Raw genomic sequence first — 57,671 nt, forward strand, 5'->3', positions numbered from 1 at the left:
TACCATGCTTGCAGATGAGTCAGGAAAGGAAATTGAGCTCCCAGCCGAACTCGATTTTTTGGAGAAAAAATTAAATAACGTGAAATATAAATTAGAAAAGCGTGCAAGGGATGCGCAAGAAGCTGAGCAACGAAAGAATGATTTAGTTGTCTATTTAGCGCATGATATTAAAACACCCTTAACATCCATTATTGGCTACTTAAGTCTTTTAGATGAAGCGAGGGATATGCCTGTAGAGCAGAAAGAAAAATATGTGACGATTACATTAGAAAAAGCTTATAGACTGGAACAACTAATCAATGAATTTTTTGAAATAACCAGATTTAATTTACAATCCATCATTTTAGAGAAAGATTCTATTCCTTTACATCATATGTTAATGCAAGTGGCCGACGAGTTTTATCCATTGCTCGCACCAAAGGGTCAAAAAGCCATCGTCAAATTAGATGAAGCTATTACTATCTATGCAGACGGTAATAAATTAGCAAGGGTATTTAATAATATTTTAAAAAATGCAATTGCCTACAGTGATCCGAATAGTACAATTGAAATTAGTGCGCAAAGCGAAAATAATCAGACATTTATTTCGTTTACGAATACAGGGAAGACGATCCCTCCTGAAAAATTAAAAATGATATTTGAAAAGTTTTACCGCTTAGATAGTGCAAGGTCTACCCAAACAGGAGGTGCTGGGCTTGGTTTAGCCATTTCTAATGAAATTGTACAGGCCCATGGCGGAACGATTACCGCAACTTCTAGTAATGATACAACCGTATTCACCGTGATGATTCCAACCAATTCTTAAGAAACCTTAAGAATTCACTAATAGTAAATTAAAAATAAGCTCCTTTTTTTATGGTTGAATAAAAGCATAAAGAGAAGGAGTTGTTTTTATGTTCAAGAGAAAAGGTATTTTGAGTTTATTGTTCTTATTCATGATGATATTTATTTATTTTCAATTGAAAGAATCGCCAATGACTTTACGTCAGGAAACAGATCAAGCATCAAAAGTAGTTCAAACAGCCAGTCAGCATATGCTCGATTTTGATTTATACAGTTCGAATGCAATTTTAGTGAATTTGGATGAAAATCAAATTCTCTTAGATAAAAAAAGTGAGGAAAAGATTTATCCTGCTTCTTTGACAAAAATGATGACGGTTCTAGTCGCGATTGAGCAGATATCCAATTTACAAGAAGAAATCATTTTACCTAAACATATCTTTCAGGATTTATTAGAGGAAAATGCGTCAGTGGCGGGCTTTCTCCCAAATGAAAAGCTGACAGTAGAAGATTTGTTGTATGGCTCTATGTTGCCATCAGGTGCAGAGGCATCACTAGGTTTAGCTGAATATGTTGCCGGGTCAGAACGTGGATTCGTGAAACTGATGAACGAAAAGGCGCAGCAACTAGGCATGAAAAATACGCACTTTGTGAATACAACTGGACTGCACCATTCAGATCATTATACAACTGTAAAGGATATGTCTTTACTTTTACAATACGCCTTAACAAACGATGATTTTCGAAATGTTTATACAGCAGAAAGATATTCTATAAAATCAACAAACCTTCATCCTGAAGGCATTACTTTTACCAGTCGCATGTTTCAACATATGACATCAAGTGCATTGCCAGGAGGGGAATTTTTAGGTGGAAAAACTGGCTATACAGAAGATGCAGGCTTATGTTTAGCAAGCTTAGCTCTTATAAATGGACAAGAATATGTGCTAGTGACAGTAGGAGCGGACGGTAGCCCTAGAACGGAGCAATATAATATTACCGATGCCATTTCGGTTTTTAGTCAATTATAACTTCATTACTAAATTGCTAGCCCCTAATAGAGTGTGATTGGAGAATATTTCATTTTCTAATCACACATTTTTTTGTAGTTATAATAATTCTCTATAAACCAACTTGTTGTTGGTATTGCAGAAATAAAGATGCCTCTGACAGTCGTTTAAAGGAGTAGTATCTGATTTATTGTGGAATCATTCGAATCGGAAGGTACATTAATAGATAGATGATTTATTAATTTTAATTTTCAGAAAAATGATATATAGTAAATATGATCAAATACATTCATCTTTAAGGAGGATACTATGGGGAGATTAGTTCATTTTGAAATTCATGTAAGTGATATGGAGCGGGCAAAGGATTTTTATGGGGAAGTTTTTGGATGGTCATTTCAGGACTGGAGTGAATATGCAGGAATGCCTTACTTCGGTGCTGTGACAGGTGAAGATGATGAACTTGGGATTAACGGTGCTTTAATGCAACGTCAAGGTCCTTCACCAGAAACAAACCAAGCGTTGAATGGCTTTGCTTGTACGATGGGTGTTGAAAGTTATGATGTAACGGAAGCAAAAATTCTTGAAAACGGGGGCAAAGTAGCCATGCCAAAGTACGCACTACCAGGAATGGCATGGCAAGGCTACTATCTTGATACGGAAGGCAATGTATTTGGTATTCACCAGCCCGATAAAAATGCCAAATAGTATTGAGGGGGGAAATCCGCTCTAAAAGAGTTGAGAGCCGCTCCAAAGAAGTGGGAATCCGCTCCTAAAAGTGTGAGAGCCGCTCCAAAGAAGCGAGAACCCGCTCCTAAAAGTGTGAGAGTCGCTCCAAAGAAGCGGGAACTCGCTCTTAAAGAGTTGAGAGCCGCTCCAAAGTAGTGAAAAACCCACTCATAAGTTGAAAAAACTATAAAGCAGTAAGACCTATGTTCGAGAAAACGAGCATAGGTCTTTTTTGATCATCCGATAGGTAAATGTGGAGATTTGTAAATATGTAATGTTTTATTTTGGTAAATTTGGTATCGTTAAATGAGGTAAGTTATCAAATGATACATAATATGCAAGGAGAAATAGCAATGAAAAAAAGAAGGCGTATGTTATTTTTATTCGCACCAATATTGATTTTAGCATCTTGTAGTAGTGAGGACGAAAGTGTTACTGCTAATGAGAAAAAGTATATTTCATCGATTCAGAAAAAGGAAGTATATGAGATTCAACAGCCTGCAAAAGTCAATATTGCTAGAGGTTCATTTATCAAAAATATGAATAATGCTTTAAATATTAATGAAATAGAAAGAGGACTCATGAATTTATCGGTGAATCATTTCTCAACAGACAAGTTTTATATGCAGCAAGGCCAATATTTAGAAGAGAAAACGATCAACCAATGGTTAAGTAGAAAGACAGAGGAAGGTATTGGGTTAAATCCAGCCATTGAAACTAGAAGTGACAATGTACTAGAGGATGAAAAAAAGTATCCTTTGATTCTCTCACATGTGTTAGAACAAAATTTTATTAATAAGGAAAATAACAAAGTAGAGGGGCTGTCAATCGCCATCTCATTAAATGAGTTTTATGATATACGAGTTTCCGATGCCAATGGTTTAATTTACACAGGCCAAGTGAAAGTAGACCAAAATGATGATGATATCAACGACGTTAAAAATTACGGTAAGGAAGTAGCTAAAAGGATTCTTGAGGATATTAGAAAAAATGAAAAATATCCGAGAGTTCCTATTTATTTAACTTTATATCAAGAATCTAATATAAACGATATTATTCCGGGCATATTTTTAGCTGAAACCTTTATACCTAAAGATGCAGATACCATAACAAAATGGCTTGATATAGATAAAAAGCATTATGTATTCCCATCAGATGCTTTATATAGTTTGGACCAAAATATGTATAATAAATTATTAATTTTTAAAGAGGATATTCAAGGTGGATTTAAACATTTAAATCCTAAAATCATGGGAAAACTTCGTTATGAAGATGGTAAATTAACAGATATTAATCTAGAAATACATGTACCACTGGTTAACGATATTGAATTAATTGGCTTGTTACAGCTCACTAGTACAAAAATAAATACAATTTTATTTGACTATATCCCCATTACCATTCGGGTAATCGATCAGAAGCAGGATGTTGGAATTGTTCTCTGGGACCCAACGGAAAAACAAATTTTTGCATCACCTATTTGAATATTTTAAATTTCGTAACTTGTATTTATATCGACTGTAATTGAAGAACCATCATTATTATCAAATTTCATGAACCATTGACCAGCTTGGCTTGCATCCAACTCGTAAGTTGAAGTCAATGATTGTCCAGATTTAATGATCTCTCCGTCTATCCAAACCGTTCCATTAGGTGCAGTTAATATAAACCTAATAGATTGTGAGCTGTTATTTTTCACATAAATTTGAATTGTAGCAGTGCCATTACTAGGCGCTTTAAAATTAAAGCTCATCGAACCCTGACCAGTTGGAAAGGTAGAAGACGTTGTAAGAAGAGAATCACTTTTTTCAGCTGTGAGGGTAGAATGAGATTTCTCAGCAGAAGCACCAAGGTTTGGCGGAATAGATGATTTGTGTATAGGATCTTCTATAAAAGATGCTCCACCAATTGGAAATATTAAAAGAGTAACTATAAATAAAGAGGCAAATTTTCTCATGATTCCTCCGCTTAAATATTATTAAATTATCTCAATAATACCTTTATTTAACTTTGTAGTAAATATTATTTTGTATATGCATTTTTCATTTGTAAAGTGTATTTTATTGCAATCTCTGCCACGAATAATTATTATGAAAATGATAATCATTATCAATTATAGAGGAGGAGAGTAGCAGTGAAAAGACACCTTATTATTGGAATGCATTTAGCTGTTTACGGGAATCATGGCAAACAGGGCGCCTTGATAGACGAACATATTGCATTTGCGCAGCGTGCTGAGGCAGCGAAATTAGATTTTGTATTTAAAGCGGATTATTTAATAGCTCATCCAGAATTAATGGCTAAAATGAAAGGAACAGTTGGCTTAGATCCTAGCTTTTTAATGGCGATGGTGGCAAGAGAAACGAAACAGATTGGCTTAGTAACAACGATTTCCACATCCTTTACGCCACCTTATCTGATTGCGCGTCAATTGCAGTCCTTAAATTGGATTAGCGAAGGACGAGTTGGATGGAATATCGTCACCTCTATAGATGGCGCCCATAATTTCAGCAATGAGCCCATGCCTTCTTCCGAGGAGCGTTATGCTAAAGCTGCAGAATGTACAGCGGTGGTCAAGCAGCTATGGCATAGTCATCCCTATGAAACATTAGAAATGGATGGAAAATTAGAGAAAATAATAGAGCTTGTTAAGCCAATTGAACATGAGGGCGAATTTTTCCATATAAAGGGTCCCCTAAATCTACCTATGCATCCAGCAGGAGAGATTCCGCTCTTCCAAGCAGGTGCGTCGGATGTTGGGCGGCGATTTGCGGCTACGGTTTCCAATGCGATTTTTGCGGCTACACCAGCCATGGAGGTGGGTATTGAGATGCGTAATGATTTACGTCAGCAGGCTATAGAAGTAGGTCGTTCAGCCGACGATATTCGCTTATTACCTGGACTCTATTTCTTTATAGGGGATACATATGAAGAAGCACTCGAAATGCACCGACAAGCATATGCACATTTAACACTTGAGCGACGCTACAGAGCTTTAGAATCTGTGATTGGTATGGATGTTCGTCATTTGGCACTTGAAGATCAGGTAACGGTTGATATGCTGCCATCAAAGAATCAACAAGTACGTAGTAAAACACATGCAGAATTGGTACGTCGTTATATTATAAACAATGAACCAACTGTCGCAGTATTGTTAGCACGTCCAGAGGTAATTGGCTCAGCCCACCTTGTAGCAATCGGTACACCACAGGATATTGTCGATCAAATCGTTACTTTTTATGAAGAGGGTGCATTGGATGGCTTTATTGCCATACCAGGTGGACCTGCGAAATCTTTGGATTTGTTCTTTAGCGACGTTATTCCCATGTTAGTAGAGCGGGGGCTATTCAGAGCTGAATATGAAGGTAGCACATTACGTTCCCATTTAGGCTTAGATGTGCGATCCCCCATTAATAGCTGAAAAAGGGCAAGCCATAAGCTTTGCCCTTTTGTTGCTAGAAACTCATTCGAATATTAATAGGATAAAGATAAGGTGATTCGGGTTGTTCGATTGTTACCCAATCATCAATATGGATAATAGGTAAGCTTGCACCCTCATATGTTGTTTGACTAATTGTACCGACCGCTTCAATCCATGTATCTTCTGTGAGTGTAGGAGCGTCCGAAAACTCTGTCAGAAAGCCAACGATACTGGCATCGGCGACACAATGCGTAATAAGAAACCTTGAAATCACTAGTTGCTTTTCTGTAAAACTTTCTTCTTTTAAAACAAAGCCCTTCAACTGTATTTTCTTCCCTAAATAGTTAGCCAAATTTTGATTAATTTCCTCGTAATAGATCGTATAGTCCTCATCAGTCATTTTCAGCATAGATTGTTGGGATAACTGTTGCTTTAATTTGTCATATTGCTTTTTTGTCATTTCCTGTTTTTCTTCCATCAGTCTGGGATCAGCATCATGCTCATCATAGATGTTTTCATCAATCGTTTCATTTGAAGTGAGGTAATCCTCAATTTTAGTTGATCGGTTTTGCTGAGTGAGAATAAATGCACCACCCTTTTTATCAGCGATGGATGCATCTAAAATTTTTGCTGGCACGAAGAAGCCTGTCATTATTGGTGTCATAATAATGAGGTAGGCTATTATTTTTTTTCGGGTAAAGGCTGTGTGACCATGATCGTGATGGGAGCAGCATGCTTGTCCCGTTTGATCACATGAATGGGGAACCTTTGAAAAAGATATAACTCTTGTCACTTGAACAAGAAATAGTATAAAAAATAAAATGGCGGCTGTTTTACTCAGCCCTTCATATTTAGGGTTGATAAATTTTGCTAGTTCTCCGGTCCAATGCAGGTTGGCAATCATAGCCGAAAAGGCGAGTAACATTAAGGCTCTTAGCGCTTGTTGAACGTGAAATTTCATGGTTTTCCCCCTTAGAGATACGCTGAAAGAATCCATATACTAATGTAGACAACTATAGCCACTAAGGCGATTAACCAAAAAACAAATTTTAAACGAAATACGCTCATCAACATAATGGTATTTTTCAAATCGATCATAGGGCCAAAAATAAGAAAGGCCAGAATGGATGGGGTGGAGAAAATGGCACTAAAGGATGCACCAATAAAGGCATCTGCCTCAGAGCAAAGTGACAGAATGAAGGCTAAGCCCATCATAACTAGAATGGAGGAGGGTTCACCTTCTCCAATGGCTACAAGTGTTTTGGTAGATACATAGGTTTGTACAAAGGCAGCTAAAAATGCCCCGATAATTAAGTATTTACCCATATCAAAAAATTCATCGATGGCATGTTTGACCACATTTAATAATTTGGTGAAGAAGGATATCTGTTGACTAGAGGTTGTTAATGAGTAGGGCTGTAAAGTGCTCTTAAATTGGGAGCCTTTAAAAAATAAACTGATAAGTAATGCTACTACAATAGCGATGACAAAGCCAACAAGCATTCGAAGGCTCGCTATTCTTAAATCATTTCCAAATGCCATATAAGTAGAAAGAATAACAACGGGATTAATAAGTGGACCAGTTAACATAAAGCCTATAGCTGCATGTATAGGTACACCTTTGACAATCAATCTTCTAACAATCGGAACAATCCCACATTCACAGGCTGGAAATAATGCACCTACAAGACAACTCATGATAACGGCCATCACAGGGTTTCGAGGAATCCACCTTTGGATATGTTCCTCTGTTATAAAAATCTGAATAAAGCCAGCAATCAGTATTCCAATTAAGACAAATGGTAATGCTTCAATTAAAATACTTAAAAATATCGTATTTAAATTGAGTAGAGAGGAACTAAGGTCGTTTAGTGCTGAAACATTGAATAACAGTAGTGGTAGCATGCCTATGAATAGAATGAAGAGCAACCAAAAATTCAATACATATTTGGAAAAATGGAGACGTTCCACATAGACCTCCTTAAAGTGTAATGGTTACGTTTTAATTTAAGGTATGACATAGATGATATTGTTAGTACTTCAAAAAAGGAAAGAGAAAGTAAAAATTGATACCTACCATCTTTTTACTTTCCCTCTATATCGAATTATTTATGAGAATACTTAGTTCTATATTGTTTAGGGGTAATCCTAGAAAAATGTATCTTTTTAGCAAAGATTTTCCCTGTTCTTTTTTTGAAGGGTGGTGTCATTCATCACTTCTCCAAATTGAAATAAGAGCCTATTCTTACTCTAATTATACAAATCATGGCTATTTTGTTTTCTACAGCTAGTGCGAAAGATAAGATTTGCAGAAATGTTGATTGGAGTAAAGCGGCTCAACGGACGCCTCCTGGAAAGGACGCTGGCGGAACGGAAATCAACCCCTCACCTTGCTAAAAGGTTTTTTCTGTTAGAGACAGAGCTTTTTTAACAACATGAAGAAGTCCAGTGAAACTTTTCACTGGATTTCTTTAGGTAATGAATTAATATGCTATAGGGTGAACTTTTTGAGCTCATTCATCAATGTATCCGTCATAGCTTGAAGCTCGTCTATTTTAGTACTAATTTTTTGTAAGGATAGTAGCTGCTCTTGCGTTGATGCTGATATTTCTTCTGTGCCAGCAGCCGTTTCTTCTGTAATAGCAGAAATATTTTCAATAGTACTATTTACTTGTTGGCTCATTTCATTCGTTTGTGCCATTTCTTTTGTGAGATTTTGTAAATCGCGATAGATATTTGTTATGTGCATGGTAATAACTGAGAATGATTGTTCTGTTTCTACCATGGATTGAGATTGCTCATTTGATAGCAGATAACCTCGTTCAGCCGTAGTAAGGATGTGCGTAATGCCATCTTGAATATGCGAGACCATTGAGGTGATTAAATTCGTAGCATTCTCCGTTTCAGTAGAGAGCTTTTTAACCTCCTCGGCAACAATGGCAAACCCTTTGCCTGCTTCTCCAGCTCGTGCAGCCTCGATGGCAGCATTTAGGGCTAATAAATTTGTTTGGCTGGCAATCGTATGGACAGCATTGGCTGCGCCTTCAATTTCCGAAGTAAATTGAGAGAATTGAGTTACAGCTTCCTTAATATCAAGTGATGTCGTTGAAATATCCTTTGCAATGGAAGATTGTTTTTCTAATGAATATTGACCATTTTGAACAGCCTCCAGAGCTTGTTTGCCAGTGTCAGCAGATTGCTCACTTGTATGCATTACATCCTTAAATTGATCTGCCATAGTATTCATTTGGAGTGCCACTGATTGAATGTCTTCTGACATCGTATAGCTGCCTTTTGCTAATTCGTCGGTTGAGGTAGCGACTTGATTACTACTTTCATGAATATTGTTCATATGGCTCGTTACTTCTTGTGTAAACAAATTAACATCCTTTCCAATATAATCGATGGATTGTACGGTACTTTTTAAATTATTCATCATGTCTGCAAAGCTTTTTGTTAATTGATCAATCTCATATCGACTGTTAGCTTGATAGGAAAGGGTGGAGGTATCAATAGTTAAGTTTCCTGTTGCTGCGGCCTGTGCGCAATCTACAATCTGATTAATGGGTTTGGTAATTCTTTTCGCAGCCACATAGGAATAAAGTATCGTAGCAATAATTAATAGCACACTACCTATGATGGTAGTGGTTGTAATGAAACCTATTTTTTGCTTCGTTACTTGGATCATTTCTTGATACCATTCGTTTGTTTCTTTTTTGAGCAAATGCATATCGTTTAAAATTCCTTTAATTCGGATGGACTGCTTTTTAATTTCAGAGCGATTGTTTTCTTGAAACCCGCTTTCAGTCGCCTTTTCTAGATTTTTAAATTTACTAGCTATTTTTTCGACGATTTTCTGATGTTCAGGTAATCTCGTTAGAGAGGCTAATGCCTCTAAATTACTTTTTGTTTCTTGTAAAATAGCGAGCGCTTCATTTTTATTGGCCTCACTATCTAAGTAGGTAAAATTATTTAAAGATTGACTGGCAACAACTAAGCTTTGCTCTAGTTCTTTTACTGCAAGTAAAAGTTTCGTATCATCCTGTGCTGTTGTTTGGATCGTAAATGTTTGTAGGATAATAAAGCCAATCATAGCCATAGCCAGTACGATTGGAATCAATGTGTTCATAAATAATTTCTTACGTAGTGTCACTGGTCATTCCCCTTTTCCGCAGTAACTTTTATCGTACCTGAAATAATGGCTTCTTTGGCTTTTTCGATGGCTGTCTGTTGCTCAGCTGTCAGTTGAATTACACGAATATCTGCTAGTCCCACACCTTGATCCGCTAAACCTAATGCAAAGGATTTTTCCTTAATTTTTCCATTTTCGACTAATGTCTTTGCAAGTTGATAGACGGCAAGGTCAACATTTTTAAGCATGGATGTGACAACTGTTTTTTCTGCAACAAAAAACTGATCGATATCAACACCCGCTGCATAGATCCCCATTTCCTCGGCCTTTTTTATCGCCCCAAAGCCAGTAAAGCCTGCTGCATGGTAGATAAAATCAACGTTATTTTTGATATACCTTTCTGCTATTGCTGCACCAGCCTGGGTATCGTCAAAGGTACCAGCATAATCACTCATAATTTCAATCGATGGCTCTACATAACGAGCTCCTTCGATAAAACCATTTTCAAAATGGTGGATAACAGGAGCATCTGCTCCACCAATGAAGCCAACTTTTCCTGTTTTGCTTGTCATAGCGGCAATCATCCCAACTAAAAAACTACCTTCTTGTTCTTTAAAAGTAATTGATATGATGTTGTCAATTTCAGATTGTCCGTCAATCAGTATAAATTGCTGAGAGGGATTTTGTTTCGCTGTCTTTTCTAGTGCTTCTTGCACAGAGAACCCGAGACCAATGATGATATCATATTTTTCTGCTACAAGCTCATTCAGCTTTTCCTCGTATTTACCATCAGGAGCCTCTTTGTAATCAAACAAAATACCTAGCTCATCGCGCGCCTTTTCTAAGCCTTTAAAAGCAGAATCATTAAATGATTCATCTCCTAGTCCTGCATCTGATAGTAAAATCCCTATCTTATATCCTTTCGTTGATGTTTCTGTCGGTGCTGAGGAACAGCCTGCTATCAACAGTGTGATCAAAAGAAAGCTAGTGATTAATTTCTTCAAATTATGTGTACCTCCTGTTGTGTATAAAATATATATCGGCAAAAACTTAATATTTTTAGTCTGATGTCAGACATCCGTAAAAATAAATTTTTTAGCATGTCTAAGAATAATGATTCATTTCTATATACATAATAAGTTAATAATATAAAGCAAGATTACTAATAAAAGGTTTCCGTAGCACTTCTTCTATGTACAGTACTATAAAAGCCTAACGAAAATAGCGTTAGGCTTTACTACATGTTCTAAACAGCGCCGAATAATTTTAATAAATTTATAATAATAATGCCAATTACCCCAAAGTCTGAATCGCCGAAGGTTGTGCCCTCATAACCAATGTCTCCCATAAAGATAAGGAGTATGGCTGGAATAAAGCTAATTAATAAACCATTGGCAAAGGCTCCGGACATCGCACCAATTCTACCACCAGTAGCATTTCCAAAGACACCCGCCGCAGCACCTGTGAAGAAATGTGGAACAAGACCTGGCACGATGACTTTTAGTCCGATGAAGGGGAGAATAAACATGGAAACCAGTCCTGCTATAAAACTAAAAATGAAACCAATAATAACGGCATTTGGTGCAAAAGGGAAGATGGTTGGACAATCAAGTGCTGGTTTTGTGTTTGGTACAAGTTTATCTCCAATGCCTTTGAAGGCTGGAATAATTTCAGCAATTAACATCCGTACACCTGCTAAAATAATATAAACACCTGCTGCAAATGTAATCGCTTGCATAATAGCGAAAATAATAAAATTAGAGCCTGCAGATAATTGAGTCTCAATATAGGAAGGGCCAGCGAAAAGGGCAACAATCACAAAGAACACACTCATTGTTAAAGAAATAGCAACGGAGGTATCTCGTAAAAAGCCTAATGATTTCGGAACCTGTATATCCTCTGTGGATTTCATTTTATTACCAAAGAGCTTACCAATCTTTGCTGAAACATAATAGCCAACACTGCCAAAGTGACCAACAGCAAAGTCGTCACTACCTGTTATTTGTCGAACTGTCGGCTGTAAAATGGCAGGGAACACGACCATACAAAGCCCAAGAATAATAGACCCGACAAGAATAAGAGGTGTACCACTCATCCCTCCAACTGACAATGAAGCAGCGATTAAACAAGCCATAAATAATGTATGATGTCCAGTTAAAAAGATATATTTTAATGGCGTAAATCGCGCAAATAGTAGATTCATAATCATACCAAATACCATGATTAATGCAGTAGCTGTACCAAAATTAGTCTGAGCAGCTGCCACGATGGCCTCATTGTTGGGAATGACTCCCTGTACTTGAAAGGCATGATCAAACATTTTACTAAAATGATCTAAAGAGCCAATCAAGACAGTGGCACCTGCTCCGAGGATGACGAAGCCCATTATCGTTTTTAATGTACCTGACAGAACAGTGGAACTTGATTTTTTTTGAATGAGTAAACCAATAAAAGCGAATAGGCCGACTAATATAGCTGGTGTTCCTAAAATGTCATGCATGATAACATCTAACATACCAACACCTCATCCTATCCAAATTTTTAATGCTTAAAGCAATGGTTCAAGCTTTTCTTTTATTTCTGAAATACTCATCATATTTACGATGCTCACAATGATTCCTTTGTCTTTCGCTAATTCATTCACGATATCTGCTGCCCCTAAATAAATATCTGCTTTCTCCGCCTTGGCCGACGCTAAATCTGTATGCGTTACCTCTGCATCTTTCCCCAATACTTCTAATGCTTTTTTAACATTCAATTCTAAAATAAAGCTACTTCCTAAACCGCTCCCACACACGACTAAAATTTTCATTCTGTTGACTCCTTTGTCGTATATTGTTTGATTTTCTCCCATATCATGTCCGCATGTTGACAGGCGATTAGGTCATCAATCTGATCGGGTTCTTGTAAGACTAATGCCAAATCAGCCAACACCTGTAGATGTGAAGCATTGTCAATGGCAGCTAGCACAATCAGTAGGTAGACAGGCTGATTAGGGCTAAAAAAAACAGGCTTTTGTAATCGTAGCAAGCTTATGGCTAGTTCAAGAACCCCATCAGATGGCCGTGCATGAGGAATGGCTACTTTGGGTGTGATGACAACGTAAGGACCATAATGTTCAATAGATAGAATCATGGCTTCGACATAGCGCTGTTCAATTTTGTGTTGTTGTACTAATGGGCTAGCCGCTAAATGAATTGCTTCTTGCCATGATCGGACAAAGTTTGCAAGCTGTATACAATCTTTTGTCAACAGCTTGGTTAGCAAGGACAACCCTCCTTTCATAAAAATATCTTCCCATTCCATGTTATTACGACTGTATGTGGAATTATGTCATCGTAGAAGACATTTTTAATTGCTTTGCTATTTCATAAACCGACACTTTGACAAATTCATCCATTTTATGGTCTAAGCGCGTTTTCGGATAAATCAATTGAATTTTTCTATTCAGTGTTACATCATGTAGATCTTTCTTCATCAGTACACCTGATTTTAATTCTTCTTCTATTAAGGAAACAGATAGAAACGCCAAGTTTTTGCCAAAGGTCAGCATCTTTTTAATCGTGCTCACAGAATCTAGCTCAATTGTGTAAATAGAAGGCTGAAATGGGTCCATCCACTTTTCAATGAAGTGATTCGTGGAGCTAGAGGATGTATGCAACAATAGCTTGTACTTAAGAATATCTTCTTTGGTGATGTCGTTTTGTGCTGCTAGCTCGTGAGATGGGCTAAATGCCAATACAAGTGCATCTTCACCGATAGTTTCGTACTGAAGTAAAGGATTTTCCTGCTTAGTCTCCATGATGAGCCCGAAATCTAATTCTTGTAGTGCTACCTTTCTTTCAATTTCGGGTGCTGTTTTTACTTCTAGTGAAATGCGAATCTCAGGATAGGTCGTTGAAACTTGATGAATTAAATCTGGCATAAAAATATGGGCAGGTAAGCCACTCGCCCCAAGTCGTAATGAACCGATATGGCCTGCTAAAAGATTTTCAATAAAACGATCCATATCCTTTTGAAGTTGAACCATTTGACGAGCGTAATGATACACACCTTCGCCCGCTTCTGTTAAACGATATCCTCCTGCATTTGTTCGAAATAAACGAATACCGTATTCCTCCTCTATAGAGCGAATATGAAAGGATACGGTGGGGGCTGTAATGCCAAGTGCTTTGGCGACAGGGGCTAATTTTTTTAATTCTACAAGTAAGCAAAATGCCTGTAATTTACTATTGTTCATTTTATCCTCCTAAAGGAAATTAGAAAAAATCTTGTATTTGCTTTAGTTTATTAGATTTTTTTTAACGTGTTATTAATAGTAGATTAATATTTTCTAAATATCTGGAATTTATAGTTGTAAGTAACGAGGAGGATACTTATGAAAATCTCATTAAAAAATATCGAGAAAAAATATGGGCAGTTTCAAGCATTATGGCCGATTGATGTGGAGTTAGATCAGCAATTTATTACGATCCTAGGACAATCAGGCTGTGGCAAAACAACCTTATTAAAGTTGATGGCTGGTCTTGAACAACCAACAAAAGGAGAAATTCGATTTGATGACACCGTCATTTATTCTTCGGCGTCTCGTAAAAATGTCAAACCAAATAAGCGTAATATTGCCATGGTTTTTCAAGATTTTGCTCTATGGCCACATATGACCATCTTCCAAAATATTGCCTTTGGCTTAAAGGGCATTATTCCAAAATCAGCTATTCCTGAACGAGTCGAGCATGTGATGCGATTGGTAAAAATGCAAGGCTATGAGCAACGAAAGCCAGGTGAATTATCGGGTGGACAACAGCAACGAGTGGCATTAGCAAGAGCTTTAGCAACCAAACCGCAATTGATTTTATTTGATGAGCCTTTATCTGCTCTTGATGCTGTTCTAAGAGAGCAAATGCAAGATGAAATTATGCACCTCATTCATGAGCTTAATTGCCAAGCCATTTTCGTAACACATGATCAAACAGAGGCTATGACAATGTCTGATCAAATTATCGTTATGGAGGCAGGAAGAATTGCTCAAATTGGCTCGCCTGAGGAAATTTATCGTGCTCCGGCAACGCCCTATGTGGCAGATTTTATTGGCAAAGTGAATTGGCTTCACAATCGACAATCAATTGTGCGACCTGAAGGTGTTTCGAGAGTATCGCGTCCTGGGACGATTGCTAAACAAGCGCAGATTGTGAAAAGTACATTTGTTGGCGATCGTTATTTAGTACAAGCACAGGTAGAAGGACAGTCTTGGAGCTTTTATGAGAAGCAGCCATTAGAGCATGGAAAAAGATTGCAAGTTTTTATTGATGAAAAACAAATCTATCAATTGGAGGGTTTACATTGAAGAAACGACATTTTAAATTATGGGCAACTGCTGGCATTTTATTGACCTTAGCATTAGCTGGCTGTGGTAATAAAGAGGCAAAAGAGACGAATGAAGCAAGTGCAAAGACACAGGAGGAGGAGAAAGTACTGACAGTGTATTCTGCTGGGCCAGATGGTTTAGCTGCAAATATTCAGCAAGCATTTGAAGAAAAAACAGGGATTAAAGTGGAAATGTTTCAAGGAACTACGGGTAAAATTCTCTCTCGTTTAGAAGCGGAAAAAAATAATCCTGTAGCTGACATTGTTGTACTTGCCTCTGTTGCCTCAATGGATGGGTTAAAAGCAACAGATCAATTGCAAAGCTACGAAGAGGCTAAAAACAAGGACAAAATCAACAGTGATTGGTCGGATCAAGATGGATATTTTTATGGCTACAGTGCCTCTGCTTTAGGGATTGCCTATAATACGAAAAATACGACACAGGCGCCTACGGATTGGTCTGATTTAGCAAAAGCTGATTGGCATAATAAAATTAATATTCCCGATCCAAGTCTGTCAGGCTCTGCTGTTGATTTCTTATTTGGTTACACAGCAGCAGAAAAAACAGCTTGGAGCACGATTGATAGTTGGAAGAAAAATGGCTTACAAGTCAATGGTGCGAATAAAGAAGCCTTGGATGCGGTTATTACAGGCGAGAAAAATGCCACGATTGCAGGTGTAGATTATATGGCTTATAAAGCAAAAGCAGACGGTGAGCCAGTGGAAATTATCTATCCGACGAGTGGGACAGTGGTTAGTCCAAGAGCAGTAGGTATTTTAAAGGATGCGCAACATGTAGAATCTGCGCAAGCCTATGTTGATTTTTTATTGTCAGATGAAGGGCAAAAGCTAGTAGCAGATGCTTACTTATTACCAGGGAATAAAGATATTGCTGTGAAAAATCGTGCAGCATTAGATGAGATTCCACAGTTAACAGTTGATTGGATGGGTGCGGAAGCGAAACAGCTGGAAGTACTAACAAAGTTTACGGATTTATTTCGTTAAATAAAGGGAGGTTGATATACCTCCTTCTAGTTTTCAGAGAGAAGGGTTGAAATCGTCATGATAATGGAAGGAAGACGAGCTTTTGGATTTTTACTGACAATTGTCATCATATTTGCTATCGCTCCGTTGATGGCCATTTTATTTTATACCTTTATAAAAGAGGGACATGTTGATATATCACAGTTTAGTCGATTGTTTGCACATGATAGACTATGGAAAACGCTTGGAAATTCGATGGTTTTAGGGGTTTTCGTGATAATTGGGACAACAATTATCGCATTACCTATGGCTTTCATTCGCACGAAAACAAGTTTATATCAATATGAATGGCTTGATATTGTGTTAACGATTCCATTTATGACACCTCCCTATATTGGTTCAATGGGCTGGATTTTGTTTATGCAGCACAATGGTTTTTTACAGCAGCTTATTCCAAGTGCTGCTTGGATGACAGATTCCTTCTTTTCCTTATTTGGCATGGTAGTGATCATGAGTCTACACCTGTTTCCGTTTTTGTATTTAATGCTGAAAAATACATTGCTTCGCATAAATGGTTCATTTCTAGATGCAACGCTGATTTTTGGGCGAAGCTCTTGGCAAAATTGGCTAAAGGTTGTGTTACCCCTTTTACTTTCAAGCTATGTTTTGGGAAGTCTGCTTATTTTTATTAAGACGCTTGCTGAATTTGGAACGCCAGCTACATTCGGCAGTCGGATTGGGTTTCAAGTGTTTACAACCGAAATTCATTCCTATTTATCAAGATGGCCAGTCGATATTCGCATGGCAACCTCGCTATCCTTATTCTTATTGTCTGTTTGCTTAGTCATTTGGTATTTCCAGAATCTCATTGGACGCAAGTATACATATGGTGTGCTATCAGGAAAAACGCCTGCTAGACGTGAGATCAAAGATAAATGGTATATAAAAACAGCTTCGTGGACTTTTGTAGGGCTTGTCCTATTATTATCGATCGGCATTCCTTATTTCTCTATTATCGTGACCTCTTTGCAAAAGGTTCGGGGAGATGGTTTACAGGCAGGGAATTTCAGTTTGGCTTCTTATCAAGAGGTTTTCACCAGTGGAAGTGCAGGATTGACAGCATTTTTAAATAGCATCGTTTTTTCTATCATGACAGCCTTGATAACCGCCATAATAGGTTTATTCATCGCTCTTTATATTAAAAAAGGAGAAACTAGAAAGCAGCAAATATTAGACTTCTTTAGTTTAATGCCTAATATTATTCCGGGGATTGTCTTTGTTGTAGGTTTAATTATGTTTTGGAATGCTCCTTGGCTTCCCGCAACAATTTATAACACAAAGGCAATGGTAGTAGTCACATACTGTGTACTGTTTTTACCTTATTCGGTGCAGTATATAAAATCTTCTTTTTCACAATTAGATGCCTCTATTTTTCAATCAGCTGCTATTTTTGGGCGTAGTAACATTGCGGTTTACCGTCGTATCATCCTACCACTTTTGATGCAGGGTATTTTAACAGGAATGATGATGACTTTTATTATATCAATGCGAGAGCTTGTAGCTGGCCTTTTAATTTTGCCACCATCCGTAGAGACTGGGGCAACCTTTATCTATAGCCAATTTGAGCAAGGTAATGTAGGAGTTGGAATGGCAGTAGCTGTTATAACCGTCCTTATGACTGTCATTTTTATGTTGCTATTGGGTTGGCTGCAAAAACGAGGAGGGCAGGCAAATGCTTAGTGTTGAAATTTTAGGTGGTGTAGGCGAATATGGGCGCAATTGTTTTTATATTGAAAATCAGAGACAGGCCATTTTATTGGATTGTGGCATTATGAAAAATACACAAAAAACGCCACCAAATATTACATCTAATCATATTGAAAAGCTAGCTGCTGTCTTTATTTCTCATTCACATATTGATCATGTGGGGGCATTGCCATTACTAAAGAACATGGGCTATACCGGACCGATACTAATGAGTCATACAACTGCTCAGCAGCTTCCACTGCCTATTCCACAAATCCGAACTTTCTATCCAGATACGATTGGAAAATGGATAGAGGTCAATGAATATCTTGCCTTTCAATGGGGATATAGTGGGCATTTAATTGGAAGCGTGTGGTACAAAATTCGTTTCTTTGAGGAAATGATTTTTTTCTCTGGTGATTATGTAGTCGATTCGTATTTATTAAAGGCGACCTTGCCAGAGGGGGATGGAACGGTTTATGATGTAGCGCTTATTGATAGTGGACATGCGGAAAAATGCATTCGAAATCTTGAGGTGTTACAGCAAATGGCTATGTATGTAAAGGCTCATCCCAATCATTCATTTATATTCCCCTCCTCTTTTTCGGGCAAAACAGTCGATATTATGACGTATCTTTCCGAACATACAACTCGAGCAATTAGGGTAGATGCCAAGCTACAACCTTTATTGGCGTATTATGATGAAGAACATGAAAATATTTGGCCGAATAAAGTGATGCTTTTAGAACGACTCAAGCAAAAACAGGACAGTGATCATGTACTGTATTTTGTCTCAGAGCAGGATGAGGCTCAAGTGGAGGCGCTTGCAAAGGATGATCCTACGGCAATTTTTGTTCATACAGGCTATTCTCGTCATGCTTACAATCCAGCTAGCTTAAAGCATATCTCTGAGGAATTCTTCTATAAAACACATCCAGACTATTGGGATATAGTGGCACTGTCGCAGAGACTTCGTGCACGACAAACGATCTATTTTCATAGTACACATACAAATTTAACAACAACATTTCCGAAGGAGGAATTAAAGCGTGACTAAACTAAAAAAATGGGCATTTTATCTGTGTGTCTTGGGCTTGATGTTGATTAGTATGATAAGTGTGAATACAACACAAGCGCAAGCAGCCATTGAGCCAGGCCATGAAATTAAATTCAATATTAAACCTGAGATTTTTAAGGAATCAACTATTTTCCAGGTTTTTCAAGCAACTAAAAAGGATGATGTAAAAGTTTATTTTTATGATACGCTTGACCAATCGTTTCTCCATAAGGATTATATACATCGCTTACGTGTATATAAGGGTAGTAATAAAATGGATATAACCTACAAAAAGCGTTTTTTAAACACACCCTTAAGTGAAGCAATAGCAGAAACAATGAATCATGGTTTTACTGGTTCTGAGTCAAATTATAAGTTTGAGCTAGATATTAAGGGAGACCATCGTACATTTACGATTAGCCGGAAGGAATCCTTGAAGACTTCTGCTGAGGTCTCTTATGATTCAGTTGCTACAAATGTTGCGAAAAAACTCATTCTTGAAAATGCGCCAAAGAAAATTGTAAATTGGAATTCCGAAGCATGGTATAAAAATACGTTGTCTCAAGTTGTCGTATATGGGCCTGCTAATACTATGACCTATAAAGGAAGCTTTTTAGGACATGAAGCGGATATAGAGGTATGGCAGTACAAAGGAGACATTATGGTTGAACTTTCTACGAAGGTAGATGATGTGGCTCAAGCAGCTACTATAGAAAAGCAATGGTATGAGCAACTATTATCCACTGGCTATTTAAGCGCGGATCAACGAGGTAAAACGGCATTTGTTATGGATAAATGAATAGGACAATAATGATTTCGCCTCATATAGAAATGAGGCGAAATTTTTCTTTGGCAACAGAGAGATTAAAAAAGTAGGTCCATGTTTGTTCTAACTTTGATAATTTCGCTTACACTTACTATAGGACGAACTTTGGGTGATATGAGGGGGAAATAACATAGCGAAAAAAATGGGCATTGTTACACTACTACTTTTCGGTGTTTACGTGCTTTGTATGTACTGGTATATATTCCACAGCGGTGGTGGTAAAATACCAAGTGCCTTACAAGGAACGGCGGCAGATCCCGTGATGTTTATGTCTGGCAAGGAGCTTTTTTTAAGTGGTGAATATTCAAAAATACGGAACTTTGTATTCTTTGTAGCCACACCTTTAGAATGGCTGATCTACTTCTTGATTTTACTATTGGGCGTATCTCGTTATTTCGAAAAAGTGACGACCTCCCAAACGAAGTGGAAGCTGTTGCAAAATGCAGGTTACTTATTTTTATTATCTTTATTGCTGTATATTGTGCTATTCCCGCTTGATTATTATCGCTATCATCTTAGCAAAAGCTATGGCATTAGTACACAAGCATTTGCATCTTGGATGAAGGATGGTGTCATTGATTTTTGGGTGAATTTTGGCACTAGCTTGATTATTGTTACAGTGATTTATTGGTTCATTAAAAAGAGCGAAAAAAGATGGTGGCTCTATGCTTGGCTTTTAACTATCCCTTTTACAATCTTTGTGATGTTCATTCAGCCTGTTGTAATTGATCCTTTATACAATGATTTTTATCCACTAAAAAATAAAGAGCTGGAAACAAAGATACTTACACTTGCTACACAGGCGAATATTCCAGCAGAGCATGTTTATGAGGTCAACATGGCAGAAAAGACCAATGCCTTAAATGCTTATGTGACAGGAATTGGGAGCAATTCGAGAATTGTGCTATGGGATACTACATTAAATAGACTAACGGACAATGAAATTTTATTTATCATGGCACATGAAATGGGACATTATGTAGAAAAGCATATTTATTTTGGCATTGCAGGCTATTTATTCTTCATGTTAATAGGGCTATGGCTAACAGCGAAAATTATGCGTCGCTTGATTTTACGATATGGACAGGTTTTAAAAATTAATAAAATCAGTAGCATTCGTTCCTATCCATTATTTTTACTCATTACTTCTATTTTACTATTTGCTTCCAATCCAGTATCCAATTTTATATCGAGATATCAGGAAACGAGAGCCGATCAATATGCGATTAACCTTATGAATGATCGAGAAGCGGCTGTAACAGCATTTCAAAAGCTAACGATTTCAGGCTTAAGTGAAGTGAACCCACCACTTTTAGTGAAGTGGTTCCGTTATACACATCCACCGATGCTTGAGCGAATCTATAAAGTTGCGGATACCGGGGAACTTAAACAAAATATGCCTTTAAAGGAAGAACAGAAGAAAAAGTAAGAGGATAGGTTTTTCAGGAGAGTAAATTGGGTAGTCTATGACAAAGATGTATCAAAATTTGGTCGTTGATTGATAGGGGATAGCAATATGCGAAATGTGATTATAATTACACTTTCTTCCATTTTAGTGGCCTTTGCCTATAATTATTTATTGATTCCCCATGAAATTTTGAGTGGTGGGTTGAGTGGTATTGCCATCATGCTTGGGATTATTACCCCTTTGAATACAGGCGTGTTAAATTTACTGCTTAACCTGCCTTTACTGATTTTAGGTGTGATGAAGCTCGGCAAGCGATTTATTAGCTACACCATTCTTTCTGTGACTGTGTTGTCAGTGAGTTTATATATTATTCCAATACACAAAACGACACAAGAGCCGATCCTAGCGTCCTTATTTGGCGGTGTTATTGTAGGGTTTGCAATGGGCATGATTTTCCGAGCAGCTGGCTCCTCAGGGGGCTTTGATATTATTGCTATGCTACTTAGTCGGAAACGTGATTTTCCGCTCGGTACGTTAATTGCCGCTATGAATGGAATCGTAGTGGCTGCTTCTGGCTTTGTCTTTAGCTGGGATGCGGCGTTGTTAACCCTTGTGTCCATTTATGCAACTGGAAAAGTAGTGGATACAATTCATACGAGCCATATTAAATTAACGCTGATGATTATTACGAGTAAAGGGGACGAGGTCAAACAGCAGCTATTAGAAAAGCTACATCGTGGGGTAACGATTATCGATGCAAAGGGAGCGTATTCAGGCGAGGGTAGGAAAGTATTAATTACTGTTATTACGCGTTACCAACTAGCTGATGTGAAAAGCACGATTAAGGAAACTGATCCAAAGTCGTTTGTGAATATTTTACAGACGACGGAAGTAATCGGGATGTTTGATCGTGGTACAACTAAATAATGCTATTCTCTACACACGTTTTAGGTTATACTTACCATAATCGAACGTGTGTTTTTATTTGGGGAAGGGGAACGTAAAGATGGAAAAAGAAATAATTCATGCTTACTGTATACAGCTTCATGGAACAACGTATGACTACCAAGAGGAGTGGCAAGCAGATCGCTATCATATCGGTGGAAAAATGTATGCCATGCTTGGAGGAAATAGAACAGGTAAACCTGTTCTTACATTGAAATGTGAGCCTTCTCGAGCGGAGGAATTACGAGAAGCCTATGCAAGCATTATACCTGGTTACTATATGAATAAAACCCATTGGAATTCCATTTATATGGATGCTGAGGATGTCCCGATGGATTTGGTAGAGAATCTTATCCAACATTCCTATGAGCTTGTTTTCAATAAACTAACGAAGAAAGCACAGCAGGAAATTCAATTGATTGGCAATGCATCAAACAAGTAATGAATAGCGCATTTACCTTTTTGGCAAATGCGCTAATGACTAATTATAACCACGCTCACCATAAGGCTTTAGTGTCTCAAGCCATTTTTGCTCCAGCTTTTCGAGCTCTTTTTTTTCATCGAAATAGCCTTCTTCTTTTTTCTTTAAATATTCAACGATTTCCACCTCAAAAGCTTCTTGACCATATAAATTGTAATCTGCTTGAAGCTCCTTGTTCGTATGTGTATTGGTTTTTAGCATAAATTGAAAGCCATTTAAACGCTTTAAATTATTAAAGCTCCCCACAAAAACTTTGCCTGTTTGTGTATTGGTCATTGTAAAGACGCCAGCTTCAATTTTCATCTCTTTATACATTTCTTTTAACTCTTTTTTATGATCCATTATTATTAACCTACTTTCTTATTTTTTTACCCAATAGGCACTGCCATCTGCTTTCCGGTCAAGAAAACCGTATTCAATTAAGTAACGACGTATATGAACATAGTCTTCATACATCGGTTTAATCACTTCATTTAATTCTTTTTCAGTATAATGCTTTTCCTCGTCAAAAAGATTTGCAATTGCACGCAGTACTACAATTTTCTGTTTTTCGCGCTTTGGAAAGCGTACCAGTTCCTTGCCAACACCGTTTGGAAATAGCTTCTCTAATAATTGCTGTTCTTCCGTGAGGGTTACGTTATAGCGATCGTCAACCATAGTAGCTGTTTTATGAATAGGCACAAATGGTTCCTCCTTCTGATCTTGTTCTTTTAGTAACTCCATCATCACCATCAATGTTTTGGCTTGGCGTTCCTTTTCTTTTAAAGCAAAACGGTGATGGCGAATCGTTGTGGCGCTGCCAATCTCTAATTCTTCTTTTATCTCTTGATCTGATTTTCCCTCATAAAATAAGCGTAAAATATGACTTTGATGTTCTGTTAAGCCTGTCATTTTTTTATTGAGACCGTTTAAATAATGAAAAACAGAATGGTGAGCCAATGTAATATGGTGTTGCATCATTTTCTCTGCTTCATATAATAAGCCCTCTTGAGGATAAATAATGCCTTTTTCTACTTTTTCCCCACATAGTAGGCAGGTGAAGTGTGTCGCTTGATCGATATATCCCTTTTTAAGATCATCGATAGGAGCTTGCCAAAATAATTCATTTACATCCATTGCAACCCCTCCTTGATAAAACAAACGAATTTTAAATTTGTTTGTTATTTAATATTTAAAATAACAAATTGTTTGTTATAATGCAATAAAAAACACATCGTAAACTAAACGATGTGTAAAATTGTTGGCTCATATTTAGTTATATTTTCTCTTAAATAAGATCATAGATGCTAGAGAAAGAACTACAATTGTGCAGGCAATCACAATTAGACTTGTTGTGGAGCTAAGTATATGTCCATTTAGTTCATAAACAATGCCATAATTCATTTTATAATCTTCCACATAAGAAACGGGTACACCATCAAAAACATTTGCAATAGAGCTCTCCATAAATGCATTGCGTAATAATAGTGTTGTATGGCTAATTGGGAAGTACATGATTACATGTTGTGCAAAGCTTGGTAGAGCTCCAAGAGGTACATAAACACCACATAAAAATCCAAGTAATGTACCAACAATTGTGCCAAGTGTTGAGAAAGCATTTTGGGTCGACACAAATAACGAAAGAAATAAATTAAAAACACTTGCAAGCAAGACAGATAAAAACAATATGCTCAATACCTGAACAAAATCTCCGAAACTTAGAAGCTTACCTCCCGTTGTGACAATAAAGATTTCACAGCCGATGAGCGCGATAAAGGAAAAAATACAGCCGATAATAAATGCATTGAGCACATAGCTCAACTGAATGGTTGCACGAGAAAGGGGAGCTGTTAAAAAGTCGGCTTGTACCTTGGATTCTTGGTCTTTAACAGCGATACCATAGGCACCAAGTGTAGTCGAAACAGCAATCATGGAGAGTAAGCCTGCTACTAGCCATTCATTGACCATGGTGATCAATCCAGGTGTAGCTTCTGTTAGTTGTTCAATGGCATCTACCTGCATTTTTTGGAGAAAAACAGCGTACAGCACAATGACAATAATGACTGACAGTAGGGAGAAGAACACCTGTGTTTTATCCCGTCTAAAAATTTTGTTATTACGCAGAACTAAACTAAATAATGCTTCCACTATGCAACCTCCTCCTCTGCCATAATATGAAGAAAGACATCGTCCATTGATCCTTTAATGACTTCAAAGGAGGCGATAAGTGGCTCAGCTTTTTTTAAAAGGGGAAGTGCTTGTAAGGTAGAAGATAAACGGATGGTGTATATCCCTTGATTCTCTGTGTAGGAGACTGCATTTTCTTCAAGAAACTTTACACCCTCCTGTGCATTTTGAAAAACGAGAGCCATTGAATCATAGGCATATTTTGTTTTTAGTGCATCGGGCGTTCCCTGTGCGACAATTTTTCCTTTCTTTATGACAGTGACTTGGTGAGCGACTGCCGCTTCCTCCATATAATGGGTCGTTAAAAAAACAGTCATATTGGTTTCCAGTTGAAGCTGCTTAATTGCCTGCCAAACAAATTGACGTGTTTGTGGATCTAAACCCGTTGTAGGTTCATCCAGAAATAAAATACTTGGACGATGAATCAGTGCCCGAGCAATATCTGCTCGCCTTTTTTGTCCACCTGATAATGTTCCATATTTTTTCTTTTCAATATCCTCTAAATGCAAATAGGTGGAAACAAATTGATAGTTATCGGTAAGCTGTGTTTTCGATAAACCATATGTTTTCCCTCGATGGAGGATATTTTCACGTACAGTTAAGCGCTCATCTAATAGACTTTGCTGGAAAACGACACCAATAGATTTACGGATATCCGCGTTATCATTGCTTGCGTCGAGTGTGAAACCATTAATAGTTACTTGACCACTCGATTTTTTTAGTAAAGTACAAAGTATTTCAATCGTTGTAGATTTACCTGCACCGTTTTCACCTAAAAAAGCGAATAAGGTGCCTTGTTCGACTGTAAAAGAAATGCCTTTGACAGCTTGCTGTTTTCCATATTGTTTACATAAATTTTCAACTTTTATCGCAAACGTCATAAGTGTTTAATCCCTTCTCTTTTGAATTTCTTTATTGATTTTTTCAATATCATTTAATTGAAAAACATATAGAATACACCAAACAATCAAGTAAATAATGGCTTCCGCAATAAGTACATACCATACACCTGAATCAAACCAACTACCAAAATAGCCTGCTGTTAATACACATGCTGTCACCGCTACTAAGTGTAGAAGAATCTGAACTGTAAAAGGCAATTGCTCCATATCAAAAATGACGGATAGCAAACCAATGGCAATACCAAGAATGGCCGCGATAACAATTTGCTCCAATAATTCTGTTCCTGACGCCACCGCATTATTTGATAGGAGGCTAAACGTCACTAAGACATAAGAAGAGCTAAGGGAAATGAGTAGACCGATAATCATCATACGTAAATACTTCATGCTATGAATCCCTCCCAATACCTAAGTGTCTCTTTAATTCTTTTAAATATTTTCGGCTGACATGAATGGCTACGTCATTTTCAAGTAATAGCTGTGTAGTGCCGATTTTGCCCATTTGAATAGAGGATATTTTATGGATATTGACGAGTGTAGACTTACTCACGCGCACAAAATCTTTGGCTAGCTGAGCCTCAAGCTCATATAATTTTCGCTTGGACTCAAACTCTTGCTCATCTGTCTGTAAAAATACTTTGGCATCCTCTGCGTAAATGGAATAAATATCGGAAATTTTTAAGAGATGAATTTCTTGTTGGTCATACCCATCAAGCATCGTAGTTTGGGATGTTTGAAGCTGTCTCATCAATCTTTCAATTTGCTCATTATATTCCTTGACATGAATATGAACCTCAGTTTCCTCGAGCTCATGATTGATGGTTAAATGAATTTTCATAGGAGGCCTCCTTAAAAACGCTGAATCAGGTATTACTAATGTAGCATAGAAAATTTTAGCAAGGATAAATTGTTCGATAAGAGGTTTTATTTGATGGATAACAGGTTCTTTTTCAACGATAGCAAACAGCTCAAAAGTCGGTCCAGTAGAAAAAGCGGTTTATAAAGGTCATAATAGGCTTATCGAGTTGAAGGGGTTGCTACCATGTTTATTTTTGATAAGCATATGTTCATCACATTATGCATTGGTTTAATAGGTACTGTATTTTTTCAATTTTTCCATATACCGATGCCTTGGCTGTTAGGAGCGATTACAGCGGTGCTCATCGTGCAGCTATCCACCAATGTCCAATTAAAATGGCATCATTCTTTCCGCAATTTTGGTTTAGTCGTAGCAGGTTATTCTATCGGCTATGCCTTTACACCAGAAGCTGTACAGGACATCAAGCTTTTTTTAGGAAGCATGGTCGTGTTAAATATCATATTTATTTTGTTGTTTTTTGCGGTAAGTTTCCTTGTTGCCAAGCGTACAGATTTAGATTTTGCGACTGCCTTAACGTGTTGTGTTCCTGGGGGCATGTCGCAGGTTGTGGCATTTGCGGAAGAGCAACAAGAGATGGATATGGTGGTCATCACATTCTTTCAAATCCTTCGCGTTCTTTTAATCGTTGGCTTTGTTCCTTTAATGGTGGCAGGAGCAGGTGGCAATAGTTCTATGATTGATGGAACATACACATGGAACCTTGTTGGCATACTTGTGGTATGTGGTGGCGCAGGATGGCTAGCACAAAAGCTAAAAATTCCAACAGGCTATATGCTAGGCCCAGTGTTTTTACTAATGGGCATTAATATGGCAGGGATAGAAGTACCAAAATTACCATTATCACTTCTGCATATTGCTCAACTCATGCTAGGAATTTATATCGGATTATTATTGAAAAAAGAGGATTTACATTTATCGAAGAAGCATATCTTTTATGCGTTTGTTTCAGCGGGCATTTTTATAGGGGCAGCCTATGGTTTAACATTTGTGATGGCAGCGTTGTACAGCCTTGATTTTAGGACAAGCTTTTTAAGTATTGTTCCTGGTGGTCTTGATCAAATGGGGATTATTGCCGCTTCGGTCCATGCAAATGTCACGATTGTCACGGCCTTTCAGCTTTTTCGTGTACTAGTTGTCTCGATTTTCCTGGTGCCTGTGGTAAAAATGTTTGTGAAAAAAGTGAAAACATGAGGGGGGCTACGAATCAATCTCTTATGTTTTTCTTTGTGCGAATTTCGATCAAATAGAACTTTTGAATAATGATAAACGAACGTTAAAATTTCCCTTTCCAAATAATCCGAATAATGTTATGATAGCCATAACTACTATGAACGGAGGTGAGAAGGAATGAATAAAAACGCTACGAAAACATGTGTAAAAGTGGATACGGCTATGTATTTTGCACGTGTGATTACTTTCGATTTTGCGAACAACGGGATAGGTCTGTCCATTTTTAAGCAAAATCAAATAACAAACGTAGCGAATTAACCATTCTTTTTCACACATTTAATTGAGAAGAGGACTGCTTGTTAATGAGCAGTCTTTTTTGTGTTCTAAAGATGTTTTCGCACGTTTCATTGGAGGAAAAAACGATGCAAATGAAAGCTGAACAAATCCAAAAAATTATGGGTGGAAATATATTATTCGAGAACTTACAGCTAGAGGTAAATAGTGGCGAACACGTGGCGATTGTTGGTGTAAATGGCAGTGGTAAAACGACTTTATTACAACTGCTTGCAGGGGTAGAGATACCTGACAAGGGACGAATAATTAAAAGTAAAGAAGCGACGATTGGCTATTTACATCAGATTCCACATTATCCACTACATGCTGTGAAAGAAGTGCTGGAGGAAGCATTTGCGGATATTTATGCAATAAAGGCAAAAATGACGGCACTTGAGCAAGAGATGCAGTCGACGGTCACGGATAAAATATTACTGCAATATGGACAATTGCAGGAGCAATTTATGCTATTAGGGGGCTATGAAGTAGATGCGCAGCTGGCAATGATTGCAAATGGACTGGGTATTTCAGATATGCTAGCGCAGCCATTTAGTAGTTTAAGTGGTGGGGAAAAAACAAAGGTTATGCTTGGACAAATTTTATTGAAAAAGCCCTCTATTTTGTTATTGGATGAACCAACGAACCATCTGGATATGCAAGCCATTGAGTGGCTTGAACATTATGTGCAAAACTTTGAAGGGATTGTCATTGTCGTATCCCATGATCGTCAATTCATGAATCAAGTAGCCCAGAAGATTATTGAAATTGAGGATGGGGAGGCTTTTACGTATAACGGCCATTATGATGCTTTTATAGCACAAAAAGAAGCAAAAATTGAGCAACAGTTTGCAAATTATGAAGAGCAGCAAAAGAAAATTAAAAAGATGCAAGAAACAATTAAACGATTAAAGCAGTGGGCAAATGAGGCGAATCCACCAAACGCATCGATGCATCGACGTGCTAAGAGTATGGAAAAAGCATTAGCACGTATCGAGCGAGTAAAGAAGCCCCTCACTAAAAAGAAAATGAATTTAGCGTTAACGATGGCTGAACGCAGTGGTAAAGAGGTTGTGCTATTGCAAGCCATTGATCATGGCTTTGATAAGCCTTTATTGAAGGACAGCAATCTAGCTATTTATTTTGGCGAAAGATTAGCAATTGTTGGGGGCAATGGTAGTGGAAAATCTACATTATTAAAAATGATGTTAGGGGAAATCATTCCTAATCAGGGAATGTGTCAGATTGGAAGCAATGTGAAATTTGGCTACCTTTCCCAGCAATTTGAACATCCAAATCCTGCTATTCGATTAATCGATGCCTTTCGTGAAAGTGTCGCCGTGTCTGAGGCGGAAGCTCGCCATATACTCGCACGATTTTTGTTCTATGGCTATGATGTTTTTAAAAAAGTGAAGGACTTAAGTGGTGGAGAAAAAATGCGTCTTCGTTTAGCACAATTAATGCATGAGGATATCAATGTCTTAATCTTAGATGAGCCAACGAACCATTTAGATATTGAAGCAAGAGAAGTATTGGAAGAGACACTAGAATCCTTTGAAGGCACGATTATTGGAGTTTCACATGACCGCTATTTCTTACAGAAAATTTTTACGAAAACAGCGTGGATTGAAAACCAGGCTATTCAGGTTTTTGAGGGAGATTATGAGTGGGCTAGAGAAAAACGACAGGAACTTGCAATGAAAACGATTGAAAAACAACCAGCCAATAAAACGCAGCCACCTAAAAAAGAATTACCGATTGAACAGCAAATTGAAAAATTAGAGACAAAACTACAACAACCATCGCTTGCTAAAGAACAGCGGCAGAAGCTTGAACTTCAATTAGAAAATTTATATGAAAGATGGTTAGAAGGAGGCACAGAGCATGTTTAATTTAGAACGCATTATGCAGCTTGATATAGAGTATGTGAAGAGTTTCAGTGAAGTGGAGGTTTGTAGGGAGGGGATCTTATTTTATAATCAGGCTATCCCATCCTATTATGATGCAAATCATGCACAGATTTGGAGAAAGATTGAACAACCTGATTTATTTTTACAAGACATCAAAGATTTCTACCAATCAAAGTCTCTGATTCCGCGGATTTATTTATATAATCTGGAAGAAAATCAGCTATGTATAGAGGCATTAGAGATGCATGGCTTTCAATATGAGCATTTTGTCAATGAAATTCAATATTGGGACGGTGAATATGCGATACTTCCACCTAACCCTGCCATTCAAATTGAGCGTGTAACGGATGCAAATATGGAGGAAGCATTAGCAGTAGAAATGAGTATTTCTGCATTTGGGGAGCCTTCATTAATAAAAAAGGCATTTGAGCAAACCTATCATTCGTCACATTTTACGTATTATCTACTAAGACTAGATGGGGTGGCGTGCTGCTCAGCAACTATTTTTGTGTCAGGAAATCAAGGAAGGATTGAAAGTGTAGCAACCACTGAAAGCTATCGTGGTCGTGGTTTAATTGGCTATATGCTGCAGTATATCCAACAGCAATCAGTCAAGCTGGGATTGGACGATCTTTGGATATTACCGATTAGTGAACAGGTTGCCAAAGTCTATGAAAAGGCAAATTTTAAATCAGTTGGCTCCATAGCATCGATTCATGCGTTTACAGAAGGGAAGAGCATTCAAGACATCCGCCAACAGGCTTAAATAGCTACACATAAAGCTCGCCAAATTCCTCAGGTCTCAGTTAACAGCATTGTTTATCCATTGTCATCTATCGCTTTGATATGAATTTGCGAGATGCAACTATACATGGCTTAGTTGGAGCAGGTGGATAGGTGTTAAAGGATAAGTAGGAATAAATGAAAACTAGTAAAATCCTGAATAGTATCGACTATTCGGGATTTTTGTTTTATTGTTAAAAAGAAGGATTTTCAATTATTAAAAGTTTTTTACTTGAAAAAATGCCGTATTCGATTTATTGTCTTTAGAGATACTTGTTTAATGGACTTGGAGGATATGAAATGCACGGAATTTATATACGCTATAATGTCTCAGATGAAACCCCAGCAGCACAATGGCCCAAAAAAATGGATGCATTTGCGTATGTTCAACGAGGAAAACCACAACAAGACAATGATAACTTGCTGTCAAAAGAGGAGCTAAAAAACCATGCCATTCGCTATATTAAAAGCTTGAAAGACAATGCAAGTGTCCATTTAGTAGAGCAGCGCAACGGTGAAATTGAACATTTTGATCGACGCTACATGGAGTCATTAAAGTTAAAGGAAAGCATCGATTCTCAACTTATTAATCTAGAAGAAATACGCTTATTATTGCAATTAATGAATGTCTTGAATTTATCCCATGCTTTTGGAGAAAATGCTGGCAAGCTACTTCGTCAAATAACGCCATATGCCAAAGAGGTAGAACATCCAACATTCCAAACAACACGCGTCGAGCGCCATTTTTATTCGGAACTAATAGAACAAATAGAAATGGTTTACGCACGAATTATGCGTCAGCACAACCCATCTACTACGGAAATGCAACAATCAGAAAAGCTATGGACAACAGTCTGTGAGCAAGCAATAGAAAAAGTAGAAGCACGAATCGAACGTTTATCTTCTATTAAGTTAAAGCATGAGAAAAATTTACTAGAGTTTAGTCACTTAAAACAGCAAAATATCGAAGCGAAAGAACGCTTAGATCTAGCTGTCCATGAACTGGATGCCATTTTAAATGTATTAGAATCATAAGAAAAGCATGTCTCTGTCAAAATCAGAGACATGCTTTTTATGTTGTTGTCGGATAGAAGGACAAAAGTGACGGTTAGTGCTGTGAATGTAGCGGTTAGCAGTGCGAAAGTGGTGGATAGCTTCGTAAGATTGACGGATAGCTATGCTTTACTTCGCTTTCTCCTCTGTTTGATCCCGCTTAGTTTGGCGTGAAAGGCGGATTAAATCCAATCCAAGCAGCACAACAATAATATAGAATAGAGGACTTGTGAACGATAGGCCAATTTGTGATTGACCGCCAAGTAATGTTAAAACAATCCATAATCCAACTGTATACAATGTTAATCCGATATAAGCCTTTTTTGATAATTTTTTATATCTACCCTTGTCGAAGGCTAGCTGAATGATGACAAGCACAACTAATATAAGCAATATTATTTTTTTAGTCAGCATCGCAGCAATAGCTGTATCAGGGAAGAAATCATTAACGAATAATAACGTGAAAAATACTAGAATTACAAAATTTAAGATTGTCGAAAGCTTCATGCCGTTTCTCCTTAGTTGTCAGAATACTTTTCTATTGTAACATGGTTCTAATGAAAGCAAAAAATAATACTTTAAAGAAGAGTTTGAAAAATTTTGAAACTTTTCCTGAGGTACATCCGTATAGTAGGTAATATGATGAAAAGGGGTGAGCAACTTGACGCTATTTGGCTATTCACTCGAGCAGATCTTTTTGGTGGTTTTGATTTTCGCTGGCCTTGCCACAGTATTGGTTATGTTTTTTGGTGATGCAGTCGAAGGTATTGGGGAAGGACTACCCATTTTTAATCCGAGTGTCATTCTATCTTTCATTACGTTGATGTCAGCAGCAGGTTTTATTTTAGAAAAACTAGCCTGGTTCTCTAGCGTTTGGAACATCATTGCTGCATGTATCATCGGCGCTATTTTAAGTTCCATCTTTTATTTATTTGTTCTCGTTCCGTTACGTTCCGCTGATGTTTCTTTAGCTTACACAGAGGAGTCGCTAGGCGGGCAATTAGGAAGAGTTATTGTGCCAATCCCAGTAGATGGTTTTGGCGAGGTTGTTATCGAAACGACAAGTGGCATGATTTCAAAACGGGCAACGGGCTATGATAATGAAGCCATTGACTATGATGAAACTGTACTTGTTGTGGATGTGAAGGACGGAACACTTTTTGTTAGAACGTACGAGAAAAAATTTGTTTAAAGGAGAGATATGTCTATGTCAACCGATATCTTAATTGTTTTAGGAATTGTAGCATTTGTATTAATTGCCCTAGTCGGCTTATATGTGACAAAGTATCGTACGGCGGGTCCTGATGAAGCACTGATTGTGACAGGTAGCTATCTCGGCTCTAAAAATGTACATAAGGATGAGTCGGGGAATCGCATTAAAATCATTCGTGGGGGCGGTACATTTGTATTCCCTATTTTCCAACAAGCACAGCCGTTAAGCTTACTTTCTAGTAAACTAGAAGTGACAACGCCTGAGGTGTATACAGAGCAAGGTGTTCCTGTTATGGCAGATGGTACAGCCATTATTAAAATTGGCGGTTCCATTTCAGAAATTGCGACAGCAGCAGAGCAGTTTTTAGGAAAGCAAAAAGCGGAGCGTGAAGGGGAAGCACGTGAAGTATTAGAAGGTCATTTACGTTCAATTTTAGGGTCTATGACGGTTGAAGAAATCTACAAAAATCGCGATAAATTCTCACAGGAAGTTCAACGTGTTGCTTCACAAGATTTAGCAAAGATGGGTCTTGTCATTGTATCCTTCACGATCAAGGATGTACGAGATAAAAATGGCTATTTAGACTCACTAGGGAAACCGAGAATCGCACAGGTAAAGCGAGATGCTGATATTGCGACAGCAGATGCAGAGAAAGAAACACGTATTAAACGTGCAGAAGCGTCTAAGGAAGCACAAAAGGCAGAACTAGAGCGTGCGACGGAAATTGCAGAAGCAGAAAAAGAAAATCAATTAAAAGTAGCTGAGTTCCGACGTGAGCAGGATATTGCTAAAGCGCGTGCTGACCAAGCATATGAGCTTGAAACTGCTCGTGCTAAGCAGGAAGTAACGGAGCAAGAAATGCAAATTCGCATTATCGAGCGTCAAAAGCAAATTGAATTAGAAGAAAAAGAGATTTTACGTAGAGAAAAGCAATATGACTCTGAGGTTAAAAAGAAAGCAGATGCAGATCGCTATGCAGTGGAGCAAAATGCCGCAGCCGAAAAAATGCGTGAGCTTGCACAGGCTGATGCGGAAAAATATCGTATTGAATCATTAGCAAAAGCAGAGGCAGAGAAGATTCGTTTGGATGGTCTTGCCAAAGCAGATGCAGAGCGAGCACAAGGGGAAACGGAGGCTGATATCATTCGTTTACGCGGTCTGGCGGAAGCTGAAGCTAAACGTAAGATTGCCGAAGCCTTTGAATACTATGGTCAAGCAGCTGTGCTGGATATGGTTGTGCGCATGATGCCAGAGTATGCAAAAGAGCTTGCAAGCCCACTTGGCAATATCGATAAGATTACAGTGGTCGATACTGGTGGTGGAGAAGGTAGCGGAGCAAATAAGGTGACGTCTTATGCAACCAATTTAATGTCTACACTTCAAGAAACATTAAAGGAAACTTCTGGTCTTGATGTAAAAGAGCTGATCGAGAGCTATGCTGGGAAGCACACATTGCGTCCAGAATTAGAGCAGATTGCTTTAGGCCTTGAAAAAAAGCAGGCACCTGAAGAAACGAAAGAAGCGGTGGAACAATCCTAACAAAAAACGAGGCTGGGACAAAAAGAAAAAATGTTAGACCAAGATATAATTGGTCTAACATTTTTTTGATTTAGGAAGGCATATTTAACTGCTTGAAGTGGAAAAGTTAATATTCATTTTTATTGTTTTTCAATATAATCGAGTTATGTCCCAGCCTCTTCTTACGATTAGTCAACCATATTTAAAGAATAATTTATATTTTTATGAGAGTGAAATGGTGAAGAATATCCCTCACCACTTCACTCTCATTTTTTAGATACGCCAAAAAAGACCTGACGATTTTTATTTTTTTCGAAAGGTCATTATGATATAGTTCTATGTAGGTGATTACGATTTCTGAGCTGGTAGTGCGGACTCATAATCGTAAAGAATGCCACGCATCAGTAACTGAAATGTCACTTTCAGAAACTTATTGATGCAGGCGATGATCGCAACCTTATGAGGCTTCCTCTGAGGTTGCTTTTTTAATTTGTAGTAATAGTCCACAAAATGATTCGGTTTTCCTTTAGCCATAAGCATGGCACACACCATAAAATATAAAATCTTTCGTAAATGTTTGTTTCCTCGTTTATTAATCCTGTCTCGATATTGCGTATTTCCAGACTGGTACCGCATAATATCAATGCCTGCGTAAGCGTTCAGTTGTTTCGCATTTTGAAAGCGATGGATGTCACCAATCTCTCCAATTAATCGGCACGCCGTTGAATCGCCAATCCCAGGAATCGAACGAAATACTAAATATTCTTTTCGTCCTTCAGACAATTCCACCATCTGTTTCACAAGTGTATCTTTCTTCTCTAATAAATCCGCAATGCGAGCTGCGTAATCTCGTGCTTGATCACAACGAATATCTGTGGGTTTAATCGCGGGGTAACGATTTTCAGCTGCTTCTAATAATGTAATAGCTTTAGCCTCCGCACGCATTAGCGAGAGTTTTTTTCGCGTATTGGCCTTTAAACGATTTTTAATCATCGTTTTTGAATGGGCTTGTAAAAGTGCGGGGTGTGGATAGAGTTGCACAATATTTAAAAATAGTGCTGAACTTGGTGTAATCAGCTTTTCTAATTCTGGAAAACTCAGCTGTAAAATAGCATGCATTCTACTTTTGAGTAAAATGATTTCTTCATCAATTTCATCGTAATAACGAGTCAATGCACGCATCTGTTCATAATATTCATCTTGTATGTACGTTATTTCGCGTTCCATTTTGAAATGAGTCTTCGCAAGTTCATGGGCATCACTAATATCGGTTTTATAACGACGCATCGAAGCCATCTGTAAATTCGCTTCAAGTGGATTCATGCGGCAGTATGCATAGCCGTAATCTTTGAAAAATGCTTCGATAGGTTTTGAATAGGTGCCTGTTGCTTCAAATACGATAGCTGGTGCTTGTCCATCTTGCTTTGACATCTCTACTATTCGTTCGTGTAATCGCTCGAAATCACCCCGTGTATGAAGTAGCAACACCTTCAAATTCACATTGGCGATGACCATCATAAATCGCAACGGTACTTTTTCCTTTACTGACATCTAATGCAATAACGTGTTTCATCTCATGCTTCTCCTTGTGACCAATCATAGAAGTCTTCACAGTACCTTATCGATTCCACTTTCTTATACACGATCTCTTTGGACCCAACATACTAAGCTGATTCATATAAGGGCGTGAAGTTAGCCGGTTTTATATACGGACTCACAAAGGGTCCCAGAGGCTGGTCGACTTTTCTTCACTTCTACTATAAAAAAATAGTAGCACAAACCATGGCCTTGGTTTGTACTACTAATGTTAGTATGTTTTTTTATTGTTGTTGCTGCCATTCACTTACAAGCATGCCATAAATAACGTGATTTACATAATGATCGTAGAGCCATTCTGCAGCTCGAATGGTTCCTTCTTGCATGAAACCAAGACGTTCTGGGATTGCGCGACTTTTGTGGTTGGCTTCAGCAACACGAATTTCAACCTTATGAAGCTTCAATGTTTCAAAGGCATATTGTAATAAAGCTTTTACTGTTTTCGTCATGATGCCATGCCCTTGTGCTCCTTCGCTCAACCAATAGCCAATAGTGCCTATTTTATTGCTCGGGTTAATCGCGTTAAAGCCTGCAATGCCAACAATTTCATTTTTAAAGAGAATGACCAGGGAGAGGCTACTGTTCGCTTCATGCCCCTTAATACAGCCATCAATATAGGCTTTTGTATCCGCCAGTTCTTTCGTGAAATCCAGCCATGGTAGCCATTCTTTCAGATATTCCCTCGAGGCATCCGTTAATGCAAAAACCTTCTCTGCATCCTCAGGTGTGATCATCCGTAAAACTAAATCTTGGTTCATGGTAATCTGCATTATTGTTCACCTCATTTTTATTTTAATGCATTGTGCATAAAGCCTTTCATTTCTCGGCTAAGTAAAGTTAATTCTTCTATAATTTCGCTGAAATCCTGTACGAGCTGTGCTTGCTCATTTGTTGCATCATTGATTTGTCCCATATTTTGCTTGAGATTATCAAGATTTCTATTGATATTTCGTAATGATGATTCTATATTTTCGGTAGCACTAGATGTCTCAAAGGACAGTTTTCGAACTTCTTGTGCCACAATATTAAAGCCAGCGCCATGCTGTCCAGCACGTGCAGCCTCGATGGATGCATTTAAACCTAGTAAATTAGTTTGGCGAGATATACTTTTAATTAAATCTGTCACGGCATTTGTTTTTTCAGAGTCTTCTAGGGCATGCTGTGCTTGCTTATTAATTTCCTCACTAGTGGCCGCTAATTCCTCAGAATGGGAAGCGATTGTATGTACTTTATCCTGTAGACTGTTGACGATCTTATCCATCGTAGCCATATAATCTTCAAGTTTGAGCTCATTATCTATTGGTAAGCCAAAAGCTAATGCGCCTACTACTTGACCATTTTCACGAATGGGGAATGAAAAAGCATTGATTGCTACACCATAAACATCCTCTGGTATCACCACATCTGCATTTTGTCCATTAAAGGCGATGAAAACATTTTGGTCATTGGCGTTAACTTTTTGTCCATCATGGTAGCCGGAATCCACACGTTTACCTGCTAAATATTTAACGACTGTTTCACTTTCCTTTTCAACAACAGCTACAATGGCTTCTTGCTTTAATGCTAGATGAATATAAGGTGTTGCGAGGGCTAAAGCTTCAATAATTTTCATAAAAATTCCTCCAAGTCTCGTCAATGAAAATGGTTGTGTCATCTATCTTCATTGTGACAATGGTTCTAGATGATTACTTTTACTGTAGCACAATATTTGCCAAGTCAAAATAACTATTTATTTTTTTATTAAAAGACGTTTATACAAATTTGATATGCTTTTATTTGTCAATTATTTTTTGTGATTCATAGGTGGAAATGTGGGTCTTTTTGTCTGAAATTTGACAAGGAGACGTGTGTTTTGCGAAATATTGTATTAGAATAATAGTAGCATGTGGAAGAAGCTAAGGAGAGAGTTTCATGGACTATATACAAAAGGGTACGAGGGCGTTTCATAAAGCGAATTGGGCCTTATTTTTAGCAGGCTTTATTACGTTTGCTAACCTATATGTAACGCAGCCATTACTACCAACGTTTTCAGAAGCATTTGACGTCTCACCAGCTGTAGCAAGTTTATCTCTTTCGGTAACTACCTTTGCATTAGCGGTGAGTTTAATCATTGTCAGTTCGTTATCAGAAGCATGGGGAAGAAAATCATTGATGACGATTTCTATTTTTGCCGCTTCTGTCCTGACCCTAGCTCTTGCATTTTCACCTAACTTTGAAACAATTTTAGTTTTGCGTGTTGTACAAGGCATCGTTTTTGCTGGTTTACCTGCAATCGCTATGGCTTATTTGGGAGAAGAAATGGAACCAGCAAGCTTAGGGGTTGCTATGGGCTTATATATTAGCGGTAATTCAGTAGGGGGACTTAGTGGCCGCGTTATTATTGGTACCTTAACGGACCATTATAACTGGCATACAGGCATGATAGTACTAGGAGGAATCAGCCTGCTAGTTAGTTTGTTGTTTGTCTGGATGTTACCAAGCTCCAAACATTTCAGCGCGCGACCTTTACAATTAAAAGCATTAACCAAAACCCTACTGCAACATTTAAGAGATCCTTCTATGCTGTGTCTTTATGGGATGGGGTTTCTTTTAATGGGAAGCTTTGTCACACTCTATAATTATATTGGCTTTAAACTAATGGCGCCTCCCTATAATTTAAGTGCCACAATTGTAGGTTGGATATTTGTCATTTATTTAGTTGGGACATTTAGCTCAGCATGGTTTGGCAGTTTAGCCGATCGTTTTGGTCGCCAACGAATGCTTTTACTGGCCATTGCCATTATGTTAGCTGGAGCTATAGTAACGCTCAATGGGCTCCTTACTTTAAAGGTTATAGGGATAACAGTTTTTACCTTTGGCTTTTTTGCAGCTCATTCAATCGCAAGTGGCTGGGTGAGCAAACGAGCATCACACGATAAAGCTCAAGCATCTTCTCTCTATTTATTTTTCTATTATTTTGGTTCAAGTGTTGGAGGAACGGTAGGAGGCGTTTTTTGGATGAAATATGGGTGGATGGGTGTTATCGTGATGATTGCTCTGTTTTTATTCATTGCTTGTGTCCTATCATTTTTATTAAAAAGATTCATTGTTAGACAACGTATCACAACATGATGTGAGGTGTCATTTTGCAGGAATTATTTTTATACTTTTTCATTATCCTAGCAGCTTCTATTTTACAAACCAGTACAGGTTTTGGCTTTTCCGTTATGGCTACGCCTTTTTTACTGTTGCTTTTTACACCACAAGAGGCGATGCAAATAAATATAATACTGTCCCTTGTTATTTCGTTTTCTCTCATATGGAAGGTGAGACATGATATTGATGTAGCGTTGCTTAAAAAGGTGATGATCGGTAGTGTTGTAGGTGCTCCTTTTGGTAGTATACTCTTTGCCTTAGTCGATGTGACGACATTTAAGCTGCTCATCGCCATCCTTCTTATAGGGCTTACGATTCTGTTGATTAAAAATCTCTCTATTCAACAAACAAGGAGTAGAGATTATGGCGTTGGTTTTATATCAGGAATGTTCACAACAAGTATTGGGATGGCTGGACCACCACTGTTGCTCTATTTTGCGAGCACACATAGAAATAAAGAAACCATTAGAGCTGTTTCACTAGCCTACTATATATTTATCTATCTTATTAGCTTACTTTCTCAAGTCATTTTTGAGGGTACAAGTAAAATGGTTTGGGTATATAGTATGTATGCTTTGCCAATAGTTTTCTTAGGACTTATTTTTGGACAAATGCTATTTACTCGATTAAATCAAAAATTGTTTAAAATCTTAATTTATTTTCTATTAGTAGCAGCAGGCTTAATTTTGTTGATCCAAAGTTTATGGTCAATGCTATAAACAACAAAAAGAAGTATGGAAGGATGATACATCCTCCCATACTTCTTTATTGTTAACCCATAATATTGTAGCCAGCGTCGATGTAGATCGTCTCACCAGTCACACCACGTGATAGGTGAGATAGCATAACAATCGTCATATCTGCTACTTCATCTTGTTGAACATTACGTTTTAAAGGAGCTGTTTCTTCAATTTTGTGTAAAATTGTGTTAAAGGAAGGAACACCTTTTGCAGCAAGTGTACGAATAGCACCAGCTGAGATAGCATTGACGCGAATATTATCTTGGCCAATATCAGCAGCAAGGTAGCGCATAGAAGCCTCTAATGCAGCTTTTGCAACGCCCATCACATTGTAGCCATCAAGTACTCGTTCTGCACCTAAGTAACTCATCGTAACGATAGAGCCACCCTCTGTCATGTATGGATGAGCTGCTTTTGCTGTGGAAATAAGTGAATAGGCGCTTGTATCTTGTGCGAATGCATAGCCTTCTCGAGTTGTTTCAAGGAAGCGGTTGTGTAAATCTTCTGCATGCGCAAAAGCCACTGAATGGACAATCCCATGAATAACGCCAACCTTTGAGCCGATTTCTTCAAAGGCTGCTTTTGTGCTGTCGTCACTATTCACATCACATTGAACAACAAGAGAATCGGATTGTCCGATATTTTCTAATTGTTTTTGTAATTTTTTTAATGAGCGTTCTTGACGATACGTAAAGATGACATTTGCACCAACGTCAAATAAACGTTTTGCAATGCCCCAAGCAATACTGCGATCATTTGCTACGCCCATGACAACAATGTTCTTATCTTTTAATTGTAATAAATTATCCATCATTATGAAGAACTCCTTTGTGAGATAATATCTGTTATTAGTACCAACTACTAAAATCTTATCATACATAAAATATCGTTGCAATAACAAGATGAAAAGAGAAGTAGTTTAGGGAGCAAAAAAAATTCATCTCTTTGCAGTAGAGACGAATTGAAAAGTATGCTATTTTATTTTGTTACACAATGATCATACAAATCTACTGCTCGATTAACAGCACTACTGACAGTGATTCGAAAGCAATTTTGTGACCGAATGACCTGTGCCAATATTTTGATTGCTCTTGTTTGATTTTTATGGAATAAAGCATTGTCAGTTTGAAAATCATCGTCTAAAAAGGCAAGATAATAAGGTATTCGGTTTTGTGGTTTTAACAAATCAGATTCTGCACTTTTTTCAAGTGTTTTGTACACCCATAAATCGATGGCATTTCCTAAGTGGAAGGCCGCAAAATACTGAAAATCATCATTCTCACACTCTTTTATTTTTTGAATTATCTGAATTTTTTGAAGCTCATCTAATAAGAATGTATTGATGGAATAATAGATGGCTTTAGAGGGATTGAGAATGAGCTCATCGGTCTGCTGCGATTTTAAGAAAACCCAGTTATTTAACACGTTTGCCCATGCGTCCACAGTATTCAAACATTTCGCACAAACATCGGGAAATATTGATTGCCACTTTGCAGCAAGATTTTTAAATCTATTCATATGGTCTTGATCAATATAAAATAAACTATGCTCAACTTGTAACTGCTCAAACATTCACATTCCTCCAATAGATTGGTATGTATAGCAATGGACCATATACCTATTATCTTGATGCAAAAGATAGCAATTTTTTAATCAATAAGAAGGCATCCCCTAAAGGATGCCTTTTAAGATATACATCAATTGAAGACTATTCAAATTTTAATGAGTCACCATCGAATGTTTCATCTGCTACTTTGATAGAGTCTGTTGGACAACCTTCAAAAGCGTCTTGCATATCTTCCAATAGATCCTCTGGAACTTCAGCAGTTCCCATGTTATCATCTAAAATAACGAAGGCAATGCCTTCATCATCATAATCATAAATGTCTGGCGCTGCGGCTCCACATGCGCCACAAGCGATGCATGTATCTTTATCAACTATTGTGTATTTAGCCATTTTATTCTCTCCTTTAACGATGTTCCTATAAAGCTTCATACTCATTTTAAAGATGTTTATCTTACATTTCAACTTAAATACTATTAAATTGGAGGAATTTGCGTCAATGTTTCATCAAATTTTATTGCAAATCTTTCAAAAACTCAATAAAGAGCGGACGATTTCGGCTGCCTATCATGTCCTAAGAGGGAAGCGTTCAGGCCAGACGATTCAAGATATTGGCCTTTTTCAACTGCATCAATATTTTGGCCTATTGCCAAAACTATCTCGTACTACATTTGATGAAGCTGTAAACTTATTTGTGCAGAATAGTTGGTTAAATGTGCAGGAATCTGGTCATTTTTACATGGAAACGCTAGGATTACAACATGCACAACAAACGCCACCCTTTTTCTTTGATGGTTGGCACTATCGGGGAAATGAGCATGTGTTTTTTTCGAGGCTCTCTCTCATTGTACAAAGTTTGTCACATCAAGCTGCAGCTGTTCGTACCTTTTCACCGATTAGTAGAGATACAATGATTCAAGCGTGGGTGCGAACTTTTTTACAGGCACATCACTATAAGGAAGGTCATTTACAGCAGCAATTATTGGCAGAATGTAATCATTTGCTAACTATTCTCCCTGTGTCAGATGCAAGCAAACAGCTTGTTCTGTATCGTTTAAGTGGTTATCAATTACCAGGATGGACATGGCAACAACTTGCAGATGAACGGAAGGAAACTGTAATGGATAGTCAATTAGCTTTTATTGAAACCCTACATATATTATTAAATGAAGTGCATCCAAAAATCGATGATTACCCATTACTAGGGCATGTGGCAGAAGGATTAAAAGTTAAAATATTGCTAACAGATTCTGCACAACAAACCGCACAATTATATGAACAAGGTTATTCGATGGAGCAAATTGTTCATGTGAGAAAACTAAAGCAAAGTACAATTGAGGATCATTTTGTGGAATTAGCTATGTATGAACCGAACTTTTCTATTGGCCCATTCGTCTCCTATGATGAAGCTCAAAAAGTGTGGCAGGCATCGAAGCAGTATCAAACAAAAAAATTGAAAATATTACATGAAGCTTTAAACGATATGAGCTATTTTCAATTAAGGCTTGTCCTTGCGAAAGGAGAAGTATAAATGGAACTTGAACAATTATTGTATAAGCATTTTGGTTATTCATCATTTCGACCAGGACAGAAAGAAGTCATTGAGGCCTTACTGCAAGAACAAGATGTTATTGCGTTATTGCCAACGGGAATGGGAAAATCACTCTGCTACCAGCTACCAGCCTATACACTAGATAAGCCTGTACTAATTGTTTCACCATTACTCTCATTAATGCAGGATCAAGTAGAAGAGCTGAAGCGTTTTGGGGAAAAAAGGGTGGTAGCTTTAAATTCCTTTTTATCGCTAACAGAGAAACGTTATGTATTACATTATTTAGAGCAATATCGTTTTATTTTTACTTCCCCAGAGATGCTGCTCCAGCAACAGGTACAAGAGAAACTGACGCAGATGAAGCTAGGTTTAATCGTAGTAGATGAGGCACATTGTATCTCACAATGGGGCTTTGATTTTCGACCAGATTATTTACGAATAGGTGACTGGCTATCGAGAGAAAATCGTCCGCCAATTTTGGCATTATCTGCTACAGCAACAAAGAAGGTTGTTCGAGATATATGGGAAACTCTATCTCTCAAAGCTCCATTCGAGTTTATGTATAATGTTGACCGCCCGAATATTCATCTTGGTCGTGTAGTAGTGGAGGATAAGGCTGATAAAGCTAGATGGCTCATGCGCCATGTTACGGAAACGGCAGGACCTGGTATTTTATATGTTTCCTCACGTAAACGGGCGCAACAATATAGCGAAGCCTTATTACAAGCGGGCGTTCGTGTTGCTGCGTATCATGCTGGCTATGGGGTGGAGGACCGTCAATTTATTCAACAGCAATTTATAGCTGGTGAACTTGATTGGATTGTTGCAACAAATGCTTTTGGCATGGGCATTAATAAGCTTGATATACGGCAGGTCATTCATGAATCAATGCCTGCCAATATAGCGAATTATATGCAGGAAATTGGACGTGCAGGACGGGATGGTCATTCTGCACTTGCTATTTTACTGTATGCTGAAGGTGATGAGGAGCTGGCTAAATTTGTTGTGACAGGCGATTTACCAACTTTACATCATGTTGACCGCTATCAGGAGCTGCTATCTCAGCAAATACAGCCAATCCAAATGCTGAAAAATGGGGAGTTAAGTGAGACAGCCTTCCGTGTGTTAGACTATTGGCTGCAGCGAGAGTCTTCGGAACAAGTGAAGGTCCGATTAAATCATTTAGCACTAGAGAAATACAATGCAGTGAATGAAATGCTTCAAATCATACAGACAAAAGACTGTATTCGTGAACATTTAGTCGGGTATTTTGGGCAAAAATTGCAGAAAAAGCCGGAAAACTGTTGTGAAAATTGTGGAATCCATTATGATGTAATCAAGAAAGTACGCTTAAAAGAGAAAAAAAAAGTAGAAATGGCAACGTGGGAAAGTCGATTGCAACAACTATTAATGGGTAATTAGACTAAAACTGACGGTCATTTACTTTTTTCTTAAAATTCGTCATAATAGAGATGATAGAAAGCGTAGTAAGGTTGGGGGAAAGGCGAATGAATAAAGAAGATTATCGCGATAAAATAGAAGAGCATCGTCAATCATTTGAAGATGAGCAAAAAGAACAGCAATCCTTATCAAGAGTTTCCAGAATGAATAAAAACGGTAATAAAGACAAAAAGCCCAAAAATTCGAAACGTAAGACACCGTTAATGACGATTCTTTTTGTTATTTTTATCTTGATACCATTAACAATTCTTATTTATTTTTGGAAATTTTATGAACCTGGAAAAACAATTGAACAAGCCGAAAAGGATACAGCTGAACAGGTTGTCGAATTAGATCCTTCAGAAGCATCTGCGTCAGATAAAGATAAGGATAAAGATGATAAGGGTCAAGACGCTCAGGGGGATAAGAAGGCTCAAGAGCAATCTCAAAAAGATGCTGATAAATTAGCAGCGGAGCAAAAAGCTGCTGAAGAAGCGAAAAAGGCTCAAGAGGCGAAAAAGGCAGAGGAAGCAAAAAAAGCCGAAGAAGCTCGAAAAGCTGAAGAAGCAAGAATAGCTCAACAACAAGCAGAGGCAGCAAGAAAAGCAGAAGAGGCTAGAAAAGCGGAAGAAGCAAAACAAAATGCTAAAGCAACGACACATACTGTAAAAGCAAATGAGAACTTATACCGAATTGCATTAAATCACTATGGCGATGGCAGTGAAGCGACTTTAGCTAAAATTCGTGCTGCTAATGGGATGTCCTCTAATACTGTAATGGTGGGGCAAGTCATTAAGTTACCTTAATAGAATTTTTCTTTCGTTATATAGTTTTTCTAGTATAAAATTACAGACAAACGTTCACACCAAAACGTAAGTCTGATTTAGCAAAAAGGCGATTCGTTTTTTAAGAAGAATCGCCTTTTTGCTGTCGTAAGGAGAAGTGAGAAAATGCTATACTTAGGGCTATTTCTTTTGGTAGTCATCGCCCTTCTACTTTATATGTGGAAGGTGGCACATGAAAATAATGTATTGTCTCACCAGCTTTCATTACAGGGTGAACAGGAGAAGGTACGATTATTTTTTATTTCAGATGTTCATTTACGTAAAATAAGTAAGAAAATGATTGCACAGTTACAGGGACATCATTTTGATGCAGTAATTATTGGCGGTGATTTTGCGGATAGCCGTACACCGATTGATCGCATTCATGGAAATTTAACATTATTAACGTCCCTTGGACCAACCTATTTTATTTGGGGCAATAATGACAGAGAAATTGGGGAAGAAAGACTGAAGGACATTTTACAGGCATACCATGTTCAAATTATTGTCAATGATGCCGTACAACTGCCGCTTAAAAATAGCTTTTGGTTAAGTGCCATTGAGGATACAACCGTAAAAGAATATAGTTTTGAAAAAGCTTTTGCAAAGATAGGAGATCAGGATTTCGTTGTTTTCATCGCTCATAATCCAGAGGTTTTTGCGAAAGTTCGGGCTAAGTTCCGTGCGGATCTAATGATGGGGGGACATTTACACGGAGGGCAAATCCGATTCGGCCCATATGGTGTCCATCCAAATGGTTCCTATCGTCAGCGTGATGGTGTCATGACATTAGTAAGCAATGGCTATGGGACGACATTAGTACCTTTTCGATTTGGTGCAAAGCCCCAATGTCATATAATTGATATTGATATTTCGAGTAAATAAACAACCAAAACGTGTGAGAAAGCGTATAATAAAAAGGTATCGTCTATTCTATGATAATATGAAAGCATGGAGCAGCAATTTTTGCTGTTCAAATTCGATTGGAGTGTCAAGAAATGCAGCAAGCAGATGCAATTATTGTTGGAGGAGGCCCATGCGGCTTAGCAGCAGCAATAGCTTTGCAAAATATTGGTTTACAACCTATTGTGATTGAAAAAGGAAATATCGTCAATGCCATCTATCATTATCCTACACATCAAACATTTTTTAGTACGAGTGAACGGTTAGCCATTGGTGATGTACCATTTATTATTGAAGGACGTAAGCCGAAACGCAATCAAGCCCTTGTCTACTATCGAGAGGTCGTCCGTTTAAAAAATATACAAGTTAATCGCTTCGAAAAAGTACAAAGTGTTGTAAAAAATAATGATTTGTTCACTGTTACCTCCGATAAGGAAACGTATGAAACGCCCTATGTTGTCATTGCAACAGGTTATTATGATCATCCAAATTATTTAAATATCCATGGTGAGCAGTTGCCTAAAGTTTTCCATTACTTTAAGGAGGGCCATGAATTTTTTGATACGGATGTTCTAGTTATAGGTGGCAAAAATTCAGCGATTGATGCCGCGTTAGAATTAAATAAAGCGGGTGCTCGTGTAACCGTAGCCTATCGTGGTAGCGAATACTCTTCAAGCATCAAGCCATGGGTATTGCCCGAATTTGAAGGGGTAGTCAAAACTGGAGAAGTTGACATGCTTTTTAATACAAATGTATTGGAAATACGAGAGCATGAAGTTGTTTTAGAAGTAGAGGGCCAAGAGAAAGTAGTAAAAAATGATTTCGTTTTTGCTATGACTGGCTATCATCCTGACCACTCCTTTATCAAAGCGATGGGAGTGGAGATAGAGGAAGAAACGGGTCGCCCTTATGTTACGCCTGAAACAATGGAAACCAATGTTGAAGGACTATTCATTGCAGGTGTTATTGCTGCAGGAAATAATGCCAATGAAATTTTTATTGAAAATGGTCGTTTCCATGGCGAATGTATCGCCCGAATTATTGAGCAGAGAAAAAAATAATGATCGAGGCTGTATAGGCATGTAGCTTATACAGCCTTTTTAGCAAGGAGGCAACTCAATGATGGGCTTGTATTGGCTCTTGAGTTATTTAATAGGAAACATCTTGACGGCTTATTTCGTTGGTAAGATATACGGTGTCAATTTGCAGGAAGAGCGGAGCAAAAATTTAGGCGCACGTAATGCAGGAAGTGTGATTGGGAAAACAGCGTTTATTTTGACGCTTCTTGGCGATTCATTAAAAGGTGTACTTGTTGTCGGATTAGGACGCATGTGGCAACTGGATGAATGGGTCGTTATTGGCGGAGCTGCATGGGTGATCATAGGGCATCTATTTCCTATCTGGCTGAAATGGAATGGAGGGAAAGGTGTAGCTACTTTTATTGGTGTGGGTCTTGCCTTATCGCCAAGTCTTTTTTTATGGATGATCATTGGTACAGCACTTATATCTGCATTTACTAGAAGTCTGACACTTGGCATGGTTGGTGGCTTTGTTTTTTATATAGCCGCAATTATACAAGCAGGGAAATTAGAGCCATATGTACTTTTAATCATGGCCATCGTGTGTATGCTTATTAAGCATATGTCTAATATTCAGGAATCATTGAAAAGAGGGAAGTGAAGGAAATGTATTGGTGTAAAATTGCCAAGACAAATGAGGAATTTGAGGCGATTGCTCGATTGAATTATGAAACATTTGTAGAAGAAATTCCTCAGCATGAGGTAAATGCATCGCGAAAAAAAGTTGACCGATTTCATCAGGAGAATACCTATGTCGTTGTTTATAAGCAAACAGAATTAATTGGCATGGTGGCGTTTAGAGATCAACGACCATTTTCTATTGATGAAAAGATTGGTAAGGTCGAGCAGTATTTATCGAAGGAAAATTGTGAGAAGCTTTGTGAAATTCGTTTGCTTTCCGTGAAGAAAGGTTATCGAACGGGTCGAGTTCTATTGAAGCTTACTCAGGCCTTAACTACATTCGCCTACGAAAAAGGCTATTCTGCGGCAGTGATTTCAGGTACAACGAGAGAGGAAAAACTATATAAGCAGATGGGTTTTAAGCAGTTTGCGCCAGCTGTCGGGGAAGAGGGTGCGATGTTTTTACCGATGGTGCTCACTAGGCATGAATTTGAACAATCATTACAACATAGACTAACGACGGAACCCTCTACATTTTATCCTGGACCAGTGAAGCAATTAGAGACAATTGCTTATTCAGATTTATCACATCGTTCATTAGCTTTTTATGCGCTTTATGAACGCGTGCAGAAGAAGTTGCTGCAATTATCGAAGGCCAATCATGTTGGTGTAATTGTAGGGACGGGAACGCTAGCAAATGAAGTGATGCTTGCACAACTAAAGGCACAGCAATTAGGAAAAGGGCTTATTCTAACAAATGGAGAATTCGGTGAGCGTTTACGGAAGCAAGCCGCTCGTTGGTCATTACAGTTTGAGGTGGTAGAAAAAGAGTGGGGAACGGTATTTGATGACAAAGAACTGGCTTCAAAGCTTGAGAAGGGGTCTTATCAGTGGATGTTGGCAGTGCATGGTGAGACTTCCACGGGAACTTGTAATAACTTAGATATTCTTAAAAAGCTTGCTAAACAATACAATGTAAAGTTATGTATAGATTGTATTAGTTCGTTCGGTGCCATGCCGTTTTCTTTACAGGACTGCTATTTAGCTACGGCTGTGAGTGGTAAGGCCATTGGTGCATTAAGTGGGCTAGCATTTGTATTTTCGCAATCACTTGCACCCTCATCCGCCGCTCTACCTGCTTATCTTGATTTAGCAAATTATCAGCAAGATGCCATACCATTTACATTACCTGCTGTATTACTGAGCAATGTGGAGACGGCATTGCAAGCCTATCCAGCACGTTATGAGCAGCTACAGCAACGCTTTCAATCGCTACTGCAGCTACCAATCATGCAATTTCAATATCCAACAATTCAATATCCGATGCTGATAACGGTTCAATTGCCTAATACTTATGCTAACCTACTTATGGATTTAGCATTAAATGGACTATTCGTTCATGGTGAAAGCCAGTATTTACGTCAAAAGAATTTCATTCAATTTTCTGTGATACAACCAGATTTTGATGAAGCTTTTGCTCGACTTAGCAAGATACTGAGCTATTATGAACAGGTGATCGAGGTGTGAGGAAAAATATTACAGGAAAAAGTCCTTTAAATTTAAAGGCGAGCCAGTTGTGTTAAGGCCTATTAATAATTTTAAACGTGCCTTTTGGCCATTAATACCTGTGGCGAATATGGCGCCTAAGTCTTCTAGCATTTTACCACCACCCACATAGCCATAAACACCTTCTGCAATTCCATTAAAGCAGCGGGAAACAAGTACAACTGGGATGTCTCGCTGTATAAGGCTTTCAATTCCCTTTACAACAGATGGTGGGACATTCCCTTGACCTAGTCCTTCTAGCACAACACCATCATATTTACATGCAAGCACGACATCCAATAAATCTTCTTCCATACCAGCATACACTTTTAGCATGGCGACACGCTTGGATAAATTGTTAACATCTACATATTGTCGACGAATTGGTGCGTGATGGAATAAGATTCGGGATTTAGTAATAAGTCCAATCGGTCCATATTGTGGAGATTGGAAAGTATTCACTGAACTTGTGCTTGTTTTTGTTGTATTTACAGCAAGATGAACCTCATCATTCATCACAACAAGCACACCTTTATCACGTGCTTCTTCATCAACAGCTACTCGGACTGCCTCCACTAAATTATAAATCCCATCTGCTCCAAGTTCGTTAGATGAACGCATAGCTCCTGTTAGCACAATAGGAATGGCTAAATTCGTTGTTAGCTCTAAGAAATAGGCGGTTTCTTCCAATGTATCTGTACCGTGTGTGATGACCACACCGTCAATTGGCTGTGCGTCAATTTGTTCCAAAATCAAATTACGTAATAAAAGCATCTCTTTCGGTGTAATATGTGGAGAAGGAAGGTTAAAAGCTTCTATTTCTATAATGCTTGCTAGTGAAGCCAGTTTATTACTTTCCATCATTAGAGGATTTTCCTTATTTGGCATGACCGCTCCTTCAGCACTCATTGCCATGGAGATTGTGCCGCCAGTATGAATTAATAAAATTGTTTTTTTCATAAAAAATAAATCTCCTTTTAAAAAGTTTTTTTGTCATTACATGGTATAATAATAGCAGTCTATTGTTGAAAGGAGCCGGCATCATGATCATTTTATTATCTGCTGCCATTGCTCCCGGTCTAGCGCTTTTTAGTTATTTCTATTTGCGCAATCAGATGGCTACGGAGCCAAGAAGAACTTTACTACAAACGTTTTTATACGGCGCATTTTTAACGTTCCCAATCATGTTTTTACAGTATGTATTAACAGAGGAAGGGGTTTTTCGATATCTTTATCTTCAAGACGTACTATTTTCAAGTGTCATTGAAGAATTTTTTAAATGGTTTGTGCTATTAATTGCCATCTATAATCATATAGAATTTGATGACCCTTACGATGGTATATTGTATGGGGCAAGCATTTCGCTCGGCTTTGCAACGATTGAAAATGTTCTTTATCTACTTTCATTTGGCTTAGACACGGCATTTATGCGAGCCTTATTACCAGTATCAAGTCATGCTTTGTTCGGTGTCGTAATGGGCTATTATTATGGACGGGCTAAGTTTTCGAAACTTGTTAAGACAAAAGAAATGATTGCTATGGCGCTTTGTGCACCAGTCGTACTTCACATTCTATACAATACAATATTATCATTCAAAGGTCACTGGGTTTATTTAATGATTCCTTTTATGTTGTTTTTATGGTGGTTTGGCTTGCGCAAAGTGAAGCTTGCACATTATCATCTGGTGCAGCATTTGCATATGCAAAAGAAAATATAAAGCGTAGAAATCGTCAAAGATTTCTACGCTTTATTTCATTTTTATCATGTATAAATTACTCCTTTTGTTTCAAGCTATAAAAAAAAGGAGTGATAAAAGTGCGTTTAGTAAGCATACTTTTTGCTTTGATATTAGGAATTAGTATAATTGCGATTCCTCAAAATGATGCCAATGCATTTAGCGATCAGCAAATTACTCGGGGTGCCTATGGAGATGATGTCGTTGAATTGCAAGCGAGGCTACAATACTTAGGTTTTTATAAGAGTAAAATTGATGGAAAATTTGGCTACAACACATACTGGGCTTTACGTAATTTCCAAGAAAATTATGGGTTACCAGTAGATGGAATTGCAGGCGCTAAGACAAAGAAAGCATTAACGGGCAATTCAGATTATGATGAAAAATGGGTGAAAGCTCAATTAAATGCAGGGAATCAATTTACTTATTATGGTGGGAAGCCACTTGATCAGCAAGTGAAAAAGAATACTAGTGGTGGCACTAGCAATAGTAGTGGAAGTAGTAATAATAATGGAACACAGACACAAGTTCCTCCCAAATATACAGAGCGTGATTTACAACTAATGGCGAATGCGGTATATGGAGAGGCAAGGGGAGAACCATATGAAGGACAAGTAGCAGTTGCTGCAGTTATTTTGAATCGTTTGGAAAGCCCAGATTTCCCGAATACTATTTCAGGGATCATTTTCCAACCGTTAGCATTTACGGCCGTTGCAGATGGACAAATTTGGCTTGAGCCAAATGAGCGAGCAAAAGAAGCGGTTATTGATGCCATGAACGGCTGGGACCCTTCAGAAAATGCATTGTATTATTTCAATCCAAAAACTGCAACGAGCAAATGGATTTGGTCACGTCCACAAATCAAACAAATTGGAGAGCATATTTTCTGTTCATAGAAAGGAGGAACCTAGATGAAAACTTGGCTCGTGGTCTTAACGATTGCCGTTATTGGGTTAGGGGCTTACAGCATTGATTTGCATGGAGATAAAGAAGATTTACAACGTACCGTGCTAGCACAATATACAGATAAGTTAACGGATGCATCTGAAAAACTTTCCCATCTTCAACGCTCGGTATCACAATCCCTGTTGTTTCAAGATGAGCAGGCGATTCACAATGAACTAGATTCGGTTTGGCGTTTAAGCTCAGAAGTTCGTTCTTCTATTGCGAATATTCCAATAGGACAAGAGCTATCAAGCGAATGGATGAACTATCTAGGTCGACTTGGCGATGAAGCAAAAAGGACAGCGAAAACAGGGGATTATGAAGCTTGGCGTGAAAAAATGCCCCAGGTTTCAACAAATTTACAATCTCTTTCCGATGAATGGACAGCTGCAACCGTCGATTTCTATAAGCATGATGGAAAAATGGATGTTTGGCTACAGCAAGTGGACAATAAAAATCCAAATAGCCAATTTGATACTGTAAAAGATACATTAAAGGGCTACGGCGAAAAGGATTTCCCGTTAACTTTATCTGAATCTGATTGGCAGAAAAAAATTGAGTTAAAAGCATTACAGGATGCGGTTATTACCGAAAAAGAAGCACTAGAAAAAGTGAAATACTTATTCCCAGTCATTAAAGATGCTACATTTACAGTTACAAAAAGTAGTGATACAGCACCATATCCTTTTTATCATATCCAATTCCACCAAGGGATTCGATTAGGGTATGTTGATCTAACAGAAAAGGGTGGACATTTATTATCCTATTTAGTAGAACGTCCTGTGGATGAAGCCAAGTTATCACAAGAGGAAGTTATGAAAAAAGCGCAGGAATATGTGAAGAAATTAGGCATGAAAGATGTAGCCTATGTGGAATCACGCGAAAATCATCAAGCTTGGCATGTGACATTTGCTCGTGTCCATCCTGGAGATAATGCGTTAATCTACGCTGATGGTGTTCAATTGAAAGTAGCGAAAGATACAGGTGAGCTGTTAGGTGCAAATGCAATGGAATATATTCAAGAAGAAAATATTAAAAAGCAAACAGCTAAGCCGATTGATTGGAAAACGTTCTTCCAAGACGATATTCAAGTACAAGAGGTAAAAAATATCTACACAGATAATGGACAATTTGAACAACGTCTTTGCTATGAGGTCATTGCATTGCGTGATGGTAATACGCAGGAAACATTTAGAATTGTAATTGATGCGGAAAACCATAATGTATTAAAAGTGGAATATCTAACTTAATCAATGATGCCTCCGCTCTGTATGAACTTGACATGAAAATACTACCAATTTTTATAGCCAAAATAAGCTTCTCATGAGATAATTAAACTATATTTTTCGCACGGGGAGATGCTCATGGAAATAAAAATTGGTACACAATTACAACTTGAACCAACTTATACAGAACGGTTGGAGAAATTCCGCTGTAAAGTTGTAGAGCAAAAAGATAATATTCTTTATATTGATTATCCGGTTAATATGGTAACAAAGAAAACGGCATTTTTAATAGATGGCTCAGAATTTAGAGCAACTTTTCGTACTGAGGATAAGCAATCCTTTGCCTTTAATACAGAGGTAGTTGGCCGTAAAGCAGGTAATATACCAATGATTATGTTGCATTGTCCAACACCAGAGGAGTTTATAAAAATTCAGCGACGAGAATATGTTCGTGTAGAGACACAAGTAGACGTTGCTATTCAGTTGAAAGACTATAAATATCAACTTGTGACTGTGGATATTAGTGCAGGAGGCCTAGCTGTCATGTTGAAAGGTCAAGTAGCTTTCACTGAGGGTGATGAAGTAAAACTAACCATTGTATTGCCATTTGCCAATGGAGATGTCAAGTATGTCATTACAGAAGCGCTGATCGTACGTATTTTTGAAAAAGAGGATAAACGCATTGCAACAATCCAACTAACAGATACAGATGACGTCGATCAACAGCATATCGTCCGTTTTTGCTTTGAACGTCAATTAGTCAATCGTCGTAAAGAAATGAACCCTTTTAATGTTTAATTTCCTTTATGAATATTTTGATGAAGCCCTCTCCTAGTAGAGGGCTTTTTTGAGGTTATATGATACAATAAGAGGTGCAGAAAGTAGGGAAGAATATGAAGAAAAACATTCAAATTGCGATAGATGGGCCTGCTGGTGCTGGCAAAAGTACAATCGCGAAAATTGTTGCTGAAGCACTTGGCTTTACATACATTGACACAGGCGCAATGTATCGAGCAGTTACGTATAAAGCGATGCAACAAAACATACATTTAGATGATGAAGCAAAATTAGCAGAGATGCTTGAAGTAAGCACAATTGAATTAAAACCGTCACCTCAGGGACAGCTTGTTTTTTTAGATGGTCACAATGTGTCAGCGGAAATACGCTCTAACGAGGTCACTTCATCAGTCTCACAAGTAGCTGCCCATGCGAAGGTTCGTGAACTATTAGTTGCCCAACAGCAAAAACTTGCAGCTAATGGTGGTGTTGTCATGGATGGCCGCGATATTGCTACACATGTCTTAAAGGATGCAGAACTAAAGATTTTCATGTCTGCAACAGTAGAGGAGCGTGCTAGACGACGCTTGATTGATAATCAAAAAAGAGGAATTGACTCCTCTCTTGAAAAACTTCAGGAAGAAATTGCACTACGTGATAAAAAGGATAGCGAGCGTGAAGCATCGCCACTGATTCAAGCTGAAGATGCGATCTTTTTAGATACAACAGCATTGTCCATTGATGATGCAGCACAAGCTATTTTAAAATTAGCAGAAGAAAAAATGCTATAAATCCTAAAATTTCAGACATTTTTTGAATTTAAAGGATTTATTTTTGTCTTTGTCTTCAATATCGAATAAAATAGTAAGGGAAGATGCGAAGGAGGGTTACATATGTCTGAAGAAATGAACTATGCAGAACAAACGTTTAACGAGGGTGATATCGTCAAAGGCATTGCCGCGCAAGTTGATGAAAAGGCAGTATCTGTATCAATTCCAGGTGCACCGTTTGATGGTATTGTACCGATTAGTGAATTATCAAGCTTACACATTGAGAAAGCGTCTGATGTCATCTCAGTTGGAGATGAATTAGAGTTGATGATTACAAAGGTTGAAGAAGAAAACTTTGTCCTATCAAAACGTAAAGTGGATGCTTTAAAAGCATGGGATACACTGGAGCAGCAATTTGCCGCTGAGGAAATTTTTGAAGCGGAAGTAAAGGATATTGTTAAAGGTGGTCTTGTCGTAGATTTAGGTGTACGTGGCTTTGTACCAGCATCGCTTGTAGAGGACTATTTCGTTGATGATTTTGAAGGCTATAAAGGGCAAACATTAAGCTTTAAAATTGTTGAGCTTGATAAGGATAAGAATCGCCTTATTTTATCTCATCGAGCAGTGGTTGAAGCAGAGAAAGCTTCACAAAAGAAAAATGTGATTAATCAAATAAAAGCTGGCGATGTATTGGATGGTAAAGTACAGCGTCTCGCGTCATTTGGTGCATTTATCGACCTAGGTGGTATTGACGGTCTTGTACACATCTCGCAAGTATCACATGAGCATGTGAGTGATGTGAGTGAGGTTTTAGCTGAAGGACAAGATGTAAAAGTAAAAGTTCTATCAGTGGACCCAGAAAATGAACGAATTTCTTTATCTATTAAGGAAACTATTCCTGGACCATGGTCCAATATTGAAGAACGTGCCGCAAAAGGCACTATTTTAGACGGTAGAGTGAAGCGACTTACTTCATTTGGCGCATTTGTGGAAGTATTCCCAGGCGTGGAGGGTTTAGTGCATATATCGCAAATTGCGCATAAGCACATTAACACGCCTCATGAAGCATTGAAAGAGGGACAAGAAGTACAGGTGAAGGTCCTTGATGTCAATGCTGACGAAGGCCGTCTAGCCCTAAGTATTAAAGAATTACTAGAAAATCCAGAAGCAGAAGAAGTAATCGACTATGAATTACCTGAAGAGAATACAGGCTTCTCATTCGGTGATGTCATTGGCGATAAACTAAAAAACTTTAAATAATGTATACAGCGAGGATGCATAAAGGTATCCTCGCTATTTTTGTGGTTGATAGGATTATGAAAGTGAAGGATTTTAAGAAGAGGATAAAATCTTTGAAATGAAGGATAAAACTCTAAAAGTAGCAGATAAGAATCCTAAAGTGAAGGATAGCAATTAAGAAATGGATAAAATCATTGAAATGAAGGATAAAACTCTAAAAGTAGCGGATAAGAATCTAGAAGTGAAGGATAGCATTTAAGAAGAGGATTAAATCTTTGAATTAAAGGATACAACTCTAAAAGTAGCGGATAAGAATCTTAAAGTGAAGGATAGCGACTAAGAAATGTGAAATATTTGAATTAAAGGATAAGATTTTAGCAGCAGCGGGTAAGATTTTCAAAATAAAGGATAGTTAATTAAAAAGGCGATAAAATCTTTATGACATCTGATAGCACGCTTAAAAAATGAGGTAACACCGTTTATCACCATACATAGCATTCTACATTATGGATATGATATGATATAATGGCATTTTTCGTGTATAATAGCGAAAGACAAGAAGTTGGAAGGATGAAGTACAGATGACGAAACCAGTAGTAGCCATCGTAGGTCGTCCGAACGTAGGTAAGTCGACGATTTTTAATCGTATCGTTGGAGAACGCGTTTCGATTGTGGAGGATATCCCAGGCGTAACACGGGACCGTATTTATAGTTCGGCAGAGTGGTTAACACACGATTTTAATATTATTGATACAGGTGGCATTGAAATAGGGGACGAGCCGTTTTTAGAACAGATTCGTCAACAAGCTGAAATTGCCATTGATGAAGCGGACGTTATTATTTTCATGACAAATGGTCGTGAAGGGGTAACGGCAGCAGATGAGCAAGTTGCTAAAATTCTATACAAAACAAAAAAACCAGTCGTATTAGCGGTTAATAAAATTGATAATCCTGATATGCGTGAAATGATTTATGATTTTTATGCACTTGGCTTCGGTGAACCTTGGCCAATCTCAGGTTCCCACGGTTTAGGTTTAGGGGATTTATTGGACGAATGTGCAAAACATTTCCCGAAAGAAGATGAAGAGCAATATGGTGATGATGTCATTAAATTCTCTTTAATTGGTCGTCCGAATGTTGGAAAATCCTCTTTAGTGAATGCTTTCCTAGGGCA

At 37.9% G+C, this 57,671-nt stretch carries 58 protein-coding genes and 1 pseudogene (2 of these 59 only partly in view); 36 read left to right on the forward strand and 23 right to left on the reverse strand.

All coding sequences use genetic code 11. The features are described from left to right. The 4 genes from HCH28_RS08185 to HCH28_RS08200 all read left to right on the forward strand — a co-directional run. A protein-coding gene (locus HCH28_RS08185; RefSeq protein WP_221680554.1) for a sensor histidine kinase crosses the window boundary here: on the forward strand, positions 1-805 show its 3' portion. The gene continues 377 nt to the left of window position 1, outside the view; the window shows 805 of its 1,182 coding nt (coding positions 378-1,182); its start codon lies off the left edge, out of view; the stop codon is at positions 803-805. Between the two features lie 88 nt (positions 806-893). Then, on the forward strand, positions 894-1,811 hold the full coding sequence (locus HCH28_RS08190; RefSeq protein WP_221680555.1) for a D-alanyl-D-alanine carboxypeptidase family protein: 918 nt from the start codon (positions 894-896) through the stop codon (positions 1,809-1,811). A 288-nt stretch (positions 1,812-2,099) separates the two neighbouring features. Next, positions 2,100-2,495, forward strand: coding sequence for a VOC family protein (locus tag HCH28_RS08195; protein WP_221680556.1), 396 nt, complete (start codon positions 2,100-2,102; stop codon positions 2,493-2,495). Positions 2,496-2,869: 374 nt separating this feature from the next. Beyond that, entirely contained in the window at positions 2,870-4,000 is a 1,131-nt protein-coding gene (locus tag HCH28_RS08200; RefSeq protein WP_221680557.1) for a CamS family sex pheromone protein, read from the forward strand. A 5-nt stretch (positions 4,001-4,005) separates the two neighbouring features. Here the strand turns inward: HCH28_RS08200 and HCH28_RS08205 are convergent, their stop codons facing one another. Then, entirely contained in the window at positions 4,006-4,473 is a 468-nt protein-coding gene (locus HCH28_RS08205) for a hypothetical protein (protein ID WP_221680558.1), read from the reverse strand. A 201-nt stretch (positions 4,474-4,674) separates the two neighbouring features. Between HCH28_RS08205 and HCH28_RS08210 the strand changes: the two genes are divergently transcribed. Further along, positions 4,675-5,937 (forward strand): NtaA/DmoA family FMN-dependent monooxygenase, encoded by a 1,263-nt coding sequence (locus tag HCH28_RS08210; RefSeq protein WP_255601037.1) that lies wholly within the window; start codon positions 4,675-4,677, stop codon positions 5,935-5,937. Positions 5,938-5,971: 34 nt separating this feature from the next. On the opposite strand, the gene HCH28_RS08215 is transcribed toward HCH28_RS08210, so the two are convergent. The 8 genes from HCH28_RS08215 to HCH28_RS08250 form a co-directional block, all read right to left on the reverse strand. Then, positions 5,972-6,898, reverse strand: coding sequence for a TIGR03943 family putative permease subunit (locus HCH28_RS08215; RefSeq protein ID WP_221680560.1), 927 nt, complete (start codon positions 6,896-6,898; stop codon positions 5,972-5,974). A gap of 11 nt (positions 6,899-6,909) precedes the next feature. Next, positions 6,910-7,908, reverse strand: coding sequence for a permease (locus HCH28_RS08220; protein WP_221680561.1), 999 nt, complete (start codon positions 7,906-7,908; stop codon positions 6,910-6,912). Between the two features lie 520 nt (positions 7,909-8,428). After that, complete coding sequence (locus HCH28_RS08225) at positions 8,429-10,090, reverse strand: methyl-accepting chemotaxis protein (protein ID WP_221680562.1); 1,662 nt, start codon at positions 10,088-10,090, stop codon at positions 8,429-8,431. Beyond that, positions 10,087-11,073, reverse strand: a complete 987-nt coding sequence (locus HCH28_RS08230) for a BMP family lipoprotein (protein ID WP_221680563.1) — start codon at positions 11,071-11,073, stop codon at positions 10,087-10,089. The genes HCH28_RS08225 and HCH28_RS08230 overlap by 4 nt, the downstream gene beginning before the upstream one ends. A gap of 242 nt (positions 11,074-11,315) precedes the next feature. Continuing rightward, positions 11,316-12,584: a PTS ascorbate transporter subunit IIC gene (locus HCH28_RS08235; RefSeq protein WP_221680564.1), complete on the reverse strand. Its 1,269-nt coding sequence runs from the start codon at positions 12,582-12,584 to the stop codon at positions 11,316-11,318. 33 nt (positions 12,585-12,617) lie between these two features. Then, a complete protein-coding gene (locus HCH28_RS08240) occupies positions 12,618-12,881 on the reverse strand; it encodes a PTS sugar transporter subunit IIB (protein ID WP_004232490.1) in 264 nt (87 codons plus the stop codon). Beyond that, complete coding sequence (locus HCH28_RS08245) at positions 12,878-13,336, reverse strand: PTS sugar transporter subunit IIA (protein WP_221680565.1); 459 nt, start codon at positions 13,334-13,336, stop codon at positions 12,878-12,880. Before HCH28_RS08245 ends, HCH28_RS08240 begins: the two co-directional genes overlap by 4 nt. A 61-nt stretch (positions 13,337-13,397) precedes the next feature. Continuing rightward, positions 13,398-14,309 carry a LysR family transcriptional regulator gene (locus tag HCH28_RS08250; protein WP_221680566.1) on the reverse strand — a complete coding sequence of 304 codons (912 nt, stop codon included), beginning with the start codon at positions 14,307-14,309 and terminating at the stop codon, positions 13,398-13,400. A 138-nt stretch (positions 14,310-14,447) separates the two neighbouring features. On the opposite strand from HCH28_RS08250, the gene HCH28_RS08255 reads away from it, so the two are divergent. The 8 genes from HCH28_RS08255 (at position 14,448) to HCH28_RS08290 (ending at position 22,841) form a co-directional block, all read left to right on the forward strand. Continuing rightward, positions 14,448-15,413 (forward strand): ABC transporter ATP-binding protein, encoded by a 966-nt coding sequence (locus tag HCH28_RS08255; protein WP_221680567.1) that lies wholly within the window; start codon positions 14,448-14,450, stop codon positions 15,411-15,413. Further along, entirely contained in the window at positions 15,410-16,438 is a 1,029-nt protein-coding gene (locus HCH28_RS08260) for an ABC transporter substrate-binding protein (RefSeq protein ID WP_221680568.1), read from the forward strand. Before HCH28_RS08255 ends, HCH28_RS08260 begins: the two co-directional genes overlap by 4 nt. A gap of 57 nt (positions 16,439-16,495) precedes the next feature. Beyond that, entirely contained in the window at positions 16,496-18,157 is a 1,662-nt protein-coding gene (locus HCH28_RS08265; protein ID WP_221680569.1) for an ABC transporter permease, read from the forward strand. Then, positions 18,150-19,220, forward strand: a complete 1,071-nt coding sequence (locus tag HCH28_RS08270; protein WP_221680570.1) for an MBL fold metallo-hydrolase — start codon at positions 18,150-18,152, stop codon at positions 19,218-19,220. Before HCH28_RS08265 ends, HCH28_RS08270 begins: the two co-directional genes overlap by 8 nt. Continuing rightward, a complete protein-coding gene (locus tag HCH28_RS08275; RefSeq protein WP_221680571.1) occupies positions 19,213-20,019 on the forward strand; it encodes a hypothetical protein in 807 nt (268 codons plus the stop codon). Before HCH28_RS08270 ends, HCH28_RS08275 begins: the two co-directional genes overlap by 8 nt. A gap of 157 nt (positions 20,020-20,176) precedes the next feature. Next, positions 20,177-21,475, forward strand: a complete 1,299-nt coding sequence (locus tag HCH28_RS08280) for a M48 family metallopeptidase (protein WP_370635373.1) — start codon at positions 20,177-20,179, stop codon at positions 21,473-21,475. An 87-nt stretch (positions 21,476-21,562) separates the two neighbouring features. Continuing rightward, positions 21,563-22,381, forward strand: a complete 819-nt coding sequence (locus HCH28_RS08285) for a YitT family protein (RefSeq protein WP_221680573.1) — start codon at positions 21,563-21,565, stop codon at positions 22,379-22,381. A 79-nt stretch (positions 22,382-22,460) separates the two neighbouring features. Further along, complete coding sequence (locus HCH28_RS08290) at positions 22,461-22,841, forward strand: MmcQ/YjbR family DNA-binding protein (RefSeq protein WP_221680574.1); 381 nt, start codon at positions 22,461-22,463, stop codon at positions 22,839-22,841. Positions 22,842-22,880: 39 nt separating this feature from the next. Here the strand turns inward: HCH28_RS08290 and HCH28_RS08295 are convergent, their stop codons facing one another. From HCH28_RS08295 to HCH28_RS08320, 6 genes are all read right to left on the reverse strand, one after another. Continuing rightward, a complete protein-coding gene (locus HCH28_RS08295; RefSeq protein WP_221680575.1) occupies positions 22,881-23,222 on the reverse strand; it encodes a GIY-YIG nuclease family protein in 342 nt (113 codons plus the stop codon). An 18-nt stretch (positions 23,223-23,240) separates the two neighbouring features. Continuing rightward, on the reverse strand, positions 23,241-23,996 hold the full coding sequence (locus HCH28_RS08300; protein WP_221680576.1) for a DUF2087 domain-containing protein: 756 nt from the start codon (positions 23,994-23,996) through the stop codon (positions 23,241-23,243). Between the two features lie 135 nt (positions 23,997-24,131). After that, on the reverse strand, positions 24,132-25,007 hold the full coding sequence (locus tag HCH28_RS08305) for an ABC transporter permease (RefSeq protein ID WP_221680577.1): 876 nt from the start codon (positions 25,005-25,007) through the stop codon (positions 24,132-24,134). Next, a complete protein-coding gene (locus HCH28_RS08310) occupies positions 25,007-25,927 on the reverse strand; it encodes an ABC transporter ATP-binding protein (RefSeq protein WP_221680578.1) in 921 nt (306 codons plus the stop codon). Before HCH28_RS08310 ends, HCH28_RS08305 begins: the two co-directional genes overlap by 1 nt. Before the next feature lie 6 nt (positions 25,928-25,933). After that, a complete protein-coding gene (locus tag HCH28_RS08315; RefSeq protein ID WP_221680579.1) occupies positions 25,934-26,335 on the reverse strand; it encodes a DUF3021 domain-containing protein in 402 nt (133 codons plus the stop codon). Position 26,336: 1 nt separating this feature from the next. Beyond that, positions 26,337-26,786, reverse strand: coding sequence for a LytTR family DNA-binding domain-containing protein (locus tag HCH28_RS08320; protein ID WP_221680580.1), 450 nt, complete (start codon positions 26,784-26,786; stop codon positions 26,337-26,339). A 204-nt stretch (positions 26,787-26,990) separates the two neighbouring features. On the opposite strand from HCH28_RS08320, the gene HCH28_RS08325 reads away from it, so the two are divergent. From HCH28_RS08325 to HCH28_RS08345, 5 genes are all read left to right on the forward strand, one after another. Further along, positions 26,991-28,019, forward strand: a complete 1,029-nt coding sequence (locus HCH28_RS08325) for an AbrB family transcriptional regulator (protein WP_221680581.1) — start codon at positions 26,991-26,993, stop codon at positions 28,017-28,019. A gap of 156 nt (positions 28,020-28,175) precedes the next feature. Further along, entirely contained in the window at positions 28,176-28,316 is a 141-nt protein-coding gene (locus HCH28_RS08330) for an RAxF-45 family protein (RefSeq protein WP_004232534.1), read from the forward strand. A gap of 104 nt (positions 28,317-28,420) precedes the next feature. After that, complete coding sequence (abc-f, locus tag HCH28_RS08335) at positions 28,421-30,220, forward strand: ribosomal protection-like ABC-F family protein (RefSeq protein ID WP_221680582.1); 1,800 nt, start codon at positions 28,421-28,423, stop codon at positions 30,218-30,220. Continuing rightward, a complete protein-coding gene (locus tag HCH28_RS08340) occupies positions 30,213-31,004 on the forward strand; it encodes a GNAT family N-acetyltransferase (protein WP_221680583.1) in 792 nt (263 codons plus the stop codon). Before abc-f ends, HCH28_RS08340 begins: the two co-directional genes overlap by 8 nt. A 317-nt stretch (positions 31,005-31,321) precedes the next feature. Then, positions 31,322-32,056: a hypothetical protein gene (locus HCH28_RS08345; RefSeq protein WP_221680584.1), complete on the forward strand. Its 735-nt coding sequence runs from the start codon at positions 31,322-31,324 to the stop codon at positions 32,054-32,056. Between the two features lie 147 nt (positions 32,057-32,203). Here the strand turns inward: HCH28_RS08345 and HCH28_RS08350 are convergent, their stop codons facing one another. Further along, positions 32,204-32,581 (reverse strand): hypothetical protein, encoded by a 378-nt coding sequence (locus HCH28_RS08350; RefSeq protein ID WP_221680585.1) that lies wholly within the window; start codon positions 32,579-32,581, stop codon positions 32,204-32,206. A 154-nt stretch (positions 32,582-32,735) separates the two neighbouring features. Here HCH28_RS08350 and HCH28_RS08355 point away from each other — a divergent pair, with 154 nt between their 5' ends. Together HCH28_RS08355 and HCH28_RS08360 are read left to right on the forward strand one after the other, a co-directional pair. Further along, the gene (locus HCH28_RS08355; RefSeq protein WP_004232545.1) at positions 32,736-33,266 is read left to right on the forward strand and encodes an NfeD family membrane protein; all 531 of its coding nucleotides are present in this window, start codon (positions 32,736-32,738) and stop codon (positions 33,264-33,266) included. A 15-nt stretch (positions 33,267-33,281) separates the two neighbouring features. Next, positions 33,282-34,826, forward strand: a complete 1,545-nt coding sequence (locus HCH28_RS08360) for a flotillin lipid rafts scaffold protein FloT (RefSeq protein ID WP_004232547.1) — start codon at positions 33,282-33,284, stop codon at positions 34,824-34,826. A 327-nt stretch (positions 34,827-35,153) separates the two neighbouring features. Here the strand turns inward: HCH28_RS08360 and HCH28_RS08365 are convergent. From HCH28_RS08365 to HCH28_RS08375, 3 genes and pseudogenes are all read right to left on the reverse strand, one after another. Then, a pseudogene (locus HCH28_RS08365) lies at positions 35,154-36,378 on the reverse strand (IS110 family RNA-guided transposase). 247 nt (positions 36,379-36,625) lie between these two features. Continuing rightward, positions 36,626-37,171 carry a GNAT family N-acetyltransferase gene (locus HCH28_RS08370; protein ID WP_221680586.1) on the reverse strand — a complete coding sequence of 182 codons (546 nt, stop codon included), beginning with the start codon at positions 37,169-37,171 and terminating at the stop codon, positions 36,626-36,628. A 17-nt stretch (positions 37,172-37,188) separates the two neighbouring features. Continuing rightward, positions 37,189-38,013, reverse strand: coding sequence for a methyl-accepting chemotaxis protein (locus tag HCH28_RS08375; RefSeq protein ID WP_004232551.1), 825 nt, complete (start codon positions 38,011-38,013; stop codon positions 37,189-37,191). Positions 38,014-38,312: 299 nt separating this feature from the next. Between HCH28_RS08375 and HCH28_RS08380 the strand changes: the two genes are divergently transcribed. Together HCH28_RS08380 and HCH28_RS08385 are read left to right on the forward strand one after the other, a co-directional pair. Further along, positions 38,313-39,512, forward strand: a complete 1,200-nt coding sequence (locus HCH28_RS08380; RefSeq protein WP_221680587.1) for an MFS transporter — start codon at positions 38,313-38,315, stop codon at positions 39,510-39,512. 14 nt (positions 39,513-39,526) lie between these two features. After that, positions 39,527-40,255 (forward strand): sulfite exporter TauE/SafE family protein, encoded by a 729-nt coding sequence (locus HCH28_RS08385; protein ID WP_221680588.1) that lies wholly within the window; start codon positions 39,527-39,529, stop codon positions 40,253-40,255. Between the two features lie 52 nt (positions 40,256-40,307). Here the strand turns inward: HCH28_RS08385 and HCH28_RS08390 are convergent, their stop codons facing one another. From HCH28_RS08390 to HCH28_RS08400, 3 genes are all read right to left on the reverse strand, one after another. Next, a complete protein-coding gene (locus HCH28_RS08390) occupies positions 40,308-41,090 on the reverse strand; it encodes an enoyl-ACP reductase FabI (RefSeq protein WP_004232559.1) in 783 nt (260 codons plus the stop codon). A 164-nt stretch (positions 41,091-41,254) separates the two neighbouring features. Then, positions 41,255-41,848 (reverse strand): hypothetical protein, encoded by a 594-nt coding sequence (locus tag HCH28_RS08395; RefSeq protein WP_221680589.1) that lies wholly within the window; start codon positions 41,846-41,848, stop codon positions 41,255-41,257. A 136-nt stretch (positions 41,849-41,984) separates the two neighbouring features. Beyond that, positions 41,985-42,233 carry a ferredoxin gene (locus HCH28_RS08400; RefSeq protein WP_004232564.1) on the reverse strand — a complete coding sequence of 83 codons (249 nt, stop codon included), beginning with the start codon at positions 42,231-42,233 and terminating at the stop codon, positions 41,985-41,987. Between the two features lie 106 nt (positions 42,234-42,339). On the opposite strand from HCH28_RS08400, the gene HCH28_RS08405 reads away from it, so the two are divergent. The 7 genes from HCH28_RS08405 to HCH28_RS08435 all read left to right on the forward strand — a co-directional run bounded on the left by HCH28_RS08405 (position 42,340) and on the right by HCH28_RS08435 (position 49,786). Beyond that, positions 42,340-43,371 carry a YpbB family protein gene (locus HCH28_RS08405; protein WP_221680590.1) on the forward strand — a complete coding sequence of 344 codons (1,032 nt, stop codon included), beginning with the start codon at positions 42,340-42,342 and terminating at the stop codon, positions 43,369-43,371. Next, positions 43,372-44,814 carry a RecQ family ATP-dependent DNA helicase gene (locus HCH28_RS08410; protein ID WP_221680591.1) on the forward strand — a complete coding sequence of 481 codons (1,443 nt, stop codon included), beginning with the start codon at positions 43,372-43,374 and terminating at the stop codon, positions 44,812-44,814. A gap of 86 nt (positions 44,815-44,900) precedes the next feature. Continuing rightward, the gene (locus tag HCH28_RS08415; RefSeq protein ID WP_221680592.1) at positions 44,901-45,638 is read left to right on the forward strand and encodes a LysM peptidoglycan-binding domain-containing protein; all 738 of its coding nucleotides are present in this window, start codon (positions 44,901-44,903) and stop codon (positions 45,636-45,638) included. A gap of 144 nt (positions 45,639-45,782) precedes the next feature. Beyond that, positions 45,783-46,541, forward strand: a complete 759-nt coding sequence (locus tag HCH28_RS08420) for a metallophosphoesterase (RefSeq protein ID WP_221680593.1) — start codon at positions 45,783-45,785, stop codon at positions 46,539-46,541. Positions 46,542-46,654: 113 nt separating this feature from the next. After that, complete coding sequence (locus HCH28_RS08425; protein ID WP_221680594.1) at positions 46,655-47,620, forward strand: YpdA family putative bacillithiol disulfide reductase; 966 nt, start codon at positions 46,655-46,657, stop codon at positions 47,618-47,620. A 58-nt stretch (positions 47,621-47,678) separates the two neighbouring features. Further along, positions 47,679-48,239: a glycerol-3-phosphate acyltransferase gene (locus HCH28_RS08430; RefSeq protein WP_221680595.1), complete on the forward strand. Its 561-nt coding sequence runs from the start codon at positions 47,679-47,681 to the stop codon at positions 48,237-48,239. 5 nt (positions 48,240-48,244) lie between these two features. Further along, positions 48,245-49,786, forward strand: a complete 1,542-nt coding sequence (locus HCH28_RS08435) for an aminotransferase class V-fold PLP-dependent enzyme (protein WP_221680596.1) — start codon at positions 48,245-48,247, stop codon at positions 49,784-49,786. 9 nt (positions 49,787-49,795) lie between these two features. Here the strand turns inward: HCH28_RS08435 and HCH28_RS08440 are convergent, their stop codons facing one another. Continuing rightward, positions 49,796-50,764 carry an asparaginase gene (locus HCH28_RS08440; RefSeq protein WP_221680597.1) on the reverse strand — a complete coding sequence of 323 codons (969 nt, stop codon included), beginning with the start codon at positions 50,762-50,764 and terminating at the stop codon, positions 49,796-49,798. A gap of 83 nt (positions 50,765-50,847) precedes the next feature. On the opposite strand from HCH28_RS08440, the gene prsW reads away from it, so the two are divergent. The 7 genes from prsW to der form a co-directional block, all read left to right on the forward strand. Beyond that, a complete protein-coding gene (gene prsW / locus HCH28_RS08445) occupies positions 50,848-51,522 on the forward strand; it encodes a glutamic-type intramembrane protease PrsW (protein ID WP_004232588.1) in 675 nt (224 codons plus the stop codon). A gap of 98 nt (positions 51,523-51,620) precedes the next feature. Continuing rightward, the gene (gene sleB / locus HCH28_RS08450) at positions 51,621-52,436 is read left to right on the forward strand and encodes a spore cortex-lytic enzyme (RefSeq protein WP_004232594.1); all 816 of its coding nucleotides are present in this window, start codon (positions 51,621-51,623) and stop codon (positions 52,434-52,436) included. Between the two features lie 15 nt (positions 52,437-52,451). Beyond that, on the forward strand, positions 52,452-53,735 hold the full coding sequence (locus HCH28_RS08455; protein WP_004232596.1) for a PepSY1/2 domain-containing protein: 1,284 nt from the start codon (positions 52,452-52,454) through the stop codon (positions 53,733-53,735). Positions 53,736-53,849: 114 nt separating this feature from the next. Beyond that, a complete protein-coding gene (locus HCH28_RS08460) occupies positions 53,850-54,509 on the forward strand; it encodes a flagellar brake protein (RefSeq protein WP_066037612.1) in 660 nt (219 codons plus the stop codon). Positions 54,510-54,604: 95 nt separating this feature from the next. Beyond that, positions 54,605-55,279, forward strand: coding sequence for a (d)CMP kinase (gene cmk, locus HCH28_RS08465; protein WP_004232599.1), 675 nt, complete (start codon positions 54,605-54,607; stop codon positions 55,277-55,279). Between the two features lie 102 nt (positions 55,280-55,381). Then, positions 55,382-56,518, forward strand: a complete 1,137-nt coding sequence (rpsA, locus tag HCH28_RS08470; protein WP_048389803.1) for a 30S ribosomal protein S1 — start codon at positions 55,382-55,384, stop codon at positions 56,516-56,518. Between the two features lie 560 nt (positions 56,519-57,078). Beyond that, positions 57,079-57,671 carry the 5' portion of a ribosome biogenesis GTPase Der gene (gene der / locus HCH28_RS08475; protein ID WP_004232601.1) on the forward strand. Its footprint extends 718 nt past the window's final position, so the window shows 593 of its 1,311 coding nt (coding positions 1-593); its start codon is at positions 57,079-57,081; its stop codon lies beyond the right edge, outside the window.

Source organism: Lysinibacillus sp. K60 (genome assembly GCF_019731275.1).
GTDB lineage: Bacteria > Bacillota > Bacilli > Bacillales_A > Planococcaceae > Lysinibacillus > Lysinibacillus capsici.

What these genes read in the sequence shown, in the direction of transcription:
- HCH28_RS08440 (WP_221680597.1), bottom strand. Translation starts at nt 50,764, where the DNA reads ATGAAAAAAACAATTTTATTAATTCATACTGGCGGCACAATCTCCATG.
- HCH28_RS08235 (WP_221680564.1), bottom strand. Translation starts at nt 12,584, where the DNA reads ATGTTAGATGTTATCATGCATGACATTTTAGGAACACCAGCTATATTA.
- HCH28_RS08330 (WP_004232534.1), top strand. Translation starts at nt 28,176, where the DNA reads ATGAATAAAAACGCTACGAAAACATGTGTAAAAGTGGATACGGCTATG.
- HCH28_RS08405 (WP_221680590.1), top strand. Translation starts at nt 42,340, where the DNA reads ATGTTTCATCAAATTTTATTGCAAATCTTTCAAAAACTCAATAAAGAG.
- HCH28_RS08210 (WP_255601037.1), top strand. Translation starts at nt 4,675, where the DNA reads ATGCATTTAGCTGTTTACGGGAATCATGGCAAACAGGGCGCCTTGATA.
- HCH28_RS08345 (WP_221680584.1), top strand. Translation starts at nt 31,322, where the DNA reads ATGCACGGAATTTATATACGCTATAATGTCTCAGATGAAACCCCAGCA.
- HCH28_RS08410 (WP_221680591.1), top strand. Translation starts at nt 43,372, where the DNA reads ATGGAACTTGAACAATTATTGTATAAGCATTTTGGTTATTCATCATTT.
- HCH28_RS08350 (WP_221680585.1), bottom strand. Translation starts at nt 32,581, where the DNA reads ATGAAGCTTTCGACAATCTTAAATTTTGTAATTCTAGTATTTTTCACG.
- HCH28_RS08315 (WP_221680579.1), bottom strand. Translation starts at nt 26,335, where the DNA reads ATGAAGTATTTACGTATGATGATTATCGGTCTACTCATTTCCCTTAGC.
- HCH28_RS08360 (WP_004232547.1), top strand. Translation starts at nt 33,282, where the DNA reads ATGTCAACCGATATCTTAATTGTTTTAGGAATTGTAGCATTTGTATTA.
- HCH28_RS08370 (WP_221680586.1), bottom strand. Translation starts at nt 37,171, where the DNA reads ATGCAGATTACCATGAACCAAGATTTAGTTTTACGGATGATCACACCT.
- HCH28_RS08295 (WP_221680575.1), bottom strand. Translation starts at nt 23,222, where the DNA reads ATGGATCATAAAAAAGAGTTAAAAGAAATGTATAAAGAGATGAAAATT.
- HCH28_RS08270 (WP_221680570.1), top strand. Translation starts at nt 18,150, where the DNA reads ATGCTTAGTGTTGAAATTTTAGGTGGTGTAGGCGAATATGGGCGCAAT.
- HCH28_RS08255 (WP_221680567.1), top strand. Translation starts at nt 14,448, where the DNA reads ATGAAAATCTCATTAAAAAATATCGAGAAAAAATATGGGCAGTTTCAA.
- HCH28_RS08300 (WP_221680576.1), bottom strand. Translation starts at nt 23,996, where the DNA reads ATGGATGTAAATGAATTATTTTGGCAAGCTCCTATCGATGATCTTAAA.
- HCH28_RS08215 (WP_221680560.1), bottom strand. Translation starts at nt 6,898, where the DNA reads ATGAAATTTCACGTTCAACAAGCGCTAAGAGCCTTAATGTTACTCGCC.
- abc-f (WP_221680582.1), top strand. Translation starts at nt 28,421, where the DNA reads ATGCAAATGAAAGCTGAACAAATCCAAAAAATTATGGGTGGAAATATA.
- HCH28_RS08285 (WP_221680573.1), top strand. Translation starts at nt 21,563, where the DNA reads ATGCGAAATGTGATTATAATTACACTTTCTTCCATTTTAGTGGCCTTT.
- HCH28_RS08390 (WP_004232559.1), bottom strand. Translation starts at nt 41,090, where the DNA reads ATGATGGATAATTTATTACAATTAAAAGATAAGAACATTGTTGTCATG.
- HCH28_RS08430 (WP_221680595.1), top strand. Translation starts at nt 47,679, where the DNA reads ATGATGGGCTTGTATTGGCTCTTGAGTTATTTAATAGGAAACATCTTG.
- HCH28_RS08420 (WP_221680593.1), top strand. Translation starts at nt 45,783, where the DNA reads ATGCTATACTTAGGGCTATTTCTTTTGGTAGTCATCGCCCTTCTACTT.
- HCH28_RS08290 (WP_221680574.1), top strand. Translation starts at nt 22,461, where the DNA reads ATGGAAAAAGAAATAATTCATGCTTACTGTATACAGCTTCATGGAACA.
- HCH28_RS08325 (WP_221680581.1), top strand. Translation starts at nt 26,991, where the DNA reads ATGTTTATTTTTGATAAGCATATGTTCATCACATTATGCATTGGTTTA.
- HCH28_RS08425 (WP_221680594.1), top strand. Translation starts at nt 46,655, where the DNA reads ATGCAGCAAGCAGATGCAATTATTGTTGGAGGAGGCCCATGCGGCTTA.
- HCH28_RS08460 (WP_066037612.1), top strand. Translation starts at nt 53,850, where the DNA reads ATGGAAATAAAAATTGGTACACAATTACAACTTGAACCAACTTATACA.
- HCH28_RS08200 (WP_221680557.1), top strand. Translation starts at nt 2,870, where the DNA reads ATGAAAAAAAGAAGGCGTATGTTATTTTTATTCGCACCAATATTGATT.
- HCH28_RS08205 (WP_221680558.1), bottom strand. Translation starts at nt 4,473, where the DNA reads ATGAGAAAATTTGCCTCTTTATTTATAGTTACTCTTTTAATATTTCCA.
- HCH28_RS08400 (WP_004232564.1), bottom strand. Translation starts at nt 42,233, where the DNA reads ATGGCTAAATACACAATAGTTGATAAAGATACATGCATCGCTTGTGGC.
- HCH28_RS08195 (WP_221680556.1), top strand. Translation starts at nt 2,100, where the DNA reads ATGGGGAGATTAGTTCATTTTGAAATTCATGTAAGTGATATGGAGCGG.
- cmk (WP_004232599.1), top strand. Translation starts at nt 54,605, where the DNA reads ATGAAGAAAAACATTCAAATTGCGATAGATGGGCCTGCTGGTGCTGGC.
- HCH28_RS08375 (WP_004232551.1), bottom strand. Translation starts at nt 38,013, where the DNA reads ATGAAAATTATTGAAGCTTTAGCCCTCGCAACACCTTATATTCATCTA.
- HCH28_RS08190 (WP_221680555.1), top strand. Translation starts at nt 894, where the DNA reads ATGTTCAAGAGAAAAGGTATTTTGAGTTTATTGTTCTTATTCATGATG.
- HCH28_RS08435 (WP_221680596.1), top strand. Translation starts at nt 48,245, where the DNA reads ATGTATTGGTGTAAAATTGCCAAGACAAATGAGGAATTTGAGGCGATT.
- HCH28_RS08320 (WP_221680580.1), bottom strand. Translation starts at nt 26,786, where the DNA reads ATGAAAATTCATTTAACCATCAATCATGAGCTCGAGGAAACTGAGGTT.
- HCH28_RS08455 (WP_004232596.1), top strand. Translation starts at nt 52,452, where the DNA reads ATGAAAACTTGGCTCGTGGTCTTAACGATTGCCGTTATTGGGTTAGGG.
- HCH28_RS08415 (WP_221680592.1), top strand. Translation starts at nt 44,901, where the DNA reads ATGAATAAAGAAGATTATCGCGATAAAATAGAAGAGCATCGTCAATCA.
- HCH28_RS08340 (WP_221680583.1), top strand. Translation starts at nt 30,213, where the DNA reads ATGTTTAATTTAGAACGCATTATGCAGCTTGATATAGAGTATGTGAAG.
- HCH28_RS08240 (WP_004232490.1), bottom strand. Translation starts at nt 12,881, where the DNA reads ATGAAAATTTTAGTCGTGTGTGGGAGCGGTTTAGGAAGTAGCTTTATT.
- prsW (WP_004232588.1), top strand. Translation starts at nt 50,848, where the DNA reads ATGATCATTTTATTATCTGCTGCCATTGCTCCCGGTCTAGCGCTTTTT.
- HCH28_RS08265 (WP_221680569.1), top strand. Translation starts at nt 16,496, where the DNA reads ATGATAATGGAAGGAAGACGAGCTTTTGGATTTTTACTGACAATTGTC.
- rpsA (WP_048389803.1), top strand. Translation starts at nt 55,382, where the DNA reads ATGTCTGAAGAAATGAACTATGCAGAACAAACGTTTAACGAGGGTGAT.
- HCH28_RS08380 (WP_221680587.1), top strand. Translation starts at nt 38,313, where the DNA reads ATGGACTATATACAAAAGGGTACGAGGGCGTTTCATAAAGCGAATTGG.
- HCH28_RS08250 (WP_221680566.1), bottom strand. Translation starts at nt 14,309, where the DNA reads ATGAACAATAGTAAATTACAGGCATTTTGCTTACTTGTAGAATTAAAA.
- HCH28_RS08310 (WP_221680578.1), bottom strand. Translation starts at nt 25,927, where the DNA reads ATGACGTTTGCGATAAAAGTTGAAAATTTATGTAAACAATATGGAAAA.
- HCH28_RS08395 (WP_221680589.1), bottom strand. Translation starts at nt 41,848, where the DNA reads ATGTTTGAGCAGTTACAAGTTGAGCATAGTTTATTTTATATTGATCAA.